Below are 55,302 nucleotides of genomic sequence, written 5' to 3' on the forward strand. Positions count from 1 at the left end.
CGCCCTGGCCTGATCGCAGCGGCTTGATCGAACCGGCTTCCCGGAGGCGTGATCCACTGCGTATGGATCATTCGGCCGATCGGTGATCCACCATCTGTGTGAGATCTCCTCGTACCGAAGTGTGTCCTACATCGATTTTGCGGCCGAGTCCTTTATCGACAAGGGCTCGGCCGTCGCACGTCCCTGACCTGGCACTTCGCGAAATAACCCGTTCGGCGGAACGAACGCCTCTGTGTGGAATCACAGATTCCTCTTGTGTGGACGTACTCCTGTCGTCAAAACCCTGTCTCACGGACCTTGCCGAATGGGTGGCCATGAAGCCCGGGAGGGGTGATCATGAGGAGACCAGAGCGCACTTCCCATGAGGAGGCACGGGTGGCCGAGACTCTGAAGAAGGGCAGCCGGGTAACCGGCGCCGCGCGCGACAAGCTCGCGGCAGACCTGAAGAAGAAGTACGACTCCGGTGCGAGCATTCGGGCGCTGGCCGAAGAGACCGGCCGCTCGTATGGCTTCGTGCACCGGATGCTCAGTGAGTCGGGCGTCACGCTTCGTGGGCGTGGCGGAGCGACACGAGGCAAAAAAGCCGCCGCGTCCTGACTCCGGGCGGTCCATCGCTCCGATGGTGACCACCCGGTCGGTCGGCTGACCGACCGGGTGGTTACTGTGCAGTCACTTAGCTAGTAGTTTGCTCTGTTGACCGCACTCATCGGAGGCTCGCATGGCTTCGCCCGCCCAGGACCTCGGTCCTGTACTCGACAAGGACGGCGTACGGCTCACCGTCGACGACGCGATCGCCACGGTGTCGCTGACCAACCCGGCCAAGCGCAACGCGCAGAGCCCCGCCATGTGGCGCGCGTTCGCCGAAGCCGGACGGCAGCTGCCGGGGTCGGTCCGGGTCGTGGTGCTGCGTGCCGAGGGCCGCTCCTTCTCCGCCGGCCTCGACCGGCAGATGTTCACGCCGGAAGGCATCGAGGGCGAGCCGACGTTCGTCGACCTTGCGCGCAGTGCCGACGGCGAACTCGACGCGAGCATCGCCGAGTTCCAGGAAGGCTTCACCTGGTGGCGGCGGAGCGACATCGTGTCCATCGCCGCTGTGCAGGGACATGCCATCGGCGCGGGCTTCCAGCTCGCCCTCGCCTGTGACCTGCGCGTCGTCGCCGACGACGTGCAGTTCGCCATGCGCGAGACCAGCCTCGGCCTGGTGCCGGACCTGACCGGCACGTACCCGTTGCTCAGCCTGGTCGGCTACGCCCGCGCGCTGGAGATCTGCGCGACCGGACGGGCCGTACTGGCCGAGGAGTCCGTCAATATCGGGCTCGCCAACCTCGCCGTGCCCGGCGACCAGCTCGACGCCGCCGTCAAGGACCTGGCGTCCGCTCTCCTGGCCGCACCCCGGGACGCCGTCATCGAGACCAAGGCGCTGCTGCGCGGGGCGCACGGCCGGTCCTACGACGACCAGCGCGCCGCCGAGCGGGCCGCACAGGCACGCCGGCTGCGGGACCTCGCAGGACTCGGCGAGTAGCCGCGGACGGGGCTCAGGCCGCCGTCACCAGTACCGCCACCGTCGGGTGACCGGGCAGCGCCCCGGACACCGCCGCACGGACCTCAAGGGCCACCTCAAGCGCCCTGCGGTCCGTGCGCACGGCGATCTCCACGCGCACGTGGCGGTGTGCCAGCGCCCCTTCTCCCTGCCGCTCCTCGATGTGCACCGCCCGGCCCAGGCCCCGCGTCAGCCGGACCACGCCCGCGACGGCCAGGGCGGCCGCGGCCGCCCGTTCCTCGTCACCGCCCGAGGGCTCAGGTGCCGCCGGCACGGACGGTTCCGGCGCCGGCGCGGGCTCCGGATCCTCGTCCAGCAGGGCCGTGACCCGCAGATCCACCTCCACGACCGTCAGACCGAGCCGCTGCGTCGCCGCGGTCGTCAGCGTCTCCCGCAGCCGGTCCGCCGCCGTCGGCAGCGCCTCGGCCGCCGTGGCCGCGAACTCCGCCGTCACCCGCAGCGGACCGGTCGGCAGCGCGCTCGGCGGCGCCGGTACGGCACTGTCGTACGCCTTGTCCGGATCGGCGAGCGCGATCCGCAGCCCCTCAAGCCGTACCCCGCGCAGGCCTCCGGCCGCGTGCCGCAGCACCGACCCGGCCGCCTCCTCCGTGATCCACGCGCCGTCGCGCGGGCCGCCGAGGGGCAGCAGTCTGCCGAGTCCGAGCCGATGCCGTACCGCGTGCGCCCACTGATCCGCCGTCATTGCCCCAGCCTGCCGCATCCCCGGGGCGCGGTGGGGCAACCCCACATACGGTGGTTCAAGGACGATGACCGGAAGGGACGTACGGCCATGACCGACATGACGGAGCAGGCCCGGGTGCAGGCCGGGGAGAACTCGGGCCAGGTGCAGACCCGTAAGCCCACCAAGCGGGGTGGCGGGGATCCGGGCTCGCGCGGGCGGACGACGATCGCCGACGGCGTGGTGGAGAAGATCGCCGGGCTCGCCGCGCGGGACGTCCTGGGCGTCCACGCGATGGGCAGCGGGCTCAGCCGGACCTTCGGGGCGGTGCGCGACCGGGTGCCCGGTGGTTCCAAATCGGTGAGCCGCGGGGTGAAGGCCGAGGTCGGCGAGGTGCAGACCGCGCTCGATCTGGAGATCGTCGTCGAGTACGGCGTGTCGATCGCGGACGTCGCGCGGGCCGTGCGGGAGAACGTGGTCGCCGCGGTGGAGCGGATGACCGGTCTCGAGGTCGTCGAGGTCAACATCGCCGTGAGCGACGTGAAGCTGCCGGACGAAGAGGACGACGAGCCGGAGCCCCGGATCCAGTGACGGGGGCGAATGAGCGGAGGAGAACACCATGAGCATGGCCGTGGTGGGCATGATCGCCGGGATGGCACTGGGATTCGCCGGGTACTTCGGCGGCTTCGGGGCCTTCCTCCTGGTGGCCGCCCTGGGCGCGATCGGTTTCGTCGTCGGCCGGTTCCTGGAGGGGGACCTGGAGATCGGGGACTTCTTCCGCACGCGTGACGACCGGCGGCGGTGACGTCCATGGGCGCGGGGACCGAGTCCGTCGGCAGCGGACGGGCGGCCGTCCCGCCCGGTGAGCGCGGGGCGACCCGGATCGCCGACCGGGTGGTCTCGAAGATCGCCGCCCAGGCGGCCCGCGAGGCCATCGGCCCGCTGCCGCCCGACGCCGTGTCCCCGCACGCCACCGTCGTGGTCCGCCAGAACGTCGCCCACGTACGCGTGCACGTCGAACTCGACTATCCGAGCGACATCGGGACCCGATGCGCGGATGTGCGTCACAACGTGGTCGAGCGGGTAGTCGCGTTGGTGGACATGGAGGTGCCCGAGGTCGCCGTGCACGTGGAACGGCTGCATCCGACACCCCACGGCGTGGGACAGGGGAGGACGCGATGAGCGAGCCTCAGGGCTTCGAGGGCGAAGGAACCACACAGCGGCTGCCGGTGATCGAGAAGGCACCCGGCACCGAGGGCGACGGTTCGACGGCCGATCACTGGCCACCACCCCTGCCCGAGGGCGAGGACACGGGCAGGGAGGTCGACGTCAAGGGCGGCGGACAGGGCCGCTTCTGGTCGGCGCGGCGCGTCCCCGCGACCCTCGTCGCCCTGCTCCTCCTCGCCGTGACCGGCCTCTTCCTCTACGACGTCGCGGCCGTCCGCGCGGACCGGCCCGCCATGCACTGGCGTCGCGAACTCGCCCGCCAGCTCGCCGAACGGCCGCTGGACGACACCGCGGTGCTCGTCGGCGCCGGCGTCGCCGCGGTCCTCGGCCTCTGGCTGATCGTCCTCGCCGCCACACCCGGCCTGCGCGCGGTGCTGCCGATGCGGCGCGCGCACACCGACGTGAGCGCCGGACTGCACCGCAACGCCGCCGCCCTGGTGCTGCGCGACCGCGCCATGGAGGTCGCCGGCGTCCAGTCGGCACGCGTGCGTGTGCGCCGTACCCGCGCGGACGTCCACGCCGTCTCCCACTTCCGTGAACTGGACGAGGTGCAGGACGACCTGGACACCGCCCTCGACGAGGCGGTCAAGGGTCTGGGGCTGGCCCGCCCGCCGCTCCTGTCGGTCCATGTCCGGCGCCCCGGGAAGAAGGGATGACCGCGATGCTCAGGATCGTCAACCGCGTACTCGTCGGACTGGTCGGTCTCGTCCTGGTCGTCCTCGGCGGCTCCGTGCTCGCCGTCGGACTGGGCGTGCGTCCGCCGTCCTGGTGGATCCACGACGGCCGGCACGACGTGCTGCTCAGCGACGCCGACCGCACCCGCTGGCGGGACTCCGGCTGGTGGTGGCCGACCGTCATCGCCGTGCTCGCCGTCCTCGTACTGCTGGCCCTGTGGTGGATCACCGCCAACCTGCGCCGCCACCGGCTCGCCGAGGTCCTCGTCGACACCGGCGACGGCGAGGGCGCGCTGCTGCGCGGCCGGGCCCTGGAGAGCGTGCTCGCGGGCGACGCGGGCGCCCCGGACGGCGTGGCCCACGCCCATGTCCACCTCACGGGCACCCGGACGGCGCCCCAGGCCCGCGTACAGCTCCTCCTCGAGCCGCACGTGGACCCGGCGACCGCCCTGCACCACCTCACGGACGAGGCCCTGACCCACGCCCGCAACTCGGCGGGACTGACGAAACTGCCGACCGAGGTCCGCCTCAGCGCGGTCAAACACCGGGCGGAACGCGTCAGTTGAGGCAGCCGCGGGCCGGCCGGCCACGCCACCGACGACCGGCCGCCGCCTACGCCACCGAGCCGCGCCCCCGCACCGCCTTCACGCGGGCTCGCAGGGCGTGCGGCACTAGAAGCCGTGCCGTGGGGCGTGCCCCGGTCCACCAGCGGCGTGACGCGGCCGGCGCTGCCCAAGCACTTGGCCACCGTGCATCGGCCCGCGCCCCCGCGCCGGCCTCACGCGGGCTCGCAGGGCGTGCGGCACTAGAAGCCGTGCCGCGGTGCGTGCCCCGGTCCACCGGCGGCGTGACGCGGCCGGCGCTGCCCAAGCACTTGGCGACTGTGCACCGGCCCGGCCCCCGCACCACCTTCACGTGCCCACGCGGTCTCGCAGGGCCTGCGGCACTCGGAAGCCGTGCCGCAGGGCGTGACCCGGTCCACCGACAGCATGCCGCGGCGGGCGCTGCCCACGCCCTTGGCCACCGTGCACGGACCCACGCCCCCGTACCGGCCTCACGCGGACTCGCAGGGCGGGCGTGCGGTGCTCAGAAGCCGTGTCGCATGCCCCCGTCCACCGGCAGCATGACGCCGGTCAGATAGGAAGCGGCCGGCGACAGGAAGAACGCGGCGGCCCGGCCGAACTCCTCGGGGCGTCCGTACCGGCGCAGCGGAATCCGTGACTCGTTGGCGGCTCTGGTCGCCACCGGGTCCGCCGACAGGCCGTCCAGCTCGCGCACGCGGTCCGTGTCGATACGGGCCGGCAGCAGCCCCACGACCCGGATGCCCCGCGGTCCCAGCTCGTCCGCGAGCGACTTCGCGAAACCGGCGAGACCCGGCCGCAGCGCGTTGGAGATCGTCAGTCCCGGAATCGGCTCGTGCACCGACGTGGACAGCACGAACCCGATGACACCGCCCTCCGGCAGCTCCGCGGCGGCGGCCCGGGCCAGCCGGACCGCGCCCAGGAACACCGACTCGAACGCCGACTGCCACTGCTCGTCCGTGGTGTCGGCGACGAAGCCGGCCGGCGGTCCGCCCACGCTGATGAGGATTCCGTCGAAGCGTCCGAACCGCTCCCGCGCGAACGCGATCAGGCGCTCGGCCGCGTCCGGCTCCGAGTTGTCGACGCCCACCCCGGCCGCGTCGGGCCCCAGTTCGGCCGCCGCGTCGGCGGCCCGCTTCTCGTCCCGCCCGGTGACGACCACCTTCGCGCCGTCCGCGACGAGCTCGCGCGCGGTCGCGTTGCCGAGGCCGCGGGTGGCCCCGGTGACGACGTACACCCGGTCCTTCAGTCCAAGATCCATGGCCCCTATCCTGCCCCCTCCGCCCCGAACAGAGCGAGGGCGGTGCTCACCAGACCGATGTGGCTGAAGGCCTGCGGGAAGTTGCCGAGCAGGCGGCCGGAGGCGGGGTCGTACTCCTCGGCCAGCAGCCCCACGTCGTTGGCGAGCCCCACCAGCCGTTCGAACAGCTCGCGCGCCTCCTTCGTACGGCCCGTCAGATGCAGCGCGTCCGCGAGCCAGAACGAGCACACCAGGAAGGTGCCCTCGCCGCCCGGCAGGCCGTCGACCGGGGACTCCTCGGCGCTGTAGCGGCGCATGAAGCCGTCGTGGCCCAGCTCCGCGCGGACCGCGTCCACGGTGCCGATCACGCGCGGGTCGTCGGGCGGCAGGAAGCCGACGCGGGGGATGAGCAGGAGCGAGGCGTCGAGTTCGACGGAACCGTAGGACTGCGTGAACGTGTTCCGCGCCGGGTCGTAGCCCTTCTCGCACACCTCGCGGTGGACCTCGTCCCGCATCGCGCGCCAGCCGTCCAGGTCGCCGGGCAGGTCCGGGTTCTCCTCCAGCGTGCGCACGGCGCGGTCGGCGGCCACCCACACCATCACCTTGGAGTGCACGAAGTGGCGCCGCCCGCCGCGCACCTCCCACAGCCCCTCGTCGGGCTGGCGCCACGCGGTCTCCAGAAACTCCATCAGGGTCCGCTGGAGCGCCCACATGTGCGGCTTCGTGGTCAGACCCGCGTGCCGGGCCAGCCACAGTGAGTCCATCACCTCGCCGTACACGTCCAACTGGAGCTGGTCGACCGCCCCGTTGCCGATGCGTACGGGTGCCGAGGCGCCGAACCCGGACAGCCACGGCAGCTCGAACTCGGGCAGCCGGCGCTCGCCCGCCAGGCCGTACATGATCTGTAGATCCGCCGGGTCGCCCGCGACCGCGCGCAGCAGCCACTTCCGCCAGGCCTCGGCCTCCTCCTGGTAGCCGGCCGACAGCAGCGCGCCCAGCGTGAGCGTGGAGTCGCGCAGCCAGCAGAACCGGTAGTCCCAGTTGCGGACCCCGCCCAGCTCCTCGGGCAGGGAGGTGGTCGGGGCGGCGACGATGCCGCCGGTCGGCCGGTACGTCAGGGCCTTGAGGGTGATCAGGGAGCGCAGTACGACGTCCCGGTGGGGGCCGTCGTAGCGGCAGCGGTCGGCCCAGGCCTGCCAGTCCTCGACACTGACGCGCAGCGCCTCGTACGGGTCGACCAGGTCCGGGCGGTGCTCGTGCGAGGGGTGCCAGGTGAGGACGAACGCGACCTGCTCGCCCTCCTCGACGGTGAACTCCGACACCGTGCTGAAGTCCTCGCCCCAGGTCCGCACCGACGGTTCGCTGCGCAGCCACGCCGAGTCCGGCCCCGCGACGGCCACCCGATGGCCGTGCACCTTGCGCACCCACGGCATGACCGAGCCGTAGTCGAAGCGCAGCCGCAGGGTGCTGCGCATGGTCACACGCCCGCTGACACCCTCGACGATGCGTACGAGGTCGGGGGCGCGGTCGCGCTGTGGCATCAGGTCGGTGACGCGGACCGTCCCCTCGTCGGTCTCCCATTCGGTGTCCAGGACGAGCGTGCCGGGACGGTAGGCGCGCCGGGTGCAGGCGCCGTCGGCGTCCTTGGGGGCGACGCGCCAGTGGCCGTTGTCCTCGTCGCCGAGCAGTCTGGCGAAACAGGCGGCCGAGTCGAAGCGGGGCAGACACAGCCAGTCGACCGAGCCGTCCCTGCCGATGAGGGCGGCGGTCTGCTCGTCGCCGATGAGCGCGTAATCCTCGATACGGGGGTGCACGGGGTGCGGGTTCCCGGCCGGAGGGTGCGGCAATCAAGGTGGAGGGCCGGGGGAGTGACACATCCCGCGGCTGCACCGCAGCGGGCGGCTACACCGCCGCGGGCTCCGCCTCCGGGACACTCTCCTTGGCCGCCGCCTCCGCGCGGTCACGGACCTCGCGGCGGACCAGGAACCACCAGCCCACCGGGACGGCCGCGGCGAACAGCCACCACTGGATCATGTACGCGTAGTTCAGCGGGGCGTCCTCGCTGCCCGGGTCGGAGATCTGCTCCGGGCTGCCGCCCTTCGGCGCGGGCCCGGTCTGCTGGATGTAGCCGCCGAGCACCACCTTGCCGAGCCGACGGGCCTGTTCCTCGCTGTTGATCAGCATGATCTGGCGGTCAGGCAGGCCCTTGAGGTCCTTGATGCCGCTGGCCGCGGTCGTCTCGTCGGCCATCAGCCGTCCCTTGACGGTGACCTGGCCCTTGGGCGGCGCGGGCACCTTGGGGTAGGCGGTCTGGCTCGCGGTCGCCGGGATCCAGCCGCGGTTGACCAGCAGCACCTTGCCGTCGGTGAGGACGAACGGGGTCAGGACGTGGAAGCCGACCTCGTCGTCGGAGTTGGTGCGCCGCCGCACGACGACCTCGTCGTCGGTGTCGAAGGTGCCGGTCGCGGTGACGGTGCGGTACTTCTCGTCGCGGGTCACCGCGTGGCCGGCGGTGGTCACCCGCTCCACCGGGACCGGTTCGGCGTGCAGGGCGTGCGAGACGAGGTCGTTGCGGGCGGTGCGCATCTCGTAGCGGTGCATCTGCCAGATGCCCAGCCTGATCATCGTGGGGATCAGGAGCAGGGCGATCAGGGTGAGGATCACCCACTGCCGGGACATCAGGAAGCGGTACACCCCACGACCGTACAACTCGGGCCGCGGGGTGCTTTCGCAGGGGTGTGGTCAGACCTTGTCGACGATGCCGGCCCTCCCCTCGGCGCGGGCGCAGTGGCCGCCGCAGTACCAGTGGCCCTCGACCTCGACGCCCTGCCCGATGATCTGCACCCGACAGTGCTCGCAGATCGGCGCCATGCGATGGATCGCACAGGAGAAGCAGTCGAAGACGTGGATCGCGCCCTGCGCGTGCACCTCGAAGGACATGCCGTAGTCATTGCCGCACACTTCACATCTCGCCATGCGCCACAGGGTGAGCCGTCACCGCCCCGCGGGCGAGCGGGCGCCGGGCGCGTCGCACGGCAATCACCCGTCCGTACGGCTCACCCGTCGGCGTCCTCGACGTCCCGCAGCAGCTGTCCGAACGCCGCCTCGTCGACGACCGGCGTGCCGAACTGCCGGGCCTTGACCACCTTCGAGGTGCCCGAGTCCGGGTCGTTCGTGACGAGCAGGCTGGTCAGCCGGGACAGGCTCGTGGCGACGTGCAGCCCCGCCTCGACCGCGCGGTCCTCCAGCAGGTCGCGCTCGACCGACGTGTCCCCGGAGAACGCCACCCGCATGCCCTGCTTGAGCGGCTTGCCGTCCTCGTAACGGCCGGGGTTGGGATACGGGCACGCGGGCCGCCTGCGCGCGGGGCGCCAACTGGTCGGCCGATAGCTGCCGTACCCGCCGCCCGACTGCTGCCCGATCACCGCCGCGGGCCGGTCCGTCCACTCGGTCAGCGGCCGGCACTCGTGCAACGGCAGCCGTACGCCCTCCGCCGCCGCGGCCAGCAGGCTCGGCCGGAACGCCTCCGCCAGCACGCGCGCGTCGTCCAGCGCGTGGTGCGCCCGCCGCTGCACGACGCCGAAGTGCTCGGCCAGCGTCGCCAGCTTGTGGTTGGGCAGCGGCAGCCGCAGCTCCTTGGAGAGCACGATCGTGCACAGCCGCTGCCGCACCGGCGCCTCGCGCCGGGCACGCGCGTACTCCCGGGCGATCATCTGCCAGTCGAAGACCGCGTTGTGCGCGACGAGCACCCGGCCCTCCAGGCGGGTCGAGAACTCCTCGGCGATGTCCTCGAAGAGGGGCGCGCCCTCCAGGACGTCACTCGTCAGACCGTGGATCCACACCGGGCCCGGGTCGCGCTCCGGATTGACCAGCGTGTACCAGTGGTCCTCGACCTCGCCGCGCGCGTCCAGCCGGTAGACGGCCGCGGAGATTATCCGGTCGTCCCGGGCGAGGCCCGTGGTCTCCACGTCGACCACCGCGTACCCCTGGGGATACGAGGACGGCCACGAAGTGGGAGAGGACACTGCGGTCGTCTGGTCATCGAGCATGGTCCCTGAGGATACGGGCCGCGACTGACACTCCCGTCCGGCCCCCTGTCCGTCAGCTCCCGTGCCGGGCCCACGTGTTCGAGCACGGCCGGCGCCCCGAACGTCTGCGCACACGGCTATGGACCTTTTCGCCGCCCGGTGCAAGCGTGCTGCCCGCCCGGCGTGTGACGGTCGACGGAAGGGCGGTACGGCGGATGGCACGCGTACGGTACGGCGCACGGACCGAGGCGGAGATCGCCGCCGCGCGCACGGCGAGCGCGAAGCTCCCCGACATCTGGTCCACCGGAGTGGTGGCTCTCTGGGAGAGCGACCCGGACGCGGTCGCCGCGGTGCTGCCACCGCCGCTGAAACCCACCGGGCGGCCCCTGGTCCGGGTGAACATCAGCAAGGTCCAACTGCCCGGATACCCGCTGGGCGCGGGCTCGTTCGCGGTCGCGGCGGCCCACGACGGCGTCGAGGGCTGGTACCCGCTCGTCATGCCGATGACCCACGAGCGGGCCCTCACCGGCGGCCGTGAGGTCTTCGGCGAACCCAAGAAGCTCGGCGAGGTCGTCGTCGACCGCGAGGGCCTCGTGGTGCGCGCCTCGCTGGCCCGGCACGGCATCGCCTTCGTGGAGGTGCGCGGCGCGGTCACCGAGCGGCTGCCCCTGCCGGAACCGAGCCGGAAGACCGACTTCTACTTCAAGTTCCTTCCGGCGGTGGACGGTTCGGGCTTCGACACCGAGCCGGTGCTCGTGCACTGCGTGCGCCACGAGAAGGTGCGCAAACTGGAGCGGATCACCGGGGACGTCGTCCTGCGCGAGTCGATGTACGACCCGGTGGCCGACCTGCCCGTGCGCCGGCTCGTCGAGATCACCCTCGGCGAGAAGACCAGCGACCAGCGCGGAAAGGTCGTCGAACGGGTCGACGCGCAGGCCCTGTTGCCGTACATCCACCAGCGCTACGACGACCCCCGGCAGATCCTGGACGGCCCGCCCGAGGGGAGCGTCTGATGGAGCTGCGGGCGGGACAGGTCGCCGTCGTCACCGGGGCGGCGAGCGGGATCGGACTGGCGATGGCGCGACGGTTCGCCGCCGAGGGGCTCAGGGTCGTCCTCGCCGACGTCGAACAAGGCGCTCTCGACAAGGCGGCGGCTCTCCTGCGGGACGAGGGCGCCGAGGTGCACGCACGCGTGGTGGACGTCGGCGAGCGCCAACAGGTGCTGGAGCTGGCCGAGTCGGCGTACGAGACGTACGGCGCCGTCCATGTGCTGTGCAACAACGCCGGGGTCGGCTCGGGGGCCGAGGGCCGGATGTGGGAGCACGAACCGAACGACTGGCAGTGGGCCTTCGCCGTCAATGTGTGGGGCGTCTTCCACGGCGTCCAGGCGTTCGTACCCAGGATGATCAAGTCGGGTCAACCCGGTCATGTCGTCAACACGTCCTCCGGCGACGGCGGCATCGCCCCCCTGCCCACCGCCTCCGTGTACGCCGTCACCAAGGCGGCCGTCGTGACGCTGACCGAGTCCCTGTACGCCCATCTCAGGGCGGAGCACACGCGGGTGGGCGCCTCCGTCCTCTTCCCGGGACCGCACATGCTGCGCACCGGCCTGTGGGAGTCGCACCGCAACCGGCCCGCCCGGTACGCCAAAGAGCGGCCTCGCCGGACGCCTTACCGCAGCCTCGACCAGTGGGAGACCGCGATGAAGGCGGCGGGCAAGGAGGTCGCCTTCACGCCGGTCGAGGAGGTCGCCGAGCTGGTCGTCGACGGCATCCGCGCGGACCGGTTCTGGCTGCTGCCCGAGAGCGAGCGCAGCGACGCCCAGATCCGGGCGCGGGCGCAGTCGATGCTCGACCGGGTCAACCCGTCGTACCTCGAAAGCTTCATCCTGGACTGAGGGGGCTGCTGTGACCGACCAGGACCCGTACCTGATCATCTCCTCCGACTGCCACGCCGGACTGCCCACCGAGGAGTACCGGCCCTATCTGGACGCCCGTTTCCACCGGGACTTCGACGACTTCCTCGCCGGGCGCGAGCGGCGCCGGGAGGAGATGACCCGGCTCGGCATCCGCAACGAGGCCTTCGCGACGAAGTGGTTCCAGGACAACGAGGAGGGCCTGCGCGGGGGTTGGGACAGCGCGCAGCGGCTCAAGGAACTGGACGGCGACGGGGTGGCCGCCGAGGTCGTCTTCCCGGACGCCGACGCCGTGGACAGCCGGACGGCCGCGCCCTTCGGGGTCGGTCTCGGCCTCTCCGGCGACCACGACCCCGAGTTGGGCATGGCGGGCGCCCAGGCGCACAACCGCTGGCTCGCCGACTTCGTGTCACAGAACCCCGAACGGCACTGCGGGGTCGCCCTGTTGCCGGTGACGGCTCCCACGGAGAAGGTCGTCGCGGAGATCCACCGCGCCAAGGAATCCGGCCTCGGCGCCCTCATGATCCCGTCCATGTGGGTCGACAAGGAGCCCTACCACGACCGCCGTTACGACCCGGTGTGGGCGGCCGCAGCCGAGTGCGCGATGCCGGTCCTCACGCACTCCGGGGCGGCCCCGCGGCACGAGTACGGCGACCACCTCGGGATCTACGTCTCCGAGGTCACCTGGTGGCCCGCCAGGCCGCTGTGGTTCCTGCTCTGGTCGGGCGTCTTCGAACGCCATCCGGGTCTCAAGTTCGGTGTGGCGGAGTCGGGTTGCTGGTGGCTGCCCAACCTCCTCTGGTTCATGGACCGCCTCTACCTGGGCGCGCACGGCGGCAAGAAGCTGTCGCCCTTCGGGGAGCTGAAACGGCCGCCGCACGAGTACCTCGACCGGCAGGTCTTCATCTGCGCCACCAACACCAAGCGCCGTGAACTGGCCCAGCGCTACGAGATCGGCGTCGACAACATCCTCTGGGGCAGCGACTTCCCGCACCCCGAGGGCACCTGGCCCGACACGCGCGCGTGGCTGACGCGCACCTTCCACGACATCCCGGTCGACGAGACCCGCCGCATGCTGGGCCTGGCCGCGGCCGACGTCTTCGGCTTCGACGTGGCCAGGTTGACCCCGCTGGCCCACCGCATCGGGCCCACGCCCGCCGACCTCGGCCAGCCCGACGACCAGACGGCCGTGGCGGCCTCGTGGGCGCGCTCGCGCGAGGTGGGCCGGCACTGGCTGACCGACCACGACTTCCCGGTGCTGGGGGTGACGCCGTGAGTTCCATGGGCTCCTCGGGCTTCACGGACTCCATGGGCGAGGACCGGTACACGGTCATCTCGGCGGACTGCCACGCGGGCGCCGATCTCCTGGACTACCGGCCCTACTTGGAGCAGCGCTTCCACGACGAGTTCGACGCCTGGGCGGCCACCTACGTCAACCCGTACGAGGACCTGCTCGCCGACACGGCCGACAAGAACTGGAACTCCGCGCGCCGGACAGCGGAGTTGGAGGAGGACGGCATCGTCGCCGAGGTCGTCTTCCCGAACACCATCCCGCCGTTCTTCCCGTCCGGCTCCCTGATGGCGCCCGCCCCGACCGCCGAGGACCTCGACCGGCGCTGGGCCGGACTGCGCGCCCACAACCGCTGGTTGGCCGACTTCTGCGCCGCGGCACCGGGCCGCAGGGCGGGCGTCTTCCAGGTCCTCCTCAACGACCCCGAGGAGGCGGTGCGCGAGATCCGGTGGGCGGTCGAAGCGGGCCTCAAGGGCGGCCTGTTGCTCCCCGGCACCCCACCGGGCTCCGGCCTGCCCGAGCTGTACTCCTCGGCGTACGACCCGATCTGGGCCGTCTGCGCCGAACTCGGCGTCCCCGTCAACCACCACGCGGGCTCGGCCTCCCCGCCGCTGGGCGAGGAACCGGCGGCCCGGGCGGTCTTCATGGTGGAGACGACCTGGTTCTCGCACCGGGCGCTGTGGCACCTGGTCTTCGGCGGTGCCTTCCGCCGTCACCCGGACCTCAGGCTGGTCCTCACCGAGCAGGGCTCCGGCTGGATCCCCGGAGTCCTCGACATGCTGGACTACTACCACGGGCGGCTGGTCAGGGCCGCGACGAAGGCGGCCACCGCGGAGTCCAAGTTCGGCGCGGGACTCGCCGCCCGCATGGGCAAGGCACCTTCCGAGGTGTGGCGCGACAACTGCTTCGTCGGCGCCAGCTTCATGCGCCCCCACGAAGTGCCGCTACGGGACCGTATCGGCGTCGAGAAGATCATGTGGGGCAGCGACTACCCGCACGACGAGGGCACCTACCCGTACTCCCGCGAAGGGCTGCGCTGTGCCTACGCGCGCGTGCCCCGCGAGGAGGTCGCCGCGATGGTGGGCGGCAACGCGGCCCGCGTGTACGGCTTCGACCTCGACCGACTGGACCCGATCGCGGCGAAGGTGGGACCGACGGTCGAAGAACTCGCGGAGCCGCTCGCCCGGCCGCCCGCGGACGCGACGAGCCCGGTGTTCGCCAAGGGAGCGTCGGTGCGGGTGTGGTGACGGGTCCGGCGTGACCCCGGGTGGCATCCTCCCGGTGTGACGGAACCAGCGAACGGCGCGGACGACCAAGGGCAGGACGAGGCACACCCGGAAACGCGGGACGAGGCGCACCACGAGGCACACGGGGAAACGCACGACGAGGCTCACGGCGGTGCGCTCGGCTCGCGGCTCAACTGGCTGCGGGCCGCGGTCCTCGGGGCCAACGACGGCATCGTGTCCACCGCGGGTCTCGTCGTCGGCGTGGCCGGCGCCACCGACGACCGTTCCGCGCTGCTCACGGCGGGCCTCGCGGGCCTGCTCGCCGGCTCGATGTCGATGGCCGCGGGCGAGTACGTGTCCGTCTCCACCCAGCGCGACTCGGAGATGGCCGCCCTGGCCTACGAGAAGCGCGAGCTGCGCGAGCAGCCGGAGGCCGAGCTGGAGGAGCTGACGGAACTGCTGGAGGGCCGCGGCCTGACCCGTGAGGTGGCCCGTGAGGCGGCCGTCCAGCTCACGGAACGCGACGCGCTCAACGCGCACGCACGCGTGGAGCTAGGCATCGACCCCGACGAGCTGACCAACCCCTGGCACGCGGCGTGGGCGAGCTTCCTGGCGTTCACCGTGGGGGCGCTGCTGCCGCTCCTCGCGATCGTCCTGCCGCCGGCCGGCTGGCGGCTCCCGGTCACCGTGGTGTCCGTCCTGGCGGCCCTCGTCCTCACCGGCTGGAGCAGCGCGCGCACGGGCGGCGCCGAGCCCGGCCGGGCCGTGCTGCGCAACGTCCTGGGCGGTGCGCTGGCGATGGGCGTCACCTATGCGGTCGGGACGCTGCTCGGGGCGGCGGGAGTCTGATCACGGGCATGACCACGCGGGGTAACCGCTGGTCGGGGGCCCTCGATGCGCGACGTGCCACCCGGTCGGCGTACCGTGAAGTGCGCCCGACCACCCCCCCGGGCGCACGCACCGCACACCCGCACGAGAGGGACCCTCGCCATGCGCGCCACCACCATCCACGCCCCGTTCGACATGCGCGTGGAGGACGTGCCCGAGCCGATCGTGCAGCTGCCCACGGACGCCGTGGTGCGGGTGCTGCGCGCCTGTATCTGCGGCAGCGACCTGTGGGCCTACCGCGGCGAGTCGGTCCGGCAGCCGGGGCAGCGGATCGGGCACGAGTTCCTCGGCGTGGTCGAGGCGACCGGCTCCGAGGTGGGCACCGTCCGGGTCGGTGACCTTGTCGTCGCGCCCTTCATGTGGTCCGACGGCGTCTGCGACTACTGCCGCGAGGGTCTGACCACCTCCTGCGAGCACGGCGGCTTCTGGGGCGCGGTCGGCCACGACGGCGGCCAGGGCGAGGCCGTGCGCGTTCCCTTCGCCGACGGCACCCTGGTCCAACTGCCCAAGGAGGCCGCCTCCGACGATCACCTGCTGTCCGCCCTGCTGACCCTCTCCGACGTCCTGGGCACCGGCCACCACGCGGCGCTCGGCGCGGGCGTCCGCCCGGGAGCCACCGTCGCCGTCGTCGGCGACGGAGCCGTCGGTCTGTGCGCGGTGCTCGCCGCCAAGCGGCTCGGCGCGGAGCGGATCATCGCGCTCGGCCGGCACGAGGTCCGCACCGACATCGCGCGCGGCTTCGGCGCCACCGACGTCGTCGCGGAGCGCGGTGAGGCGGCCGTCGAGGCCGTACGCCGGCTCACGCGCGGACAGGGCGCGCACGCGGTCATCGAGGCCGTCGGCACGGAGCAGTCCATGCGTACGGCCGTCGGCATCACGCGGGACGGCGGCGCGATCGGTTACGTCGGCGTGCCGCACGGCAGCGGCACCGGTCTCGACCTCGGCGTCATGTTCGACCGGAACATCGCGCTGCGCGGCGGTGTCGCGCCGGTCCGCGCGTACATCCCCGAGCTGCTGCCCGGCGTCCTGGACGGCACGGTCGACGCCTCGCCCGTCTTCGACCTGACGGTCGGGATCGAGGGCGTTCCCGACGGCTACAAGGCGATGGACGAGCGGACGGCCCTGAAGGTGCTGGTCGTCAACAACTGAAGGCCCTTGCCGTCAACAGTTGATCGGTCCTGTCACCTTGATCGGCCCTGTCAACCCATCAACATCGTCACGACCAGCGGATCGGCAACGGCAGCGCCGTGAGCAGCCCCGACAGCGCGACCACCACCCCCAGGGCGACGACCTCCGCCCGCGCGGGCGAACACGCGGTCAGCGGATCGGCGGCGCGGCGCAGCCGGTACCGCGCCCACAGGGCGAGCACGGCGACGGCGGCCACGAGGATCACCTTGGCGAGCAGGGTGCGCCCGTACGCCGTCGTCGTCAGCTGATCCAGGATCGTGTGCGAGGGCATGCGGCGCAGCGAACTCCACACCCCGGTCGCCGTGATGGCGGCGAGCAGCACGGCCGCCACGCGCGCGTAGAGCCCCAGCAGGGCCGTGCCCGGCGCACCGGGTCCCCATCGCCGCAGCGTCCGCAGCGCGTGCAGCAGGCCGCCCACCCAGAGCGTCGCGCACGTGAGATGCACCAGTGTCAGTCCCGACCCGAGCAGGGGGTTGTGCTCGGTCGTGGGGTGGGCGCGCAGGGCTTCCACCACGGCCACCGCGGCCAGCGGCCACAGCTGGGTCGCCGGACGGAGCGAACGGGCGCACAGGGCGGCCACCAGGAAGGCGTTGACCTCGACCAGGGCGAGCTTGCCGTCGCGTGAGTCGTAGAGGCCGCCGACGTCGATCTCGGCGAGGCTGTGCGGCACCAGGTTGCCCGTGGCCACGACCGAGGCCAGGCCCAGCGCGGCGACGAAACCGGCGCCGGCCGCGTACGGGGCCCAGCTGCGGGGCGCGTCGGCGGGAGCGCCGGGCAGCCGCCGGGCCAGTCGGTTCACGAACACCTCGCCCACCTGCACGCACAGCGCGGCGAACAGCACCGCCCGCAGCAGCCCGATGCCTCCGGTGCCGGGCGCGCGGGCCTCGCCGGTGCCGTGCAGCGCGGCGGACGGGCCGAGCAGCGGTATGAGCGCGGCGAGCGTCACGAGGACGAGCACGGCGACGGCCCGGCCGGCACCGGGACGCCGTACCGGCCCGCTCGCGTCGGCCACCTCGGACGTAGGTCGTATCAAGGTCACCTCAAGATCTTCACCAGCCGTCGCAGAACCGGGCAACTGCAGTAAAACAACTGGCGGTACGGCATTCGCCCGATGGGTACGTTTTCGGTCGCCCCGGGACCCATGACCACCGGTCGTCCAAGGGCCGCCCGTGCCTCACACCCAGCGCGCGGGATCCGTCCCCCAGGGCGCCGGCGGCCGGGCCCAGTCGGTCGGCCCGCCCGCGAAGGACACCGGCGACCGCGCGTACCGCAGCCGCCCGAGCACGCTGTCGGTCTCGGCGAGCCAGGGTCCCGGATCGTCGTACGGGAGGCCATCCCTCGTGCGGACGCCCCTGGCACCCTGTGCGTCACCCGCGTCATCCGCCCCGACGCCGTTCACGAGCCACTCGGCCGTTCGCGCGAGCGACAGCCGCACGCACCGGCTGCCGCCCTCGTACGACTGCTCGGTCAGCGCCCGCAGCACGGCCGCCGCCAGCAGATAGCCCGTCCCGTGGTCCAACGCCTGCGCGGGCAGCGCGCCCGGCCGCTCCGCCGAACCCTCCAGCGCGGCGATCCCCGTGGCCACCTGCACGAGGCTGTCGAAGCCCCGCCGCCCGCGCCAGGGCCCGTACGCGCCCCACGCCGACAACTGCGCCACGACCACCCCGGGCCGCCGCCCGGCGAGCGCCTCGGGAGACAGTCCGAACCGGTCGAGGGCGCCCGGCCGGTACCCGGTGACCACCACGTCCGCCGCCGCGAGCAGCTCCTCGAAGGTGCGCCGGTCGGTGGCCAGGTCCAGCCGGGCCGACCGCTTCCCGAAGCCCGTGTCGGTGTGCTGGTCGGGGAGTTCGGGCAGCTGCGGGGCGTCCACGCGCAGCACGTCGGCGCCGAGCAGGGCGAGCGTGCGGGTGGCCACGGGGCCGGCGATGACCCGGGTCAGGTCGAGGACACGCAGTCCTGCGGCGGGCAGTAGGGGAGCGCCCGGTACGGATGGTGGGGGAGTTCTCGCGATCGGGTCGAGCACGCGCGCGTGGGCGGTGTCGAGTCGCTCGCGCTCGACCAGGGGGCGTGCGGCCACCGCGACCGCCTGCTCGTGCGCGGCCCATTCCTTCGCCGTGCGCAGGGCGACGGCCAGGCCGCCCGCCGCGTAGACGGTCTCCTCGGCGTCGGCCGAGGACCGTTCGGCGAGCACCGCCGCCACGGCGTCGACGTCCTCCGGCACACCCAGCGCGGCCAGCAGCCGGGCCCGGTGGTGCGGATAGTTCGCGTGCGTGCGGACCCAGCCGTCCGAGGTCCGCCAGAAACGGGACAGCGGTGCGAAGGTCTGCGGTGCGCGGCCGTCGACGAGGAGATGCCGTTCACTGACGAACGCCGTCGCGACGGCCCCGTCGTCCACGCGCACCTCGGGCACGTCCGTCGTCCGGGTCCGCCGTGCCGTCAGCTCGGCCGCGGCCAGCGCGCACGCTCCGACGCAGGCCCGCGCCAACTCCCGTACGGGAAGGCGCCCTTGGAGAGCGCCCTCCCGCGTCACGGTCGTCACCCGCGGGAGCAGGGCGGGATCGCCGCCCAGCGCGGACCATGCGAACGTCAATCCAGTCATGACTGCACTATGCATTATTGACTGAATCAATATGGATGCGTGTTACCTCACTACCTGGTCACCGCGTCCAGTGCGTCCACAGTGCCCCAGCCGTAGAAACCGTTGCGGTTCTTCGACCCCTCGCACACCGCGTCGACCTTGCCGTCGCCGTTGATGTCGTACGGGTCCGTGCACGCCGTGGCGTCGGCCTCGGCGTACAGGAGTGCCTTGACCAGGGCGGCGGAGGCGTGCGGATGGGTTGACTTGATCAATGCGGCCACCGCGGCCACGTGCGGCGACGCCATCGACGTACCGGACATGTAGCCCCACCTGCCGCCGGGCAGCGTGCCCAGGATCGAGCCGCTGGTGGCCGGCGGGGCCGGGGGCTGGTAGGCGGTCGCGTCGCCACCGGGTGCGGCGACGTCGATGACACCGCGGCCGTAGTTGGAGAAGGACGACTTGAGGCCCTTCGCGCCCGTGGCCGCGACCGTCACGACACCCGGCAGCTGCGTCGGTATGTCGAAGCATTCGGACGGGTCGATCACCCGGTCCGAGGGCGTGCCGTCGTTCGGGGAGACCGGGTCGGTGATCTCGTCGGCGGCGAGGTCGTAGTTCTCGTTGCCGGCCGCGGCGACGTTGACCGTGCCCTTCTTCTCCGCGTACCGCGAGGCCCGGGTGATGGCGTCGACGAGCGCCTTCTGGTCCGGGTCGTCGGTGCAGTTGAAGTACCAAGGGTCGGTGTAATAGCTGTTGTTCGTGACGTCGACGCCGTGTTCGGCCGCCCACACGAAGCCGCAGACCACGGCCTCCGTGTAGAAGTAGCCGGCGGTCGTGGACACCTTGATGCCGGCGACCTTCACGCCGGGCGCGACGCCCGTCATGCCGACGCCGTTCTTCGCGGCGGCGATCTCGCCCGCCACGTGCGTGCCGTGCGGGCTCTCCGCGGCGGTCGGCCGCCAGGCGCCGTCGGCCGTGTCCGGCTTGCCCGTCACGCAGTTGACGGAGGCCTGGCGGTCGAAGTTCGGCGCGATGTCGGGATGGGTGTCGTCGACGCCGGTGTCGATCACGGCGACGGTGACCTTCCTGCTGCCCAGCGTCTTCTCGTGCGCCTTGTCCGCCTTGATGGCGGGCAGGTCCCACTGCAGGGGCTCCAGCGGGTCCTGCCCGTCGACGGCCTGGACACTCGCCAGCTCGTCGGCGGTGAGCGCCTTGGGCGTGCCCTCGTCGTTCGTCGACTGGGCGGGCAGCGGCGCGTTACGGGTGTTGCCGGCCGACTGGACCCCGCGCACCTCGCGGATGGTCTTCGCGAAGTCGGCGTTCGAGGAGTGGACGACGATCACGCCGATCCGGTCGTACGACGTCACGATCGTGCCGCCGGCCGCGGCGATCGCCTTCTTCAGGTGAGCCGAAGGGCCGTGCCCGGGACGGATGTTGACGACGTAGCTGAGTGCGGTCGCGTCGGCCGCGACGGTGGCCGACGGGGTGTCCGTGGCGGCCGTCGCGGCGCTGGCGGTGACGTTCGGCAGGAACGCGAGGCCCGTCGCCATGGCCATCCCGAGCGGGATCGCGAGGGCGCGACGGAAGCGCGGGTGAGGCGCTGTCATGTGTCAGGTTCTCCAGTTCGTTCGCGGTTCGCGCGGACTGTGCGGGGAGCCGGGAGGCACGGTGTCCTGTCCTCCGGGCGGGCGGGCCGCGATCACGAGCACCACTTCACCGTGATCGCGGCAACGCCACTACTCGACTGTCAGTGCTCGACCGTCACTACTTGACCGCGCGCAGCGCGTTGACGATGCCGGCGCCGAAGAACCCGTTGACGCGCTTGCCGCCGACGCAGGTGGCGTCCACGATGCCGTCGCCGTCGCCGTCGTAGGGCTCGGTCGGGCAGCCCGGGTTGTTCGCCTGCGCCTTGAGGAGCGCCTGCAGCTGGGCCGGGGAGGCGTGCGGGTGGGTCGACTTCAGGAGCGCGGCGACGGCGGCCACGTGCGGCGAGGCCATCGAGGTGCCCTGAAGGAAGCCGTACTGGTTGTTCGGCAGGGTGGAGAGGATGCGGCCGTTGGCCGACGGCGTGTCCGGGATCTGGTACTTGTCGCCGCCCGGCGCCGCGACGTCGACCACGCCCTTGCCGTAGCTGGAGTAGTACGACTTGGTGCCCTTGACGCCGGTCGCGCTGACCGTGACGACACCCGGCAGCTGGGTCGGCACGTCGAAGCACTCGTGCGGATCGACCGTACGGGTGACGGGGGTCGAGTCGTCGGGGCTGGAGTCGTCGACCAGGGCGTCCGAGTCGAGGTCGTCGTTGGAGTTGCCCGCCGAGGCGACATTGAGCGTGCCCTTGTGCTGTGCGTACAGCTGGGCCCTGTTGACCGAATCAACGATGGCGCGTTGATCGGGGTCGTCCATGCAGTTGTACAGCCAGGGATCAACGTAGTAGCTGTTGTTCGTGACCTCGACGCCGTGGTCGGCGGCGAACACGAAGGCGCACACGACGCTCTCCGGGAAGAACAGCGAGTTCACGTCCGGCTGGGCCACGGTGATGCTCGCGACCTTCACGCCGGGCGCGACGCCCGCGACACCGATGCCGTTGCGGGCCGCGGCGATCTCGCCGGCCACGTGCGTGCCGTGGTAGTGGTCGGCGTCCACCGGCCGCCAGGCGCCGTACGTGGTGTCCGGCTTGCCGCTCACGCAGTTCGCGGACTGCGAGGCGGAGAAGTTCGGCGCGATGTCGGGGTGGGTGTCGTCGACGCCGGTGTCGATGACGGCGACCGTCACCTTCTTGCTGCCCGGGTTGATCTTCGCGGCCTTGTCGGCGCCGATCGCCTCGAGGTCCCACTGGTCGGCCTCGAGCGGCTCCTCCCCGGCCGCCGAACCCTTGGCGGCCTTCGCCGCCTGGGCCTTCGAGAGGTACTGCACCGCACCCTCGTCGGTCGTGCCCGCCGCGGTCACCGGCGAGGTGCGCGAGGCGCCCGCCGACTGCACTCCGCGCACCTTGCGTATCAGGGTGGCGAAGTCGGGGTTGGCGGAGTGCGCGACGATCACACCGATCTTGTCGTACGTCACGACAACGCTGCCGCCGGCCTTGGCGATCGCCTTCTCGACGGACTTGATCGTGTGACGGTCCGTCCTGGTGTTGACGAGATACGCGAAGCTGTCCGCACTGGCCGCCTGGGCCGTGGGCTCCGTGTAGGGGGCGGCCTGCGCAGCCGCCGGCAGGAAGCCGAGCGAGGCGGTCAGCGACAGCGCTACCGGCACGGCGAGGGCGAGCCGACGTCTGGAACGCAGATGAGCCATGGGGTCTCCACATCATCCGGATAAGAATCCGCCCGAGGCACAGGTGCTGCTCGGGCAGGTACATGACGGGTGGTGCAGCCCGAAGCTATCTCCCGAAGTCGCTGGCCAGCAATGACCTACCGGAGCCGACTTCGGAAAGAGGGCAGGGGAGTTGAACCCGCCCTCGCGTGGCGCCGTGACCTTGGACAGGGAGCACGAGCACGATCGAGCCCCCCACATCGATGAGGAACCGAGCAGCCATGTCCGCCGTACCCAACCCGTCCCCACCACCCGAGCAGCGCCCGTCAACCGTCGCAACAGCACCCGCAACGCGAGGAGACTCCGTGGCCACCGAGACACCGCCCCCCTCGAAGACCCCAGCCCAACTCCCCTCCACCGAGGAGTTCGTCGCGGTGCAGGAGAGTGCGGAGTTCGGCGAACTGCGCCGCTCCTACCGCGGCTTCGCCTTTCCGCTGACCGTCGCCTTCATCGCCTGGTACCTGCTGTTCGTCCTGCTGTCCAACTACGCGGGCGACTTCATGGGCACCAAGCTGTTCGGCAACATCAATGTCGCGCTCGTGCTGGGCCTGGCCCAGTTCCTGACCACGTTCCTCATCGCCTGGTGGTACGCGCGTACCGCCGCCGCCAAGTTCGACCCCAAGGCCGAGGCGATCAAGTCCCGGATGGAGGGCGGCGAATGAGCCCCGCGATCAACTCCGCGATCAACCCCACGGTCACGCTCGCGGCAGGTGAGGCCAGCGAGCACCGGACGCTGATCATCATCCTGTTCTCGATCTTCGTCGCCGCGACCCTCGTCATCACCGTCTGGGCGGGCCGCCAGACCAAGGACGCCGCCGACTTCTACGCCGGCGGGCGGCAGTTCACCGGCTTCCAGAACGGCCTCGCCGTCTCCGGCGACTACATGTCCGCCGCGTCCTTCCTCGGCATCGCGGGCGCCATCGCCCTCTTCGGCTACGACGGCTTCCTGTACTCCATCGGCTTCCTGGTCGCCTGGCTGGTCGCCCTGCTCCTGGTCGCCGAACCGCTGCGCAACTCCGGCCGCTACACCATGGGTGACGTGCTCGCGTACCGCATGCGCCAGCGCCCGGTCCGTACGGCGGCCGGCACCTCCACCATCGTCGTGTCGATCTTCTACCTGCTGGCCCAGATGGCGGGCGCGGGCGTCCTGGTCTCTCTGCTGCTGGGCATCACCAGCGACGCGGGCAAGATCAGCATCGTCGCCCTGGTCGGCGTCCTGATGATCGTCTACGTCACCATCGGCGGCATGAAGGGCACCACCTGGGTCCAGATGGTCAAGGCCGTGCTGCTCATCGCGGGCGCCCTGCTGCTGACCTTCCTGGTGCTGCTGAAGTTCAACTTCAACGTCTCCGACCTGCTCGGCACGGCCGCCAGCAACAGCGGCAAGGGCTCGGCCTTCCTGGAGCCCGGCCTCAAGTACGGCGCCACCGGCACCACCAAGCTGGACTTCATCTCCCTGGGCATCGCCCTGGTCCTCGGTACCGCGGGCCTGCCGCACATCCTGATCCGCTTCTACACGGTGCCCACCGCCAAGGCCGCCCGTAAGTCGGTCCTCTGGGCCATCGGCCTGATCGGCGCCTTCTACCTGATGACCCTCGCCCTCGGCTTCGGCGCGGCGGCACTGATCAAGCCCGACGAGATCATCGCCTCCAACAAGGCGGGCAACACGGCCGCGCCACTGCTGGCCCTGCATCTGGGCGGTGTCGACTCCAACTGGGGCGCCATCCTCCTGGCCACCATCTCGGCCGTCGCCTTCGCCACGATCCTCGCGGTCGTCGCGGGCCTGACCCTGGCGTCGTCCTCGTCCTTCGCGCACGACATCTACGCCAACGTCATCAAGAGGGGCACCGCCACCGAGAAGCAGGAGATGTCCGCGGCCCGCTACGCCACGGTCGGCATCGGCGCCGTCTCCATCCTCCTGGGCGCCCTCGCCCGCGACCTGAACGTGGCCGGACTGGTCGCGCTGGCCTTCGCGGTCGCCGCCTCCGCCAACCTGCCCACGATCCTCTACAGCCTCTTCTGGAAGCGGTTCACCACCTCCGGAGCGCTCTGGTCGATCTACGGCGGCCTGGTCACCGCGGTCGGCCTGGTGCTGTTCTCGCCGGTCGTCTCGGGCAAGCCCACGTCGATGTTCCCCGACGTCGACTTCCACTGGTTCCCGCTGGAGAACCCCGGCATCATCTCGATCCCGGTCGGCTTCCTGCTGGGCATCGTGGGCACCTACCTGTCCAAGGAGGAGCCGGACACCGGCAAGTACGCGGAGCTGGAGGTCAGGTCCCTGACCGGCACCGGAGCCCACTGACGGCCCCTGTACCGACCCCTGCAAGACCCCGTACCGCCCCCTGGAACGCGGCCGCGTCGTAGGTCCCTACGACGCGGCCGCGTCGTACCTCGTCGGATCGGGACCTGTCGATGTCAGTGCGGTCGCGTAGGCTCGCAAGTGACGGAAAACGATTCATCGACACGCGAGGGAGGGGCCCCACGTGCTCATCGACACCTATGGCCGGGTGGCCACCGACCTGAGAGTCTCCCTGACCGACCGGTGCAATCTCCGGTGCACGTACTGCATGCCCGAGGAAGGCCTGCAGTGGCTGGGCAAGCCCGACCTGCTCACGGACGACGAGATCGTCCGCCTGATCGACATCGCCGTGACCTCCCTGGGCATCACCGAGGTCCGCTTCACCGGCGGGGAGCCGCTGCTGCGCCCGGGTGTGGTCGGCATCGTGGAGCGGGTCGCCGCCCTGGCCCCGCGGCCCCGGATGTCCATCACCACCAACGGCATCGGTCTCAAGCGCACGGCGGCGGCCCTGAAGGCGGCCGGCCTGGACCGGGTCAACGTCTCCCTGGACACCCTGCGCCCCGACGTCTTCAAGACCCTCACCCGCCGGGACCGCCACAAGGACGTCATCGAGGGCCTCGCGGCCGCCTCGGCCGCCGGTCTGGTCCCGGTCAAGGTCAACGCGGTCCTGATGCCGGGCCTGAACGAGGACGAGGCCCCGGACCTGCTCGCCTGGGCCGTGGAGCACGACTACGAGCTGCGCTTCATCGAGCAGATGCCCCTGGACGCCCAGCACGGCTGGAAGCGCGAGGGCATGGTCACCGCCGGCGACATCCTGGCCTCGCTGCGCACCCGCTTCGATCTCACCCCCGAGCAGGCCGACGAGCGCGGCTCGGCGCCTGCCGAGCGCTGGCTGGTCGACGGCGGCCCGCACCGCGTCGGCGTCATCGCCTCCGTCACCCGCCCGTTCTGCGCGGCCTGCGACCGCACCCGCCTCACCGCCGACGGTCAGATACGGACCTGTCTGTTCGCCCGCGAGGAGACCGATCTGCGCGCCGCCCTGCGCGCGGACGCCCCGGACGAGGAGATCGCCCGCATCTGGCGCCTGGCGATGTGGGGAAAGAAGGCCGGTTCCGGTCTGGACGACCCGAGCTTCCTTCAGCCGGAGCGGCCGATGTCCGCGATCGGCGGCTGAGCCCGGGTGACGACGGCGAGGAGCGAGGGCCGCTCAGGACTCCTGGGCTTCCCACCCCGTCAGCGGCACGACATCCTTCAGGAACCCTCGTACTCCGAGGAACTGCGACAGATGCTCCCGGTGCTCCTCGCACGCCACCCACGTCTTGCGGCGGTCCGGCGTGTGGACCTTCGGGTTGTTCCACACGAGCACCCACACGGCGTCGTCGCGGCAGCCCTTGGCGGAGCAGATGGGGGTCTCGTCACTCACAGGTTCATCTCGCAAAGGGGCTGAACTAGGCGGCTCATCAAGGCATTGCGGCCCGCAAACAAGGCGACGCCGAGCAGCCACGGGGGGAGCTGCCCGGCGTCGGTCTGTCGCTCCGACGGGGGATGCGGAGCGCCTACGAAGTATGTCACGGGTACGCCGCCGCCCGGCACTGGAACAACATGATTGATCTGAGCTTTTCTTGAGCTTGGCGCGCAGCGGAATTCCGCTTAGGGCCCGCTCACCGAGGTCATGACCGGTCGTGCGGCTCGCTTCGTGCGCCCGGTGCGGACTCGGTCGTGACATCTTCCGGGACGGGTTCCGCGAAACCGTCATTCGTCCGCGGAGAGGCAATCATCGGACGCGTCGGCACGGTCACGAACGTCGTCGGCAGCGAGGTCGCGTTCTCCCGTCCGGCGTTCGCGATCACCACCGCGACATAGGGCAGCGCCACGCCGAGCACCAACGCCACGATCGCGACGTGCCGTTCGACGTTCCACAGCGTGGCCGCGAGGATCACCGCGACCGTACGGATGGACATCGAGATGACATAACGCCGTTGCCGGCCGCGCACGTCCTCTTCGAGGCCGGTCCGAGCTCCGGTGATCCGGAACACCTGGCCGTTGCCACCGGCATGCTGCTTCCGCATCCCATTCCACCATCCGCCCGCATCGGACTCTCCCCGGCCCCGGTCCGGTGCACCCCGCTCGGGAGGCGGCACCCGGACTCGTCCCACGTTACGCCCCGCCTGCGTCGGCTACGAGAGCGGGGCACCTCCGGCCTGGGCGACCGGGCTCAGCCGTAGCACGTACGGGCGTACCCGACGTGCGCCGTACGGCGGACGGGCCGACACTCGACGTAATGCTCACGTAGAGCCGTACTAGGAGGCAGCCATGGGCTGGTTGTGGGCGATCATCGTCGGATTCGTGCTGGGGTTGATCGCCAAGGCGATCCTTCCGGGCAAGCAGCACAGTCCGCTCTGGCTGACCACCATCTTCGGCATGCTGGGTGCGATCGCGGGCAATGCCATCGCCCGTGCGGCGGGCGTCGACGAGACGTCGGGCATCGACTGGAGCCGGCACGCGTTCCAGCTGGTCGCCGCGATCATCATCGTGGCCGTGGGCGACATGCTGTACATGGCGACGCTGGGCAAGCGCAAGCAACGGGCGTAAACAGCAGCACCCCGTGAGGGGCGCGGGGAACTGCGCGATCAGCCACGACGAACTCGCGGCCCGCAACGATCCCCACGCCCCTACGGCGCTTACGCTCCCGTAACCTCAACCGCGGCCAGGTTCTTCTTGCCCCGCCGCAGCACCAGCCAGCGCCCGTGCAGCAGCTCCTCCGTCGCCGGGACGGTGTCCTCGGAAGCGACCTTCACGTTGTTCACGTAGGCCCCGCCCTCCTTCACCGTCCGCCGCGCAGCAGACTTGCTGGCCACCAGGCCGACCTCGGCGAACAGGTCCACGACCGGAGCCAGCTCGGCGACCCGGATGTGCGGCACCTCGGAGAGCGACGCGGCCAGCGTCTTCTCGTCCAGCTCCGCCAACTCGCCCTGGCCGAACAGCGCCTTGGACGCTGCGGTCACGGCGGCCGTCTGGTCCGCCCCGTGCACCAGCGTCGTCAGCTCCTCGGCCAACGCCCGCTGCGCGGCCCGCGCCTGCGGCCGTTCCTCGGTCTGCTTCTCCAACTCCTCGATCTCCGCACGGGACTTGAAGGAGAAGATGCGCAGGAACTTGGAGACGTCCCGGTCGTCCGCGTTCAGCCAGAACTGGTAGAAGGCGTACGGCGTCGTCATCTCCGGGTCGAGCCAGATCGTGCCGGACTCCGTCTTGCCGAACTTGGTGCCGTCGGCCTTGGTGATCAGCGGCGTGCCCAGCGCGTGCACCGCGGCCTCGGGCTCGACCCGGTGGATCAGGTCCGTGCCCGAGGTGAGGTTGCCCCACTGGTCGCTGCCACCGGTCTGCAGCGTGCAGCCGTACCGCCGGTACAGCTCCAGGAAGTCCATCCCCTGGAGGATCTGGTAGCTGAACTCGGTGTAGCTGATGCCCTCCTGGGACTCCAGTCGCCGGGAGACGGCCTCCTTCGCGATCATCTTGTTCACGCGGAAGTGCTTGCCGACGTCCCGCAGGAACTCGATGGCCGACAGACCCTGGGTCCAGTCCAGGTTGTTGACCATGACCGCCGCGTGCGGACCCTCGAAGTCCAGCAGCGGGGCGATCTGCTCGCGCAGCCGCTCGACCCACTGGGCGACGACCTCCGGCGCGTTCAGCGTGCGCTCCGCGTTCGGCTTCGGGTCGCCGATCAGGCCCGTGGCGCCCCCGACCAGGCCCAGCGGGCGGTTGCCCGCCTGCTGGATCCGGCGCATCGTCAGGATCTGCACCAGGTTGCCGAGGTGCAGGCTGGGCGCGGTCGGGTCGAAACCGCAATAGAACGTGACGGGACCGTCCGCGAACGCCTTGCGCAATGCGTCCTCGTCAGTGGAGAGGGCGATCAGCCCACGCCACTGCAGTTCGTCGACGATGTCCGTCACGGTTCTCGTATCTCCTTGGATGATCTTCGAGCGGTCGAGCGACCACGGCTACGAGGTTATACGCCCTGACTGACAGAGCTCATATTGAAGTCGGGCACCCGCAGCGCGGGCATCGCAGCCCTAGTGAACCAGTCGCTCCACTCCCTCGGCAGCGTCTTTTCCGTGCGCCCCGCCTCGGTCGCCCGGCCCAGCAGACCGACCGGCGACTCGTTGAACCGGAAGTTGTTGACCTCGCCGCTCACCTCGCCGTTCTCCACCAGGTAGACGCCGTCCCGGGTCAGACCGGTGAGCAGCAGCGTCGCCGGGTCGACCTCGCGGATGTACCAGAGGCAGGTCAGCAGCAGCCCGCGCTCGGTGTTCGCGACCATTTCCTCGAGCGAGGTGTCGTCACCGCCGTCCAGGATGAGGTTGTCGATCGTGGGAGCCACCGCGAGGCCGGTCCGGGCCGCGGTGTTCCGGCTGGTCGTCAGCCGGGCCAGCTCGCCCTGGCGCACCCAGTCGGTGGCCGTGAGCGGCAGACCGTTGTCGAAGACCGACTGGTCGCCGTCGGAGGAGTGCGCGATCACGAACGGCGCCGATTCCAGGCCCGGTTCGCTCGGGTCGCTGCGCAGGGTCAGCGGCAGCTCGGTGAGCCGCTCGCCCACGCGGGTGCCGCCGCCCGGCTGGGAGAACACCGTGCGCCCCTCGACCGCGTCCCGGCCCGACGCCGACCACATCTGGTAGATCAGCAGGTCCGCGACCGCGGTCGGCGGCAGCAGCGTCTCGTACCGCCCGGCGGGCAGCTCGATCCGCCGCTGGGCCCAGCCGAGGCGTACGGCGAGTTCGGCGTCCAGCGCGGCCGGGTCGACGTCCTTGAAGTCACGCGTGGAGCGGCCCGCCCACGCCGAGCGCGTGCGGTCGGGCGACTTGGCGTTCAGCTCCAGCGTCCCGTTGGGCTGGTCGTGCCGCAGGCGCAGCCCCGTCGACGTACCGAGGTAGCTGGACACCAGCTCGTGGTTGGCGAAGCCGTACAGCTCGCGTCCGCCGGCACGCGCGCGTGCGAAGGCCTCGCCGAGGGCCGGCGCGAAGTCGGCGAACACGGCGGAGGTGGTCTCGGCGGGCGCGTCCGTGAAGTCGGGCGCCTGCGTCACGCCGGTGACCAGCGGCTGTGCGTCCTCGGCGGGACCCGCGCCGCGTGCGGCGGCCTCCGCGGCCCGCACCAGGGGCTCCAGCTCGTCCAGGGTGACGGCCGAGCGGGAGACGACACCGGAGGCGGTGCCCTCCTTGCCGTCGACGGTCGCGACGACGGTGAGCGTGCGCCCGCGCGTGACGCCGTTCGTGGTGAGCGCGTTCCCGGCCCAGCGCAGGTTGGCGGTCGAGTGCTCGTCGGCGATCACCACGCACCCGTCGGCGGTCGACAGCTCCAGGGCCCGCTCGACGATCTCGTGCGGCTTGCTCGTACGCGCGCTCATCGCCCGGCCTCCTGCGTGGTGTTGAGGATGTTGACGCCCTTGAAGAGCGCGGAGGGGCAGCCGTGCGAGACGGCGGCGACCTGGCCCGGCTGGGCCTTGCCGCAGTTGAAGGCGCCCCCGAGGACATACGTCTGCGGACCGCCCACCGCGGCCATGGAGCCCCAGAAGTCGGTGGTCGTCGCCTGGTAGGCGACGTCCCGCAGCTGCCCGGTGATCCGTCCGTTCTCGATCCGGAAGAACCGCTGCCCGGTGAACTGGAAGTTGTAGCGCTGCATGTCGATCGACCAGGACCGGTCCCCGACGACGTAGATCCCGCGGTCGACCCCGCCGATCAGGTCCTCGGTACCCATCCCGGCGGGGTCCGGCTGCAGCGACACGTTGGCCATGCGCTGCACGGGCACGTGCCCGGGGGAGTCGGCGTACGCGCAGCCGTTGGAGCGCTCGAAGCCGGTCAGCTTCGCGATCCTGCGGTCCAGCTGGTAGCCGACGAGCGTGCCGTCCTTCACCAGGTCCCAGGACTGGCCCGCGACGCCCTCGTCGTCGTAGCCGATGGTCGCCAGGCCGTGCTCGGCGGTGCGGTCACCGGTGACGTTCATCAGCTCGGAGCCGTAGCGCAGCTTGCCCAGCTGGTCGAAGGTGGCGAACGAGGTGCCGGCGTACGCGGCCTCGTAGCCGAGCGCGCGGTCCAGCTCGGTGGCGTGGCCGATCGACTCGTGGATGGTCAGCCACAGGTTGGAGGGGTCGACGACGAGGTCGTACAGGCCCGGCTCGACGCTCGGCGCGCGCATCTTCTCGGCGAGCAGCTCCGGGATCCGCTCCAGCTCGGAGTCCCAGTCCCAGCCGGTGCCCGTCAGGTACTCCCATCCGCGTCCGACCGGCGGCGCGATCGTGCGCATCGAGTCGAACTCGCCGCTCGACTCGTCGACCGACACCGCGTTCAGCTGCGGGTGCAGCCGCACGCGCTGCTGCGTGGTCACGGTCCCCGCGGTGTCGGCGTAGAACTTGTTCTCGTGCACGGTGAGCAGCGAGGCGTCGACGTGGTTGACCCCGTTCGCCGCCAGCAGCCGCGCGCTCCAGTCGCCCAGCAGCGCCGACTTCTCCTCGTCGGGCACGGAGAAGGGATCGATCTCGTACGACGAGATCCAGGTCCGCTCCTCGTGCACGGGCTCGTCGGCCAGCTCCACGCGCTCGTCCGACCCCGCGGCCTTGATCACCTGGGCGGACAGCTTGGCCATCGCGATCGCCTGCGAGGCGACCTTGGCGGCCGCGTCCATGGTCAGGTCCACGCCCGACGCGAAGCCCCAGGTGCCGCCGTGCACGACCCGCACCGCGTACCCGAGGTCGGTGGTGTCCGACGAGCCGGCGGGCTTGGCGTCCCGGAACCGCCAGGACGCGCTGCGCACCCGCTCGAACCGGAAGTCCGCGTGCTCCGCCCCCAGCGCACGCGCGCGTGCCAGCGCGGCGTCGGCGAGGGCGCGTAGAGGCAGTGCTGTGAAGGCTTCGTCGATGGTATGAGGCACCGAGGTCTCTCCTTGATTCTCCGTTGACCGGTTGCCCGGCTGACGTGACGCGTGGTCGAAGCGGCGGCTGCTCCGATCATGTCGCGCGGCCGGGCCCGTGGACCACAGGTTTCGGTCCGGTGCGAGGAACTTTCTGTAGGGATCCGACAGTGAGTCCCCTGAGCCACTGTCGGTGCCCGATTGTCCGCGCACCGGACGAGACCGATAGGTTTCAGAGGAAGCCGCCTGTCATCCAGGTGTTCGGGCGGGGGTACCAAGACCGCTATCGAAAGGGTGATCCGTTGAGCCGCTCGGTTCTCGTCACCGGAGGCAACCGGGGCATCGGCCTCGCCATCGCCCGTGCGTTCGCCGACGCCGGCGACAAGGTCGCCATCACCTACCGCTCGGGAGAGCCGCCGGCCGGCTTCCTCGCGGTCAAGTGCGACATCACCGACACCGAGCAGGTGGAGCAGGCCTACAAGGAGATCGAGGCCGAGCACGGCCCGGTCGAGGTCCTGATCGCCAACGCCGGCGTCACCAAGGACCAGCTCCTGATGCGCATGTCCGAGGACGACTTCACCTCGGTCATCGACACCAACCTCACCGGCACCTTCCGTGTGGTCAAGCGCGCCAACCGCGCCATGCTGCGCGCCAAGAAGGGCCGCGTCATCCTGATCTCGTCGGTCGTCGGCCTCATGGGCGGACCCGGCCAGGCCAACTACGCCGCCTCCAAGGCCGCCCTGGTCGGCTTCGCGCGCTCCCTCGCGCGGGAGCTGGGCTCCCGCAACATCACCTTCAACGTCGTCTCGCCCGGCTTCGTCGACACCGACATGACCAAGGTGCTCACCGACGAGCAGCGCGCGGGCATCGTCAAGCAGGTGCCGCTGGGCCGGTACGCGCAGCCCGAGGAGGTCGCCGCGACGGTGCGGTTCCTCGCCTCGGACGACGCTTCGTACATCACTGGAGCCGTCATCCCTGTTGACGGCGGACTGGGAATGGGTCACTGAACACCATGAGCGGAATTCTCGAGGGCAAGCGCGTCCTGATCAGCGGGGTGCTGCTGGAGTCCTCCATCGCCTTCCACGCCGCCAAGCAGGCCCAGGAGCAGGGCGCGGAGATCATCCTGACCGCGTTCCCGCGGCCCACGCTGACCGAGCGCATCGCCAAGAAGCTGCCCAAGCCCACCAAGGTCATCGAGCTCGACGTGACCAACGACGAGCACCTCGCGCGTCTCGCCGACGTCGTGGGCGAGGAACTGGGCGGCCTGGACGGCGTCGTGCACTCCATCGGGTTCGCGCCGCCGGACGCGCTCGGCGGCAACTTCCTCAACACGCCGTTCGAGTCGGTCGCCACGGCCATGCACGTCTCGGCGTTCTCCCTGAAGTCGCTGACCATGGCCTGCCTGCCGCTGATGCAGAACGGCGGCTCGGTCGTCGGCCTCACCTTCGACGCGTCCTTCGCCTGGCCGCAGTACGACTGGATGGGCCCGGCCAAGGCCGCCCTGGAGGCCACCAGCCGCTACCTCGCCCGCGACCTGGGCAAGCAGAACATCCGCTGCAACCTGGTCTCCGCGGGTCCGCTCGGCTCGATGGCCGCCAAGTCCATCCCGGGCTTCGACGAGCTGGCCGCCGTGTGGGACGACCGCTCCCCGCTGGAGTGGGACCTCAAGGACCCGGAGCCGGCCGGCAAGGCCATCGTCGCGCTGCTGAGCGACTGGTTCCCGAAGACCACCGGCGAGATCGTCCACGTGGACGGCGGCCTGCACGCCATCGGCGCCTGACGCCGCTGCTGAGGCTCGACCTCTTTAAAAGAGGGCCCGCATCCCCTGGACGCGGGCCCTCTTCGCGTCACCCGTTCGGCCCCGTTGGCCGGGCAGGGACGGGCCGCAACTGCGCACCCTGGATCACGGGTTCACCACGCCATTCCCTCCCGAGCTCGGCCGAGGAGGTCTGCCTTGTGCGTCTGTCCCGAAGCCTGGCCTCAGTGACCGTCGCCGTCGCGCTCGTGCTCTCCCTGCCGTACGAGGCGGTGCCCCACGCGCGCGTGCACAAGCCCGCTCTCGCGCAGCCGTTCGGCGCCGAGTGCCGCACCAAGGTGACCGGCTCCCATGTGACCGCGTACTGCCACAACCCCTATCCGGGGACCGACCGGGTCCGCCTGCACGTCGAGTGCGACCGGTGGTGGGACCTCGACACCGACGGCGCGCCCGTCGACACCGGACCGGCGATGACCGTACGGCTCACCGGGCGGTGCTGGAAGGACGTCGGGTCGGCCTGGGTCAGCCACCAGAAGCGGTGAAGCGTCCAGGGCGGCACAGGAACGGATAGCTCGCCGCCTCCGTGCCGGCCGCCTCGGCGTCCCCCGCGCGGATCGCGTCGACCAGGCGCGCGTGGTCCATGTGCGTCTCCGGCGTCAGCTCCTGGCCGACGTCCTCGCGCAGCCAGTCCCGCAGCACCTCGCCGAGGTCCGCGTACATCGCCGTCATCACGTCGTTGTGGGACGCGGCCACCACGGCCAGGTGGAAGGTCGCGTCGGCGGTCACGAAGGCCTCGATGTCACCGGACTCCCAGATCTCCTCGCGCCGCACCAGCAGCGCGTCGAGCTGCTTGAGGTCCTTCTCGGTGCGCCGCTCGGCGGCCAGCTTCGCGGCGGACGACTCCAGGGCGGCGCGCAGTTCGGCGATGTGCTGCGGATCGGCGCCGGCGAAACGCCGCTGCATCACGCCGGCCAGCTCGCTGGTCGCCACCACGTAGGTGCCGGAGCCCTGGCGGATGTCCAGCAGGCCGTTGTGCGCGAGGGCGCGGACGGCCTCGCGGACCGTGTTGCGGGCCACACCGAGCTGCTCGACCAGCTCCGGTTCCGTCGGGATGCGCGAGCCGACCGCCCACTCGCCCGAAGTGATCTGGTTCCGCAGCGCGGCGATGACCTGCTCGGACAGCGCCGAACGGCGGGGATGGCTCAGGGGCATGGCACACCTTCGCACGGGACGGGCGGGGAGGACGAGCAGGACGGGCGGGCCGAGCGGGACCGACCGGCACGACAGGTACGACCCAGGGATGGACAACCAATCATCCCATGATTCTATGATGGTGGCATGGCAAGCGAGGAGACCGGGACACTGAAGTCCACGACGAACATCGGCGACCCGACCGCGAGCGACTCCCCGGAGCCGCCCGTGGGAGCCGCCACGCGCGCGTGGACGATGCGGCTGGTCGTCGTCGGCATCGTGCTGTCGGCCCTGAACCTCCGCCCCGCCATCACCAGCCTCGGCGCCCTCCTCGAAGACGTTCGCGACGGCCTCGGCATGAGCGGCAGCGTCGCCGGACTACTGACGTCCGTGCCTCCGCTGTGCTTCGCCGTCTTCGGCGTCATGGCCCCGCGCCTGGCCCGCCGCTTCGGCCCGAGCGCCGTCGTCTGCGCGGGCATGGTCGCGATCACCACCGGCCTGCTCATCCGGCCCTACATCGGCGGTACGCCAGGCTTCCTGGCCGGCAGCGCGCTCGCCCTCATGGGCATCGCGGTCAGCAACGTCCTCATGCCGGTGATCGTCAAGCGCTGGTTCCCGGACCGCGTCGGCTCCATGACCGGCCTCTACTCCATGGGCCTCGCCCTGGGCACCGCCGCCGCGGCCGCCGTCACCGTGCCCATGGCCGCGGCGCTGGGCGACAGTTGGCGCTCCGGCCTGGCCGCCTGGGCGGTCCTGGCCGCCGCGGCGATAGTGCCGTGGATCGCACTCGTACGACACCGGGAGGCGCCCGACGGCGAAGCGGCACCCGCGCGCGAGGCACCCGAGCGGGAGACAGGGCCGAAGCCCGAACTGCGGATCACCCGCAGCCGTACCGCCTGGGCGCTCGCCGTCTTCTTCGGGCTCCAGGCCACCGCCGCCTACATCACGATGGGCTGGATGGCACAGATCTTCCGGGACGCGGGCGTGAGCGCCGGCACCGCCGGACTGCTGCTCGCCGTGACGATGGTGATGGGCGTGCCGCTGGCCTTCGTCATCCCGCGCCTGGCCACCCGGCTCCCGCACCAGGGGCCGATCGTGATCGCGCTCGGTCTGTGCGGCCTCGCCGGTTACGCCGGCCTGTACCTCGCGCCGGCCGCCGGCGCCTGGGCCTGGGCGCTGCTGCTCGGCATCGCCAACTGCGCCTTCCCGCTGGCCCTGACGATGGTCGGCATGCGGTCCAGGACCGGCGCGGGCGTGGCCCAGCTGTCGGCCTTCGCGCAGAGCACCGGCTACCTGATCTCCATCCCGGGACCGCTCCTGGTGGGCGTCCTCTACGAGAGCAGCGGCGGCTGGGGTCTGCCGATCGCCCTCATGGCGGGGCTGATGATCCCGCAGATGGTGGTCGGCGTGCTGGCGGGACGCGACCGCACGGTGGAGGACGAGGCGGCGGCACGCTGACCCCGACGCCGGGCCGACCTCACCCCGACGGCTTCGGCGCGGGGGAGGAGTGCGAGACTTGCGGCATGCCAGTTCTCGATCCGAACCCCCAGAACGGCCAGAAGAAGATGCTGATCGTCTTCGGCTCCTTCTTCGCCATCTTCGTGATCATCGCCGTCATCGCGACGATCGCCTCGCCGTGAGGCCATGGTGGGGCTAGCACCACCATCCCCTAGGGGGCGGGTGTCAGGGTCAAGTGGGTGGATCTCCGGATGGGTTGAGGGCGCCGGGTTCCGTACCTTCGAAGTGTGACCGCGAGGGGCGGATCACGGAGGACTCGAAGACCACGGAGGAAGCCATGTCGGCCACCACGCACACCCGGCCCCGCCCGGCGACCTCCGGTGGCGTCGACAGCCGTCTGCCCTGGTGGGCCCTCGCCCTGCCGGCTCTGGCCTTCATCGTGCTGCTGGCCCTGATGCTCAACCCGACGGACGCGCACGCGGCGGCGAGCGACCCCGTGATCGCCCACCTCTTCGAGCGGGCGCAGGAGTTCATAGGGGGCTGAGCACCGGTCCGGTCACAGCGTGCCGGACACCGCTCCGGCCACCCGTCAACTCCCCCTCCTCATGGCCTGTTTTCATGCGAAGCTGGGTTCCATGAGCGTCGCAGAACCCCGCAGGATCGTCCTTTTCCGGCATGCGAAAGCCGACTGGCCGGAGGTGACCGACCACGAGCGCCCACTCGCTGAGCGGGGCCGCACGGACGCCGCCGTCGCCGGACGCAGGCTGGCCGACACCGGCATCCCCTTCGATCTGGCCCTGTGCTCCACGGCGACCCGGACCCGCGAGACCTGGAAGCTGGCCGTCCACGAACTCCCGCACCGGCCGAAAACCGTCTACGAGGAGCGGATCTACGACGCCTCTCCCGGCGAGCTGATCGCGCTCCTGAACGAGACCCCCGACGACGCGCGTGACGTCGTCCTGATCGGCCACAACCCCGGCATCCAGGGCCTGGCCGACGTGCTCGCCGGCACGGCCGAGGGCGACGCCCGTGAGCGGATGAACCGGCGTGGCTTTCCCGCCGCCGCCTTCGCGGTCCTGTCCTTCGACGGCTCGTGGAAGAGCGTGGAGCCGAGCGTCGCCAAGCTGACCGACTACTGGGCCCCGTCCGAATAACCCGCGCGGCCCGAGCCATTCGCGTAACCCGTGTAATCCGCTTGGCCCGCGTAGCCCGCGCCGTCCGTCCGTCGGCTGCGGACGCTCACTCCTCGTCGTGCGTGTCCGCAGCCTCGACCTCTTCGCGGGTCACGCCCAGCAGATACAGCACCGTGTCGAGGAACGGCACGTTCACCGCCGTGTGCGCCGCCTCCCGGACGACCGGCTTGGCGTTGAAGGCGACACCGAGACCGGCCGCGTTGAGCATGTCCAGGTCGTTGGCGCCGTCGCCGATCGCGACGGTCTGGGCGAGCGGTACGCCCGCCTCGGCGGCGAAGCGGCGCAGCAGCCGCGCCTTGCCGGCCCGGTCCACGATCTCGCCGGTGACCTTGCCGGTCAGCTTCCCGTCGACGATCTCCAGCGTGTTGGCCTGCGCGAAGTCCAGCCCGAGCCGGTCGCGCAGATCATCGGTGACCTGGGTGAACCCGCCGGAGACGACGCCGACTTGGTAGCCGAGCCGCTTCAGCGTGCGGATCAGGGTGCGCGCGCCCGGCGTCAGCCGTACCTCGCTGCGCACCTTGTCCACCACCGAGGCGTCGAGACCCGCCAGCAGCGCCACGCGCGCGTGCAGCGACTGCTCGAAGTCCAGCTCTCCGCGCATCGCGGACGCCGTCACCTCGGCGACCTTGTCCTCGCAGCCGGCGTGCGCGGCGAACAGCTCGATGACCTCGTCCTGGATGAGCGTCGAGTCGACGTCCATGACGACCAGCCGCTGGGCCCGTCGGTGCAGCCCGGCCGCCACGACGGCGACGTCGACACCGAGTGCCGCCGCCTCGGTCACCAGGGCGGTGCGCAGCGGCTCGGTCTCCACGCCGGACACCGCGAACTCGACTGCGGTCACGGGGTACTTGGCGAGCCGGAAGATACGGTCGATGTTGCCGCCGGCCTTGGTGATCCGGGCGGCGACGGCGGCCGTGGCCTCCGCGGTGAGCGGGTGTCCGAGCACGGTCACGAGGGAACGGCCGAGGCCACGGGGGCGGTTGTCGCCGAGGCCGGAGATGATCTCCGCCTGCATCTTCATCGACTCCGCCCAACTGTGGACGGTGGAGCGCAACTCCCCCTCCAGCCCACGCTCCGGCTCGGTCACCAGCGCGCACAGCACCATTCGGCCACGCGTGACGACCTGCTCGATGTCGACCACGTCGACGGAGAAGGCGGCGAGGGTGTCGAAGAGGCCCGCGGTGATGCCGGGCCGGTCCTTGCCGAAGATCTTGACGAGGAGAGTGGGGCGGTCGGCGGGGACGTCGAAGGACGAGGTCTGCTCAGCGCTCATGGTGCACCCACCGTATCCGGCACGCAGTGTCGTCCGCCGCCGCGGTCCGTCTAGCGGACATGGAATAGTGGATGGCGGGTGGGTTGCGTGTGCCTTACCTGTCGACCACGGGTTTCCTCCGGAGGTCTGCGGGAAGTGCTTGACGCCGGTTGCCGGGCGGGCCGTGTCCTGCGGTGGCCGGAGGCGCCGGCTGCGCCTTGCGCCGGGTAGAGAGCAGCCGCGCCCTACTTACGTAGGTCTACGGGCATCCTGCGTTAGCTGGGGAACTCGGCCGGGGCCGACCCGTGGGGCCCGCGGGCGCTCGCGCCGGTGAACCTCAGGGCACCCACGTTGCTTGCGCAGGCCGAAGGAACCGCCGCCCTGGCTGCGGAGTCTGCGGACGCCTCACTGCCCGCCCGAGGGCCTCCTCGGCGGTGCCGGTGGTGGAGGCGGCGGTGGCGGGGGAGGGCCGTCGTCCGGTGGCGGTGACTGGGGCCGGTTCCCGGACGGCGGCCGGGGAGGCCGGCGCGGCGACTGCGGCGGCGGGCCCCCGATGGGCCTGACCACGGTGGGTGCGCCGTACACGTCACGGTCACCGGGACCGGGTGGCGGCGAGCTGCCGGGCCCGCGCGCGTCGTCGGGCGGCGGGGTGCCCGCCGGGCCACCGGATCGCCGTGCCCGCTCGTCTGGCGGCGCGCCCTCGGCCCCGGGCCGCGCTCGGTCCTGAGGCCGTGCGCCTTCGCTCCCGCGCCGGCTCCGGTCTTGGGGCTGCGCGCTTCCACCTCCGGACCGGCCTCGGTCTTGAGGTGTTGCGCCCCCGCTGCCGGATCGGCCCCGGTCCTGAGGCCGGTTGCCTTCGGCGCCCGGGCGCTGCTGGTCCTGCGCCCCTGCGCTTCCGCTCCCGTAGCGCGCCCGGTCTTGGGGCTGTCCGCCTTGACCGCCGGAGGGGCCCCGCCCCTGAGACCGTGGGCCTTCGCCACCAGGGCGTGCCTGGTCCTGTGGCTGTGCGCTTCCGCCGGCAGGCCGCGCCTGGCCCTGAGACTGGCCGCTTCCGCCCCCGGGCCGCGCTCGGTTCTGCGGAGGTGTGCCTTCGGCGCTGGGACGGCCCCGGTCCTGTGGTGATGCGCCTTCGGCGCCAGGCTGCCCCCGGTCCGACGGCCGCGCGTCCTCCGGCTCCCGCACCTCGTCCGGCACCCGCAAATACGGGTTCGTGGCGGGGTTCGGCGGCCGGTACGGCGATCCCGGCACGTACGGCCCGGACTCGCCGGATTGCGCGGCCGGTTCACCGGCGTAGGGCCTCTGCCCGGGAGTCTGCGGCCCCGGTTCACTCGCGTAGGGCCCCGATCCCTGAGGGTGTGCCGCGGGTTCACTGGGGTACGGTCCTGCCCCTTGCGCCTGCCTCCCGGGTTCGCTCGCGTATGGCCCCCCGCCCTGAGGGTGTGCCCCGGGTTCACCGGGATACGGTCCCGCCCCCTGCGCCTGCCTCCCCGGTTCGCTCGGATACGGTCCCGCACCCTGCCCCTGAGCCCCCGGCTCACCCGCATACGGCCCAGCCCCTTGCGCATACGTCCCCGGCTCGCCCGCGTAAGGCCCAGCCCCATGCCCGTACGCCCCCGACTCCCCGGCGTACGGCCCAGCCCCGGCCCCCGCCTCCCGCGCGTACTGCGGATACCCGGTCCCCACCGCTCCCGCGCTCGGCGTACCGCCCACCCCCACGCTCCCCAGCGCCAGCGGTGCCGCCCGTCGTCCTGCCGCGCCCGTCGCCCACGCGAGCAGCGCGCCGACGGCACCCGCGCCCGCGCCCCACAGGGCACCGAGCACCAGGGCCATGCCCAGGTGCGCGTGCAGCACGATCCCGGCGCCGAACGCGTCGAAGCCCAGTACCGACAGCGAGGCGTCCACCGACACCTCCGTCAGCCACCCGAGTAACGGCAACGCCAACGCCGTCGCGATCCCGAGGCGCAGCGCACACCGCCCGGCGAAGCCGAGGGCACCTGGCTTCCTTACCGCACCCGGTCCCGAAGCCTCGCCGCCCGCACCCCCAGCAACGCCTCCCTGACCAGCCACCGGAATCCCCACCGGCGTCCGGGACGCCATGAGTACCCCCGCCAGCAGCATCATCAGAGCCGCCGCCACCCCGAGCAGCCATACCCGGCTGTCCAGGTCGGCGAGGCGGCTGAGGGTCACCGACTGGTCGGTGTTGGCGGTGAGGAGGTCGTCCAGGGGGTCGGGGAGGAGTTTGGCCAGTTCACCCGTGGCGCGGCCGTCGTAGGGGACGAAGAGGCCGATCGGGATGCCGAGCCACGTGCCGTTGGGGGCGCCGAGCAGCGCCGCGCCGAAGATCCGCTTGGGGTGGTCGTCGCCGATCGCCGCGTACACGGCCGCCGCCAGCCCCGCCGCCACCGTCACCAGCATCACCGTCACGACCGCGGACACGGCCGGGCGGACGATCCGGTGCACGGCCTCCCAGCCGCGCGGCAGGGGCGTGCGGCGCGAGGCCAGCAGGGCGATCAGGAGGATGCCTGCGGACCAGGCGAGGCCGCCGAGCAGGGTGGGCGCCGTGTCGACGGTGAAGCCGACCGCGGCCTTCGCGTCGATGAGGTTGCCGACGTTGTCCGGCAGCAGCCCGCCGATGTCCCCGAGGTCACCGAGCCCGGGCACGCTGACCCCGCCGCCGCCCGAACCGCCGGGCAGTTGGTCGAGGCCCAGCGAGCCGCCGTCGATCGTGATGATGTCGTGACCCGCCCAGGCGAGCCCGCCCAGCACGGCCACGAAGAGGACGATCACGGCACCCGCACGGGCGAGGAGTTCGGCCGGTGAGATCACAACTCCGGCCGCCCGCAAGGACCGTAGGAAGAACCACGACAGGAGCAGCGCGCCCACCAGGCTCACGCCCAACGGCGTGATCGTCACGGCCGTGGTCGCCTCGGCGCCGGTCAGGCCGAACGCGGACACATCGCCGGACGGAGTGATCGAACCGCCTGCTCCGAGGGCCACGACGGCCGCCGTCATCGGGCCCAGCGAGCTCGCCGAGTCCGCCTCCAGGAGGTGGAGACCCAGCGCCGCCGTGCCCGCCATTCCGATCAACGCCCAGCTCACGGCCGCGATCGCGGACAGCAGGACGTCTCCCCACGGCAGCCTCGGTCCGGCCTTCGTGGCCTCGACGGTCAACGACGCGCTCATGGCAGACCCCCCGATCCGCAGCGCACGGCACAGCAGCCGCGCCCTGTCCCCCTCGCGTGGATTACCACTCTCCGGGTCGGTTTCAACCCCGTCAACGGAACCGGACGATGCATGCGCGCGTGGTCTTCACGACGCCCGACTTTCGGTCAGGGGGGTGAGCCTGAAATAGTTCCCGACGATGTTCGACATCCCTAGACTCCCTGTGATGGGGGTAATTCGGGGGACTACTCAGTGGGGCTTGGAGTGCCGGAACTCGTACTGGAATTGAACGGACGTACCTGGACGCTAGAGGAGTCCAGGCCATACACCCTCGGACGTGATCCGCAGGGCGACATCGTGCTCGACGACGCCAGGGTGTCCTGGCGTCACGCCACGATCAGCTGGGGGGGCCGCAGTTGGGTCATCGAGGACCACGGCTCCACCAACGGCACCTTCGTGCAGGGCCAGCGGATCCATCAGATGGAGATCGGCCCGGGCTCGGCCGTGCACCTCGGCAACGCGACCGACGGGCCGCTGCTCAGCGCGTCCGGCGCCGCGACCGCGACGCCACAGGCCCAGCCGCAGCAGCAGCCGTACGCGGCCCAGGGCGCGAGCCCCGGCTGGGCGCAGCAGGCGCCGCCGCAGCAGGCACCGCAGGCCGGCTGGCAGCAGCCGCAGCAGGCCACACCGCAGCAGCCGGCCGCGCACATCCCGCCGCAGCAGAACTCCGGTGGTGTCGCGGGGGCACCTCCGGTCTACGGCGACCGCAGCCCGACCACGTTCCACCAGTTCTCGATCGGGCGCGTGATGCGCATCGGCCGTGCCCTGGAGAACGAACTGGTCGTCTCCGACCTTCAGGTCTCCCGCAACCACGCCGAGTTCCACTCGATGCCCGACGGGCGCATGGAGATCCGCGACCTCGGCTCGCACAACGGCACGTACGTCAACGGTCAGCCGATCGCCAAGGGCGGCTCGCAGCTGCTCGGCCCGACGGACATCGTCGGCGTCGGCCACTCGACGTTCCGCATCGTCGGCGACCGTCTCGAGGAGTTCGTCGACACCGGTGAGGTGTCCTTCTCCGCCCGCCACCTGACCGTCGAGGTCGACGGCGGCAAGCAGATCCTCAAGGACGTCTCCTTCGGCGTACCGGAGAAGTCGCTGATCGCGGTCATCGGCCCGTCGGGATCGGGCAAGTCGACCCTGCTCAAGGCGCTCACCGGCTACCGGCCCGCCAACCAGGGCGATGTCCTCTACGACAACCGGAACCTGTACAAGCAGTTCGCCGAGCTGCGCCAGCGTATCGGTCTGGTCCCGCAGGACGACATCCTGCACAAGGAACTGACCGTCAAGAAGGCCCTCAAGTACGCGGCCAAGCTCCGCTTCCCCGCCGACACCACCGGCGAGGAGCGCGAGAACCGCATCAACGAGGTGCTGCGCGAGCTGAAGCTGGACATCCACAAGGAGAAGAAGGTCACCTCCCTCTCCGGTGGCCAGCGCAAGCGCGTCTCGGTGGCTCTGGAGCTGCTCACCAAGCCGTCGCTGATCTTCCTGGACGAGCCGACCTCCGGCCTCGACCCGGGCATGGACCGCGATGTCATGCAGCTGCTGCGCGGGCTCGCCGACGACGGCCGCACGGTCCTCGTCGTCACCCACTCGGTGGCCGAACTCGCCATCTGCGACAAGCTCCTGGTGATGGCGCCGGGCGGCTCGGTCGCCTACTTCGGACCGCCCGAGGAGGCCCTGAACTTCTTCGGTTACGACACCTGGGCCGACGTCTTCTCCGCCTTCGAGAACTACCGCGACTACGACTGGGCGGGACGCTGGAAGGGCTCGCAGCACTACCAGATGTACGCCGCGGACATCGACGCGATTGCTCCGCAGTCCGTACAGATGCCGCCGGCGCAGGCGATGAAGCCGCCGAAGCCGCAGGGCTGGATGTCCCAGTTCCTCACGCTGGTACGCCGCTACGTCTCGGTGATCAGCTCCGACAAGGGCTTCCTGGCCCTGATGGTGATCCTGCCGGGCGTCCTGGGCGCGGTGAGCCTGCTCATCGACTCGGGCAACAGCCTGCTGCCCAACCCGCCTAAGGCGAACGGCCAGATCATCCCCAACGGCACGGCGACCACGGTCCTGCTGATTCTCGCGGTCGGCGCCTGCTTCGCGGGCGCGGCCAACTCGGTCCGCGAGCTGATCAAGGAACGGGTCATCTACGAACGGGAGCGGGCGACCGGCCTGTCCCGCTCCGCGTACCTGATGTCCAAGGTGTTCGTGCTCGGCGTGATCACAGCGCTGCAGGGGCTGATGGTCGGCGTCATCGGGTTCTCCAGCCGGGAGATCCCGGCGCAGGGCGTCGTCCTGGGCAGCCAGACCATGCTCGAACTCTGCATCCCGATCATGGGTCTGGGCTTCACCGCGATGATGTTCGGCCTGATCATCTCCTCGTTGGTGAAGACGGCCGAGAAGACCATGCCGCTGCTGGTCATGTTCGCGATCATCCAGGTCGTGTTCACCGGCTGCCTGTTCACGCTGAACGGCGCGATCGGCGTCAACCAGTTCTCGTACCTGATGCCGTCACGCTGGGCGGTCGGTGCCGCGGGTGCCACGCTGGACTTCAACAAGATCAGCCCGCCCAAGCCCGGCGACAGCACGGACCCGCTGTGGGAGCACACCGCGGGCGCCTGGGGCATGGACATGGTGGCCCTGATCGCCCTCGGCGTGATCTGCGGCTTCTTCGTGGCCCGCTTCCTGCGCCGCCACGAGCCCGAGGTCATGCGCAAGTAGTTCGATCTCGTACGACGCCGAAGGGCGGCACCCGTCAGGGGGTGCCGCCCTTCGGCGTTCGGTACCGAGGTCCGCGCCGACCTCAGTACGCGCTGTTGACGTTGTCGATCGAGCCGTACCGGTGGGCCGCGTAGTTGGCGGCGGCGGTGATGTTGGCGACCGGGTCGTAGATGTTCGTCGACGTACCGGAGACGTGGTACGCGCTGAAGGTCGGCTGGATGACCTGGAGCAGACCGATCGACGGGGTGCCGTTGACCGCGTTGACGTCCCAGCCGTTGATGGCGCTCGGGTTGCCCGAGGACTCCCGCATGATGTTCTTGTACAGGCCGTTGTACGAGCCCGGGATGCCCTTCTGCTTCATGATCGCCAGGGCGTGGTCGATCCAGCCGTCCAGGTTGTTGGCGTAGGTCTTCGCGGCCGGCTTGATCGCGGCGCGCTTCGCGGAGCGGCTCGCGGTCTTCGCCTTGCGCTCGGCGGCGGCCTTCTTCTTCGCCGCAGCCTGGGCGGCCGCCTTCTTCTTGGCGACCTCGGCGGCGGCCTTCTTGGCGGCCGTCTTCTTCGCGTCGGCCTTGGCCTGGATCTGCTCGGCCTTCAGGCTGGCGCCGGCGAGCTGGTCGGTGACGCTGGCCTTGACGCCCTTGATCGGCTCGGAGCTGTAGGCGATCTGCGCCTGCGCCGAGGAAGCGGCCTCGCTCGTGGTCGTCTCCGCGTTGCCGGGCACGGCGGAGAACGCGAGGGAGGCGGCACCCAGGGTGGCGACACCGGCGATCGCGATCTTGTGGCGACGGGTCAGGGCAAGACTTCGCCCACGAGCACTGAAGTTCTTCGGCATGAAAGACGGACCTCTTCGAATAGCGCGGAGGTCGCTCTGCGTCAGGCGGGGGACTCCGGTCCAGCCCGCACGAACGCCCCGGGGGAACCCGAGGCGCTGAGCGACGGCTGCCATTGTTAGCGGCCGCAAAATGCCGAGGCAAAGGTGTGACGTACGATCCCGGGTAGTGGACCCGGGAAGGGCAAAACGGGGCAGACTGGACTGTCTGCCCCGCTCATAAGGGGAGTGTTTATCTCCTATCGACCTTCGTACGTGATCTGCGTCCTATGCGCGGGCTCACATCGGGCGGGTAATAGTCTCACCGCTAGTTGCTGGAGCAATGCACTGAGTGAGGGTTCTCCTCCGGGAGGATGAGATGGACGTCCCCGAACTCGTGCCACAGGTAGAGCCCGCGCAGCGCCTCCTCATAACTGCGGCCGATCGCCGCCCGCCCGGCGATCGCCTCCAGCATCAGCAGATGCGAGGCCTCCGGTTCGTGCAGCCCGGTCAGCAGCCCGTCCACCACCCGCACCCCGCGCTCCGGGGTGACCACGAGATCCGTCCACCCCGCACGCGCGCGTACGACCCCGTCCGCCCCGGCGGCCGACTCCACCGCCCGTACCGCCGTCGTCCCCACCGCGACGACCCGCCCGCCCCCGGCCCGCGCCGCGTTGATCAGCCGCGCCGACGCCTCCGGCACCGAGAACCGCTCGGGATACGGCGACTCGTGCGCCTCCGCCGAGGCCACCCCGGTGTGCAGCGTGATCGGCGCGAACTGCACACCCCGGCTCACCAGCTCCGCCACCAGCGCCGCGGTGAAGGGCCGCGCGGCACTCGGCATCTCCGCACTCCCCGTCCCATCGGCCGTCGGCAACGCGAACACCGTCTGATACACGGACAACGGCTGATCCCGCTCCGTATAGGAGTAACGAATGGGCCGCCCGTGCTCGCGGAGCATCGCGAGGACGCCCGCTCCCGACGTCTGTGCTTCAGTCCCCGACACCCGCGCCCACCACAACCGGTCGCTGTCCGGTCCCAGCGGCTCGGTGAGCGTCAGCCGGAGACTCCCGGGCAGCCGTACCTCCGTCCCCGCCGGGCCGCCCGCACGCGCACGAGTGGTGCCGTCCCCGGCGGGATCCCGCAGCTCCACCGCCCATCGCCCGTCGTCCCCGTGCGTGGAGAAGTGCACCACCACGCACGCGTGCCCGATCCGCCCGTCCACGGCGGCCGCCAGCGTCGGCGAGGTGTTCACCACCAGCAGATCCCCGGCCCGTAGCAGCCGGGGCAGCTCCACGAACGCGTGGTGCGACACCTCGGTGCCGTGCGACACCAGCAGCCGTACGGAGTCCCGGCCCCGTCCCGGCCCGCGCTGCTCCGCCGGAACCCTGGCCGACAGCTCCTCCGGTACCCTCCCCCACTCTCGGCTGCGCTCATGCGGGGGGACCCCCATCGCCAGCGTCATCGCCCCTCCACCAGCAGCGACGGAGCCGCATAGCGACCGCTCACCGGCCGCTCGTCCAGCAGCCGCAGGAAGGCCGGCACCACGTCGGCCGGCGCGGGCCGCGGATCGTCGTCGTCCGGTACCGCCGCCGCGTACAGGTCCGTCGCCATGTCCCCGGGGTCCACCGCCCACACCCGCAACCCGGGCTCCTCCGCCCCGAGCACCGCCACGAGCTGGTCCAGGGCCGCCTTGGACGCCCCGTACCCGCCCCACGTCTCGTACGCCTCGGCCGCCGCGTCCGAGCTGACGGCGATCACCGCGCCGCCCGTCGTGGACGCCCGCAGCAGCGGCAGCGCCTCCTGGACCAGGCCCAGCGCGGCGACCACGTTCACCTCCAGCGCCCGCCGCAGCCCCGCCAGAGATAGCGTCTCCAGCCGTACCAGCGGCTCCGCGCCCAGCGCGCTGGCGTTGCTCACCAGCAGGTCGGCCCCGCCGAGCCGCCACGCGGCCGCCACCAGCTCGGACCGGTGCCCGGCGTCCGTGACGTCCCCCGCCACCGCCGTCACACGCGTGCCGTACGCCGACACGGCCGCCGCCGTCTCTGCCAGGACCCCCTCGCTCCTGGCGTCGAGCACCAGATCCCAGCCCCGCGCGGCCAGCGCCTCGGCGAGCGCCCGCCCCAGTCCTTTCGAAGCTCCCGTGATGATCGCCACCGGCATGACACACGTCCCCTCGTAAAGTCCGCCCGTTGATCGGCGTGCCTTCAACGTAGGAACCGGATCACCCGCCACGCGTCGGACGCGGGGCCCAAAGCGCCAAGGCCCTTCGACCTACGCCTGCCGTTCCGGGGACTTTGGGCCTAGGTCCACGGACCCGGTCAGGGCCACCACTGGTCCGATCCGCGGTGTCACACCCCGCCGGTACCGTGAGGACATGAGTCAAGGACCCCGGTCCGGCCTCGCCGCGGTGAGCTCCGCGCTGCTGGCCATGAGCAGGCACCTCGAGGTGCGCGACGTCCTCAAGACGATCGTCGCCTCCGCCCGTGAGCTGCTCGGCGCGCAGTACGCGGCACTCGGCGTCCCCGACGACCACGGGGGCTTCGCCCAGTTCGTGGTCGACGGCGTCAGCGACGCGCAGTGGAAGGCCATCGGCCCGCTCCCGCGCCAGCACGGCATCCTCGCCGCGATGCTGCACGAGGCGAAGGCGGAGCGCCTGGCCGACGTGCGCAAGGACCCCCGGTTCGAGGGCTGGCCGTCCGCCCACCCCAACATGTCCGACTTCCTGGGCCTGCCGATCAAGGACGGCGACGAGGTCATCGGCGCGCTGTTCCTCGCCAACAAGGTGCGCCCGGCGACGGAGAAGACTTCGGCGGCGGACAGGGGTTCGGCGACCGAGGAGTCCTCGGCTACGGAGAAGCATCCGCGTCCCAGGCGGGACGGAAGCTGTGCCTTCACGCAGGAGGACGAGGAGCTGCTGGACATCCTCGCCCAGCACGCCGCGATCGCCCTCACCAACGCCCGCCTGTACGAACGCAGTCGGGAGCTGACCATCGTCGAGGAGCGCTCCCGCCTCGCCCACGAACTGCACGACGCGGTCAGCCAGAAGCTCTTCTCCCTCCGCCTGACCGCCCAAGCCGCCGCGGCCCTCGTCGACCGCGATCCGGCGCGCGCCAAGGGCGAGTTGCAGCAGGTGGCCGCGCTCGCCGCCGAAGCCGCGGACGAACTGCGCGACGCCGTCGTCGAGTTGCGCCCCGCGGCCCTCGACGAGGACGGTCTCGTCGCCACCCTGCGCACCCAGGCGCACGTCCTCGACCGCGCCCACTCCGCGCGCGTGACCTTCGAGAGCCGCGGGGTGCGCGCCCTGCCGGCCGCCCAGGAGGAAGCCGTCCTGCGGGTCGCCCAGGAGGCTCTGCACAACGCACTGCGCCACTCCGGCGCCGAGCACGTCGAGGTGACCCTGGCCCGGCGCGCCGGAGGAGCCGTCCTGCGGGTGACCGACGACGGAGCCGGCTTCGACCCGCACACCACCCGCCGCGCCGGACGCCATCTCGGCTTGGTCTCCATGCGCGACCGGACGAGCGGTGTCGGCGGCACACTGACCGTGCAATCGGCGCCCGGCAAGGGCACCACGATCGAGATGGAGGTCCCCGGTGGCTGACGCAATCAAGGTGCTGCTCGTCGACGACCACCAGGTGGTCCGCCGCGGCCTGCGCACCTTCCTGGAGGTGCAGGACGACATCGAGGTCGTGGGCGAGGCCGCCGACGGCGCCGAAGGAGTCGCCCGCGCCGAGGAGTTGAAGCCCGACGTCGTCCTCATGGACGTCAAGATGCCGGGCATGGATGGCGTCGACGCCCTCCGCAAGCTCCGCGAACTGGCCAACCCCGCGCGCGTGTTGATCGTCACCAGCTTCACCGAACAGCGCACGGTGATCCCGGCCCTGCGCGCCGGAGCCGCCGGATACGTCTACAAGGACGTGGACCCGGACGCGCTCGCCGGCGCCATCCGCTCGGTGCACGCGGGGCACATCCTGCTCCAGCCCGAGGTGGCCGGCGCGCTGCTCTCCCAGGAGGAGGCCAACTCGGGCCAGGGCAGGGCGGGTTCGCTCACCGAGCGGGAGCGCGAGGTGCTGGGCCTGATAGCGGACGGCCGCTCCAACCGCGAGATCGCAAGGGCTCTCGTCCTCTCCGAGAAGACGGTCAAGACCCACGTCTCGAACATCCTGATGAAGCTCGACCTGGCGGACCGCACCCAGGCCGCGCTCTGGGCGGTTCGTCACGGAGTGGCCGGTTGATCCACGGCGTATAAGGGGGCGCACGGCAATGCGGAGCGTCCAGCTCCGGACTGAGATTCATACCGTCGTGGGAATGTCCCCCGGATGGCGCATCCTTCGTGGATCTACGCCGTTCTCCAGTGCGTGCCGCGGCGACTGCCGCGGCCATCGCTAGGAGGACTCAGAAGTGAAGAACCTGAAGAAGGCAGCGGCCGTGACGATGGTGGCCGGCGGGCTGGTCGCCGCCGGGGCGGGAATGGCCTCTGCCACCGGTGGTTCGCAGGCCGACGGCCAGGCCGTCGGCTCGCCGGGCGTCGCCTCGGGCAACCTCGTCCAGGTCCCGGTCCACGTCCCCGTGAACGCGGTCGGCAACAGCGTGAACGTCATCGGTGTGCTGAACCCCGCCTTCGGCAACCTCGGCCTCAACCGCTGACTCCGCCGCACGACGAGCGGTGACCTCCGGCCTCCCGGGCTGCCCCGGGAGGCCGGTCAGCTAGTCGTTCGAATGATCCGAAAGGGCGGTTCATGTCTGACTCGCGTACCGCCCTCGTTCCCTTCCTCGTTGATCAGCGCACGACCCGCGGCCGGGTCGGATACGCAAACGCAGGAGGAACGCTTCTCATGAACATCGCCAAGAAGGCCGCCGTAGCCCTCACCGTGGCCGGCATCGCCGCCGGCGCGGGTGCCGGCGCCGCTGTCGCCGACGCGGGTGCCGACGGCGCGGCCGTGAAGTCGCCGGGCGTCGGCTCGGGCAACCTGGTCCAGGTCCCCGTCCACGTCCCCGTCAACGTCGTCGGTGACAGCGTCAACGTCATCGGCCTGCTGAACCCGGCGTTCGGCAACCAGGGCGCGAACGACTGACGTCAGCACCATCAAGAAGGGCCCCACCGGTCAACGGAGACCGGCGGGGCCCTTCTTGGCTTTTGCTCTTCAGCGGGGGCCTGGGGGCGGCAGCCCCCAGACGCTCACTCACCCAACAGCAACCAACGAACCGAGCCTCACCACCGCTCCCGCTCCTCCACAACGGAGTTGTACGCCGCGACCTGCGCCCGCCGAGCCGTCCGCTCAACCGGCCGCAACGCCAACGCCCGAGCCGCCATCTCCCCGGAAGTCACCGCCCCGCCATGCCCGTTGGACTCGGCCAGCGCGACGAGCATCCCCACCCGCTCGGCCAGCTCCAGCACCCGCGCCGCCCGCGGCGGATACCCCGGCGCGAGCACCTCCCGCCCCCGGTCCGCCCGCGCCCGGTACGCCTCGATCGCCGCGTCCGCCACCGGCCCCGACCCGGCGACGTCCAACCGGGACAGCATCTCCGTGGCGTCCCGAAGAGCCTCCGCCAACTCCCGCTCCGCCTCACCGAGCGAGGGCACGTCCGCCGGCGGAGCCTCCCGCACCGGCAGGCAGTGCCAGACGACCTCGACATGGACATCGCCGTCGGGCCCGGCCTCGTACACCTCGGGCACCAACCCGAGCGCGGCCCCGTAGCAGACCACCGCCTCCTCGGCCTCTATCGCCCGCGCGTTGAACTCCGGCGGCCCGCTCAACCCCAGCGGATGCCCCGGCGCGGGCAGCGCGACGCGCAAGCCCGTCGCCCCGAGCGTCCGCAGCCGCCCCAGCGCGAGCGTGAGCCCGACCGGCCCCGACTCCCCGGGCAGCCCCTCCATCCGATGCACCGCGTCGTCCCCGACGATCGCGAGCACCGCGTCGTCCGGCGAGACAAGACCGGCCAAAAGGGCATTTCCCCATGCCGCGAGGCGCCCTGAACGTGGTTCCGAGAACATGACCCCCAGCCTAAGGACCGGACCGATGGAATGGAGCGGGCGGCCGGTGGCGTAGATTTCATCGAGGGCTGCGCACACCAGCGCGCACGCGACAGCCGAGACGCCGAGACCTGGCCACACTGCAAGGGGAGACAACGCGCTCATGAGCGATGTTCTGGAGCTTCAGGACGTATCTGTGGTCCGGGAGGGCCGGGCTCTGGTGGACCAGGTCTCCTGGTCGGTCAAGGAGGGCGAGCGCTGGGTCATCCTCGGTCCGAACGGCGCCGGCAAGACCACGCTCCTGAACGTCGCGTCCAGCTACCTCTACCCCAGCAAGGGCACCGCCACCATCCTCGGCGAGACGCTCGGCAAGCCCGGCACCGACGTCTTCGAACTGCGCCCCCGCATCGGCATCGCCGGTATCGCCATGGCCGACAAGCTCCCCAAGCGCCAGACCGTCCTGGAGACCGTACTGACCGCCGCGTACGGCATGACGGCCGGGTGGCAGGAGGAGTACGAGGAGATCGACGAGCAGCGCGCCCGCGCCTTCCTCGACCGGCTCGGCATGAGCGACTACCTGGAGCGGAAGTTCGGCACCCTCTCCGAGGGCGAACGCAAGCGCACCCTCATCGCCCGCGCGCTGATGACCGACCCCGAGCTGCTGCTCCTCGACGAGCCCGCCGCCGGTCTCGACCTCGGTGGCCGCGAGGACCTGGTCCGCCGCCTCGGCCGGCTCGCCCGCGACCCGATCGCCCCCTCGATGCTGATGGTCACCCACCACGTCGAGGAGATCGCCCCCGGCTTCACCCACGTCCTGATGATCCGTCAGGGCAAGGTGCTCGCCGCCGGCCCCCTCGAACTCGAACTCACCTCGCGCAACCTCTCCCTCTGCTTCGGCCTCCCCCTCGTCGTCGAGCAGCTCGGCGAACGCTGGACCGCGCAGGGTCTTCCCATGTCCTGACCCCCTTTGCGCCCTGTCCGCGGCGCGACTTGCAGTCATACCATTGACCTTGTGAACGACATCGACGCATGGGTGTGGTGGCTCGTCGGCGCGGCCGCGCTCGGAATCCCCCTGGTGATCACGGCCATGCCGGAGTTCGGCATGTTCGCCGTGGGTGCCCTCGCCGCCGCCGGCGCCGCCGGACTGGGCTTCGGCGTGGTGGTCCAGGTCCTCGCCTTCGTCGTCGTATCGGTCGCCCTCATCGCCGTCGTCCGGCCCATCGCGACCCGGCACAGCACGCAACGCCCCCAACTGCGCACCGGCATCGACGCGTTGAAGGGCAAGCAGGCCCTCGTACTGGAACGGGTGGACAGTTCGGGCGGTCGGATCAAGCTCGCCGGAGAGGTCTGGTCGGCCCGCTCGCTCGACACCGACCGCGCCTACGAAGTGGGACAGGAAGTGGATGTCGTGGAGATCGAGGGAGCGACCGCGATCGTCATCTGACCTCGCACGACTCAACTGAACCGAACAGGCCACGAGTTGGGCGACGGTCTGTCATGCTCGACCAGCAAGATCTTCAACAACCATAAGATCTTCCGAAAGAGCCGAGGCGGAGAAGGGTACGGGGAACGACGATGGAACCGGTCATCATCGTCCTGATCATCCTGGTGGTGTTGGTCTTCATCGCCCTGATCAGGACAATCCAAGTCATCCCGCAGGCCAGCGCCGCCATCGTCGAGCGGTTCGGTCGTTACACGCGGACACTCAACGCGGGCCTCAACATCGTCGTCCCGTTCATCGACACCATCCGCAACCGCATCGACCTGCGCGAACAGGTCGTACCGTTCCCGCCGCAGCCGGTGATCACCCAGGACAACCTGGTCGTCAACATCGACACGGTCATCTACTACCAGGTGACGGACGCGCGCGCCGCGACCTACGAAGTGGCCAGCTACATCCAGGCAATCGAGCAGCTCACGGTCACCACGCTCCGCAACATCATCGGTGGCATGGACCTGGAGCGGACCCTGACCTCCCGCGAGGAGATCAACGCGGCCCTGCGCGGCGTCCTCGACGAGGCGACGGGCAAGTGGGGCATCCGCGTAAACCGCGTGGAACTCAAGGCAATTGAGCCCCCCACCTCCATCCAGGACTCGATGGAGAAGCAGATGCGCGCCGACCGTGACAAGCGCGCGGCGATCCTCACCGCGGAAGGCACGCGCCAGGCCGCCATCCTCACCGCCGAGGGTGAGAAGCAGTCCCAGATCCTGCGCGCCGAAGGCGAGGCCAAGGCCGCGGCCCTGCGCGCCGAGGGCGAGGCCCAGGCGGTCCGTACGGTCTTCGAGGCCATCCACGCCGGCGACGCCGACCAGAAGCTGCTCAGCTACCAGTACCTCCAGATGCTCCCGAAGATCGCCGAGGGAGACGCCAACAAGCTCTGGATCGTCCCCAGCGAGATCGGCGACGCCCTCAAGGGCCTGTCCGGCGCGATGGGCAACATGGGCCCGTTCGGCGGCGGTTCGAGCGACTCGGGCTCCGACCGCGACCGGGCCCCGGAACGACGCGAGAAGCCGTCCATCGACTGACGACGATCGCGCGCATACGACACCGGGGCCCGCCTCCTTCAGGAGGCGGGCCCCGGCTCTCTCACGAACTTCCGTCCGCCTAGGCCGCAGGCGCGGGCTGCGAAAGCCAGTCCGGCAGGGCCGCGAAGTCGTCGTTACCCAGCGACAACAGCATCGCGTCCGCGGGCGTCGGCTCGAACGGCGGCCGCAGCAACGGCATCTGCGCCTGCTCCGGAGTCCGGTTCGCCTTGCGGTGGTTGTCCTCCGCGCACGAGGCCACCGTGTTCAGCCAGGTGTCCTGTCCGCCCTGCGACCGCGGCACCACGTGGTCCACGGTCGTCGCGCGCCTGCCGCAGTAGGCGCACCTGTGCCGGTCCCTGACCAGCACACCCCGCCTCGACCACGGAGCTTGTCTTCGGAACGGGACCCTCACATACCTGCACAGCCGGATCACCCGGGGGGCCGGTATGTCAACCGCCGCTCCGCGCATGCGCAGTTCGGGGTGGGCCTGCTCGACGACGGCCTTGTCCTGGAGCACCAGAACGACGGCTCGGTTCAACGTCACCGTGGACAGCGGCTCGAAGCTCGCGTTCAGCACCAGCGTGTCCCTCATCCAGCCCACCTCCTTCGTGCACCGGCCCGCCACCTGGCGGGCTTGGATCAACTTTGGACGGGCGCGCCGAGATGGACAACGCAATAAAAAATGCCCGCCTCTGATCACTTCCAAGACCAGAGGCGGGCAAACGTTCAGTGAATCTCAGACTTCGGCGGGCACCTCGTACTCACCGATCAGCTGGGCACGCGCGATCGCGTGGAACCGCAGATTGAAACCGACGTAAGCGGGGGAGGCATCGGCGTCCGGGCCGAGCTTCTCCTGATCCACGGCGTACACCGTGAACACATACCGGTGCGGCCCGTCCCCGGGCGGCGGAGCGGCACCGCCGAAGTCCTTGCTCCCGTAGTCGTTGCGCGCCTGTACGGCACCCTCGGGAAGTCCCTCGAACTTGCCGCTGCCCGCACCCACCGGAAGCTCGGTGACCGAGGCCGGGATGTCGAACACCACCCAGTGCCAGAACCCGCTGCCCGTCGGGGCGTCCGGGTCGTAGCAGGTCACGGCGAAGCTCTTGGTCCCGTCCGGGAAGCCCTCCCACCGCAACTGCGGCGAGATGTTGCCGGCCGCGTAGACCTGGGCGTCCTTGAGCGTCCCGCCCTCCGCGACGTCCTCGCTCGTCACGTCGAACGACGGAACGGGCGGGTGGAAGTCATGGGGGAGCGGCCGCCGCTTGAGCTCGGTCACCTCGGTACCTCCTGCATCGATTACTGGAATCAGCAGTTCCGAGCCTAGAACCAGTTGCGCTTGCTGCCGACCTCGGACAACCACTGATTGAGGTACGCGACCCAGTCCGTGCCGTGGAAGTCGTGCAGACCGACCTGGAAGGACCGGAACGTGTCACTGCCCTCACTGAACAGTCCCGGCTTCTTGTCCATTTCCAGGATGACGTCCATGGCCTGCGCGTCCGCCACGAAGGTCAGCTCGACCTGGTTCAGCCCGCGGTACTGCGACGGCGGGAAGAACTCGATCTCCTGGTAGAACGGCAGCGACTGCCGCGTGCCCCGGATGTGCCCGCGCTCCATGTCGGCGTTCTTGAAGCGGAAGCCCAG

Annotated in this window: 57 protein-coding genes and 1 pseudogene (2 of these 58 only partly in view); 33 read left to right on the forward strand and 25 right to left on the reverse strand. The window is 71.0% G+C overall.

Going from position 1 to position 55,302, the window contains the following annotated elements; all coding sequences use genetic code 11:
* The 3 genes from ACWD5F_RS27325 to ACWD5F_RS27335 form a co-directional block, all read left to right on the forward strand.
* Positions 1–13, forward strand: the 3' portion of a protein-coding gene (locus tag ACWD5F_RS27325; protein WP_401727911.1) for an ABC-F family ATP-binding cassette domain-containing protein. 1,586 nt of this gene lie to the left of the window's left edge; only the last 13 of its 1,599 coding nucleotides appear in the window; the start codon falls outside the window, past its left edge; the stop codon is at positions 11–13.
* A gap of 362 nt (positions 14–375) precedes the next feature.
* Positions 376–597 carry a helix-turn-helix domain-containing protein gene (locus ACWD5F_RS27330; RefSeq protein ID WP_018533414.1) on the forward strand — a complete coding sequence of 74 codons (222 nt, stop codon included), beginning with the start codon at positions 376–378 and terminating at the stop codon, positions 595–597.
* A gap of 121 nt (positions 598–718) precedes the next feature.
* A complete protein-coding gene (locus tag ACWD5F_RS27335) occupies positions 719–1,522 on the forward strand; it encodes an enoyl-CoA hydratase/isomerase family protein (RefSeq protein WP_451258194.1) in 804 nt (267 codons plus the stop codon).
* Positions 1,523–1,535: 13 nt separating this feature from the next.
* Here ACWD5F_RS27335 and ACWD5F_RS27340 read toward each other — a convergent pair whose 3' ends face one another.
* Entirely contained in the window at positions 1,536–2,243 is a 708-nt protein-coding gene (locus ACWD5F_RS27340) for a nucleopolyhedrovirus P10 family protein (RefSeq protein WP_451258196.1), read from the reverse strand.
* Positions 2,244–2,330: 87 nt separating this feature from the next.
* Between ACWD5F_RS27340 and ACWD5F_RS27345 the strand changes: the two genes are divergently transcribed.
* The 5 genes from ACWD5F_RS27345 to amaP are packed head-to-tail and all read left to right on the forward strand — an operon-like array spanning position 2,331 to position 4,686.
* Complete coding sequence (locus ACWD5F_RS27345; RefSeq protein ID WP_124002411.1) at positions 2,331–2,810, forward strand: Asp23/Gls24 family envelope stress response protein; 480 nt, start codon at positions 2,331–2,333, stop codon at positions 2,808–2,810.
* Positions 2,811–2,838: 28 nt separating this feature from the next.
* Positions 2,839–3,024 carry a hypothetical protein gene (locus tag ACWD5F_RS27350; RefSeq protein WP_124002412.1) on the forward strand — a complete coding sequence of 62 codons (186 nt, stop codon included), beginning with the start codon at positions 2,839–2,841 and terminating at the stop codon, positions 3,022–3,024.
* A gap of 5 nt (positions 3,025–3,029) precedes the next feature.
* Positions 3,030–3,401: an Asp23/Gls24 family envelope stress response protein gene (locus ACWD5F_RS27355; protein WP_451258199.1), complete on the forward strand. Its 372-nt coding sequence runs from the start codon at positions 3,030–3,032 to the stop codon at positions 3,399–3,401.
* Positions 3,398–4,102 carry a DUF6286 domain-containing protein gene (locus ACWD5F_RS27360; RefSeq protein ID WP_451258201.1) on the forward strand — a complete coding sequence of 235 codons (705 nt, stop codon included), beginning with the start codon at positions 3,398–3,400 and terminating at the stop codon, positions 4,100–4,102. The genes ACWD5F_RS27355 and ACWD5F_RS27360 overlap by 4 nt, the downstream gene beginning before the upstream one ends.
* Positions 4,099–4,686 carry an alkaline shock response membrane anchor protein AmaP gene (gene amaP, locus ACWD5F_RS27365; RefSeq protein WP_451258203.1) on the forward strand — a complete coding sequence of 196 codons (588 nt, stop codon included), beginning with the start codon at positions 4,099–4,101 and terminating at the stop codon, positions 4,684–4,686. Before ACWD5F_RS27360 ends, amaP begins: the two co-directional genes overlap by 4 nt.
* Positions 4,687–5,206: 520 nt before the next feature.
* Here the strand turns inward: amaP and ACWD5F_RS27370 are convergent.
* The 5 genes from ACWD5F_RS27370 to ACWD5F_RS27390 all read right to left on the reverse strand — a co-directional run bounded on the left by ACWD5F_RS27370 (position 5,207) and on the right by ACWD5F_RS27390 (position 9,990).
* Positions 5,207–5,962 carry an SDR family oxidoreductase gene (locus tag ACWD5F_RS27370; RefSeq protein ID WP_401727907.1) on the reverse strand — a complete coding sequence of 252 codons (756 nt, stop codon included), beginning with the start codon at positions 5,960–5,962 and terminating at the stop codon, positions 5,207–5,209.
* A 5-nt stretch (positions 5,963–5,967) separates the two neighbouring features.
* Entirely contained in the window at positions 5,968–7,755 is a 1,788-nt protein-coding gene (locus ACWD5F_RS27375) for a glycoside hydrolase family 15 protein (RefSeq protein ID WP_451258205.1), read from the reverse strand.
* Between the two features lie 88 nt (positions 7,756–7,843).
* Positions 7,844–8,635, reverse strand: a complete 792-nt coding sequence (locus tag ACWD5F_RS27380) for an SURF1 family cytochrome oxidase biogenesis protein (protein WP_451258207.1) — start codon at positions 8,633–8,635, stop codon at positions 7,844–7,846.
* 48 nt (positions 8,636–8,683) lie between these two features.
* Positions 8,684–8,917 (reverse strand): hypothetical protein, encoded by a 234-nt coding sequence (locus ACWD5F_RS27385; RefSeq protein WP_324973319.1) that lies wholly within the window; start codon positions 8,915–8,917, stop codon positions 8,684–8,686.
* An 80-nt stretch (positions 8,918–8,997) separates the two neighbouring features.
* Positions 8,998–9,990, reverse strand: coding sequence for a DEDDh family exonuclease (locus ACWD5F_RS27390; RefSeq protein WP_451258208.1), 993 nt, complete (start codon positions 9,988–9,990; stop codon positions 8,998–9,000).
* Between the two features lie 194 nt (positions 9,991–10,184).
* Between ACWD5F_RS27390 and ACWD5F_RS27395 the strand changes: the two genes are divergently transcribed.
* The 6 genes from ACWD5F_RS27395 (at position 10,185) to ACWD5F_RS27420 (ending at position 16,438) form a co-directional block, all read left to right on the forward strand.
* Positions 10,185–10,982, forward strand: a complete 798-nt coding sequence (locus tag ACWD5F_RS27395) for an acetoacetate decarboxylase family protein (protein WP_451258210.1) — start codon at positions 10,185–10,187, stop codon at positions 10,980–10,982.
* Complete coding sequence (locus tag ACWD5F_RS27400) at positions 10,982–11,866, forward strand: SDR family NAD(P)-dependent oxidoreductase (RefSeq protein WP_451258212.1); 885 nt, start codon at positions 10,982–10,984, stop codon at positions 11,864–11,866. Before ACWD5F_RS27395 ends, ACWD5F_RS27400 begins: the two co-directional genes overlap by 1 nt.
* 10 nt (positions 11,867–11,876) lie before the next feature.
* On the forward strand, positions 11,877–13,160 hold the full coding sequence (locus ACWD5F_RS27405) for an amidohydrolase family protein (RefSeq protein ID WP_451258214.1): 1,284 nt from the start codon (positions 11,877–11,879) through the stop codon (positions 13,158–13,160).
* Between the two features lie 32 nt (positions 13,161–13,192).
* Entirely contained in the window at positions 13,193–14,422 is a 1,230-nt protein-coding gene (locus ACWD5F_RS27410; protein WP_451258294.1) for an amidohydrolase family protein, read from the forward strand.
* 177 nt (positions 14,423–14,599) lie between these two features.
* Positions 14,600–15,250: a VIT1/CCC1 transporter family protein gene (locus tag ACWD5F_RS27415; RefSeq protein ID WP_451258296.1), complete on the forward strand. Its 651-nt coding sequence runs from the start codon at positions 14,600–14,602 to the stop codon at positions 15,248–15,250.
* 141 nt (positions 15,251–15,391) lie between these two features.
* Positions 15,392–16,438 carry a zinc-dependent alcohol dehydrogenase family protein gene (locus ACWD5F_RS27420; RefSeq protein ID WP_451258216.1) on the forward strand — a complete coding sequence of 349 codons (1,047 nt, stop codon included), beginning with the start codon at positions 15,392–15,394 and terminating at the stop codon, positions 16,436–16,438.
* Positions 16,439–16,505: 67 nt separating this feature from the next.
* Here the strand turns inward: ACWD5F_RS27420 and ACWD5F_RS27425 are convergent, their stop codons facing one another.
* The 4 genes from ACWD5F_RS27425 to ACWD5F_RS27440 all read right to left on the reverse strand — a co-directional run bounded on the left by ACWD5F_RS27425 (position 16,506) and on the right by ACWD5F_RS27440 (position 22,343).
* Complete coding sequence (locus ACWD5F_RS27425; protein ID WP_451258218.1) at positions 16,506–17,516, reverse strand: CopD family protein; 1,011 nt, start codon at positions 17,514–17,516, stop codon at positions 16,506–16,508.
* A gap of 135 nt (positions 17,517–17,651) precedes the next feature.
* Positions 17,652–19,076, reverse strand: a complete 1,425-nt coding sequence (locus tag ACWD5F_RS27430) for a CoA transferase (protein WP_451258220.1) — start codon at positions 19,074–19,076, stop codon at positions 17,652–17,654.
* A 50-nt stretch (positions 19,077–19,126) separates the two neighbouring features.
* Positions 19,127–20,659, reverse strand: a complete 1,533-nt coding sequence (locus ACWD5F_RS27435) for a S8 family peptidase (protein WP_451258222.1) — start codon at positions 20,657–20,659, stop codon at positions 19,127–19,129.
* A 157-nt stretch (positions 20,660–20,816) separates the two neighbouring features.
* Positions 20,817–22,343, reverse strand: coding sequence for a S8 family serine peptidase (locus ACWD5F_RS27440; protein WP_451258224.1), 1,527 nt, complete (start codon positions 22,341–22,343; stop codon positions 20,817–20,819).
* A 323-nt stretch (positions 22,344–22,666) separates the two neighbouring features.
* On the opposite strand from ACWD5F_RS27440, the gene ACWD5F_RS27445 reads away from it, so the two are divergent.
* The 3 genes from ACWD5F_RS27445 to moaA all read left to right on the forward strand — a co-directional run bounded on the left by ACWD5F_RS27445 (position 22,667) and on the right by moaA (position 25,834).
* Complete coding sequence (locus tag ACWD5F_RS27445; RefSeq protein WP_124002427.1) at positions 22,667–23,023, forward strand: DUF485 domain-containing protein; 357 nt, start codon at positions 22,667–22,669, stop codon at positions 23,021–23,023.
* The gene (locus ACWD5F_RS27450) at positions 23,020–24,663 is read left to right on the forward strand and encodes a solute symporter family protein (RefSeq protein WP_451258226.1); all 1,644 of its coding nucleotides are present in this window, start codon (positions 23,020–23,022) and stop codon (positions 24,661–24,663) included. The genes ACWD5F_RS27445 and ACWD5F_RS27450 overlap by 4 nt, the downstream gene beginning before the upstream one ends.
* 181 nt (positions 24,664–24,844) lie before the next feature.
* Positions 24,845–25,834 carry a GTP 3',8-cyclase MoaA gene (gene moaA, locus ACWD5F_RS27455; protein WP_451258228.1) on the forward strand — a complete coding sequence of 330 codons (990 nt, stop codon included), beginning with the start codon at positions 24,845–24,847 and terminating at the stop codon, positions 25,832–25,834.
* 33 nt (positions 25,835–25,867) lie between these two features.
* On the opposite strand, the gene ACWD5F_RS27460 is transcribed toward moaA, so the two are convergent.
* Both ACWD5F_RS27460 and ACWD5F_RS27465 read right to left on the reverse strand, forming a co-directional pair.
* Positions 25,868–26,083, reverse strand: coding sequence for a hypothetical protein (locus tag ACWD5F_RS27460; RefSeq protein WP_451258230.1), 216 nt, complete (start codon positions 26,081–26,083; stop codon positions 25,868–25,870).
* Between the two features lie 247 nt (positions 26,084–26,330).
* On the reverse strand, positions 26,331–26,729 hold the full coding sequence (locus tag ACWD5F_RS27465; protein WP_401727891.1) for a DUF3099 domain-containing protein: 399 nt from the start codon (positions 26,727–26,729) through the stop codon (positions 26,331–26,333).
* Between the two features lie 244 nt (positions 26,730–26,973).
* Here ACWD5F_RS27465 and ACWD5F_RS27470 point away from each other — a divergent pair, with 244 nt between their 5' ends.
* Positions 26,974–27,252 (forward strand): GlsB/YeaQ/YmgE family stress response membrane protein, encoded by a 279-nt coding sequence (locus ACWD5F_RS27470; protein WP_124002431.1) that lies wholly within the window; start codon positions 26,974–26,976, stop codon positions 27,250–27,252.
* An 89-nt stretch (positions 27,253–27,341) separates the two neighbouring features.
* Here the strand turns inward: ACWD5F_RS27470 and tyrS are convergent, their stop codons facing one another.
* The 3 genes from tyrS to ACWD5F_RS27485 are packed head-to-tail and all read right to left on the reverse strand — an operon-like array spanning position 27,342 to position 31,581.
* Positions 27,342–28,610 (reverse strand): tyrosine--tRNA ligase, encoded by a 1,269-nt coding sequence (gene tyrS, locus ACWD5F_RS27475; protein ID WP_451258232.1) that lies wholly within the window; start codon positions 28,608–28,610, stop codon positions 27,342–27,344.
* Between the two features lie 56 nt (positions 28,611–28,666).
* Entirely contained in the window at positions 28,667–30,061 is a 1,395-nt protein-coding gene (locus ACWD5F_RS27480; protein WP_451258234.1) for a metallopeptidase TldD-related protein, read from the reverse strand.
* Entirely contained in the window at positions 30,058–31,581 is a 1,524-nt protein-coding gene (locus ACWD5F_RS27485; RefSeq protein ID WP_401727888.1) for a TldD/PmbA family protein, read from the reverse strand. The genes ACWD5F_RS27480 and ACWD5F_RS27485 overlap by 4 nt, the downstream gene beginning before the upstream one ends.
* 281 nt (positions 31,582–31,862) lie before the next feature.
* Here ACWD5F_RS27485 and fabG point away from each other — a divergent pair, with 281 nt between their 5' ends.
* From fabG to ACWD5F_RS27500, 3 genes are all read left to right on the forward strand, one after another.
* Positions 31,863–32,567 carry a 3-oxoacyl-[acyl-carrier-protein] reductase gene (gene fabG / locus ACWD5F_RS27490; protein ID WP_401727887.1) on the forward strand — a complete coding sequence of 235 codons (705 nt, stop codon included), beginning with the start codon at positions 31,863–31,865 and terminating at the stop codon, positions 32,565–32,567.
* A 5-nt stretch (positions 32,568–32,572) separates the two neighbouring features.
* Positions 32,573–33,340, forward strand: coding sequence for an enoyl-ACP reductase FabI (fabI, locus tag ACWD5F_RS27495; protein ID WP_401727886.1), 768 nt, complete (start codon positions 32,573–32,575; stop codon positions 33,338–33,340).
* Positions 33,341–33,516: 176 nt separating this feature from the next.
* Complete coding sequence (locus ACWD5F_RS27500; protein WP_451258238.1) at positions 33,517–33,858, forward strand: hypothetical protein; 342 nt, start codon at positions 33,517–33,519, stop codon at positions 33,856–33,858.
* On the opposite strand, the gene ACWD5F_RS27505 is transcribed toward ACWD5F_RS27500, so the two are convergent.
* The gene (locus tag ACWD5F_RS27505) at positions 33,839–34,528 is read right to left on the reverse strand and encodes a FadR/GntR family transcriptional regulator (RefSeq protein WP_401727884.1); all 690 of its coding nucleotides are present in this window, start codon (positions 34,526–34,528) and stop codon (positions 33,839–33,841) included. The genes ACWD5F_RS27500 and ACWD5F_RS27505 overlap by 20 nt on opposite strands.
* A gap of 126 nt (positions 34,529–34,654) precedes the next feature.
* On the opposite strand from ACWD5F_RS27505, the gene ACWD5F_RS27510 reads away from it, so the two are divergent.
* The 4 genes from ACWD5F_RS27510 to ACWD5F_RS27525 all read left to right on the forward strand — a co-directional run bounded on the left by ACWD5F_RS27510 (position 34,655) and on the right by ACWD5F_RS27525 (position 37,119).
* Positions 34,655–35,965, forward strand: coding sequence for a CynX/NimT family MFS transporter (locus ACWD5F_RS27510; RefSeq protein WP_451258240.1), 1,311 nt, complete (start codon positions 34,655–34,657; stop codon positions 35,963–35,965).
* Between the two features lie 65 nt (positions 35,966–36,030).
* Positions 36,031–36,147: an SGM_5486 family transporter-associated protein gene (locus ACWD5F_RS27515; protein ID WP_124002440.1), complete on the forward strand. Its 117-nt coding sequence runs from the start codon at positions 36,031–36,033 to the stop codon at positions 36,145–36,147.
* A 155-nt stretch (positions 36,148–36,302) separates the two neighbouring features.
* Positions 36,303–36,509: a hypothetical protein gene (locus ACWD5F_RS27520; RefSeq protein WP_451258242.1), complete on the forward strand. Its 207-nt coding sequence runs from the start codon at positions 36,303–36,305 to the stop codon at positions 36,507–36,509.
* Positions 36,510–36,600: 91 nt separating this feature from the next.
* Entirely contained in the window at positions 36,601–37,119 is a 519-nt protein-coding gene (locus ACWD5F_RS27525) for a SixA phosphatase family protein (protein ID WP_451258244.1), read from the forward strand.
* A gap of 85 nt (positions 37,120–37,204) precedes the next feature.
* Here ACWD5F_RS27525 and serB read toward each other — a convergent pair whose 3' ends face one another.
* Positions 37,205–38,431, reverse strand: a complete 1,227-nt coding sequence (serB, locus tag ACWD5F_RS27530) for a phosphoserine phosphatase SerB (RefSeq protein ID WP_451258246.1) — start codon at positions 38,429–38,431, stop codon at positions 37,205–37,207.
* Positions 38,432–39,694: 1,263 nt separating this feature from the next.
* Positions 39,695–41,593: pseudogene (locus ACWD5F_RS27535) on the reverse strand (streptophobe family protein); the annotation flags it as partial.
* Positions 41,594–41,836: 243 nt separating this feature from the next.
* On the opposite strand from ACWD5F_RS27535, the gene ACWD5F_RS27540 reads away from it, so the two are divergent.
* A complete protein-coding gene (locus ACWD5F_RS27540) occupies positions 41,837–44,353 on the forward strand; it encodes an FHA domain-containing protein (protein WP_451258248.1) in 2,517 nt (838 codons plus the stop codon).
* Between the two features lie 82 nt (positions 44,354–44,435).
* Here ACWD5F_RS27540 and ACWD5F_RS27545 read toward each other — a convergent pair whose 3' ends face one another.
* From ACWD5F_RS27545 to ACWD5F_RS27555, 3 genes are all read right to left on the reverse strand, one after another.
* Positions 44,436–45,185, reverse strand: a complete 750-nt coding sequence (locus tag ACWD5F_RS27545; RefSeq protein ID WP_451258250.1) for a transglycosylase SLT domain-containing protein — start codon at positions 45,183–45,185, stop codon at positions 44,436–44,438.
* A 304-nt stretch (positions 45,186–45,489) separates the two neighbouring features.
* The gene (locus tag ACWD5F_RS27550) at positions 45,490–46,626 is read right to left on the reverse strand and encodes an S-adenosylmethionine:tRNA ribosyltransferase-isomerase (RefSeq protein ID WP_451258252.1); all 1,137 of its coding nucleotides are present in this window, start codon (positions 46,624–46,626) and stop codon (positions 45,490–45,492) included.
* Positions 46,623–47,324, reverse strand: a complete 702-nt coding sequence (locus ACWD5F_RS27555) for an SDR family NAD(P)-dependent oxidoreductase (RefSeq protein ID WP_451258254.1) — start codon at positions 47,322–47,324, stop codon at positions 46,623–46,625. Before ACWD5F_RS27555 ends, ACWD5F_RS27550 begins: the two co-directional genes overlap by 4 nt.
* Before the next feature lie 214 nt (positions 47,325–47,538).
* Between ACWD5F_RS27555 and ACWD5F_RS27560 the strand changes: the two genes are divergently transcribed.
* The 4 genes from ACWD5F_RS27560 (at position 47,539) to ACWD5F_RS27575 (ending at position 50,236) form a co-directional block, all read left to right on the forward strand.
* Positions 47,539–48,762: a GAF domain-containing sensor histidine kinase gene (locus tag ACWD5F_RS27560; protein ID WP_451258256.1), complete on the forward strand. Its 1,224-nt coding sequence runs from the start codon at positions 47,539–47,541 to the stop codon at positions 48,760–48,762.
* Positions 48,755–49,396, forward strand: a complete 642-nt coding sequence (locus tag ACWD5F_RS27565; RefSeq protein WP_401727873.1) for a response regulator — start codon at positions 48,755–48,757, stop codon at positions 49,394–49,396. Before ACWD5F_RS27560 ends, ACWD5F_RS27565 begins: the two co-directional genes overlap by 8 nt.
* A gap of 166 nt (positions 49,397–49,562) precedes the next feature.
* Entirely contained in the window at positions 49,563–49,808 is a 246-nt protein-coding gene (chpE, locus tag ACWD5F_RS27570) for a chaplin ChpE (protein WP_401727872.1), read from the forward strand.
* A gap of 188 nt (positions 49,809–49,996) precedes the next feature.
* Positions 49,997–50,236, forward strand: a complete 240-nt coding sequence (locus tag ACWD5F_RS27575; RefSeq protein ID WP_450358703.1) for a chaplin family protein — start codon at positions 49,997–49,999, stop codon at positions 50,234–50,236.
* 137 nt (positions 50,237–50,373) lie between these two features.
* On the opposite strand, the gene ACWD5F_RS27580 is transcribed toward ACWD5F_RS27575, so the two are convergent.
* Entirely contained in the window at positions 50,374–51,156 is a 783-nt protein-coding gene (locus ACWD5F_RS27580; protein ID WP_451258259.1) for a hypothetical protein, read from the reverse strand.
* Positions 51,157–51,298: 142 nt separating this feature from the next.
* Here ACWD5F_RS27580 and ACWD5F_RS27585 point away from each other — a divergent pair, with 142 nt between their 5' ends.
* The 3 genes from ACWD5F_RS27585 (at position 51,299) to ACWD5F_RS27595 (ending at position 53,661) form a co-directional block, all read left to right on the forward strand.
* The gene (locus ACWD5F_RS27585; protein ID WP_280876995.1) at positions 51,299–52,096 is read left to right on the forward strand and encodes an ABC transporter ATP-binding protein; all 798 of its coding nucleotides are present in this window, start codon (positions 51,299–51,301) and stop codon (positions 52,094–52,096) included.
* A gap of 51 nt (positions 52,097–52,147) precedes the next feature.
* Positions 52,148–52,579, forward strand: a complete 432-nt coding sequence (locus ACWD5F_RS27590; RefSeq protein ID WP_451258261.1) for an NfeD family protein — start codon at positions 52,148–52,150, stop codon at positions 52,577–52,579.
* 131 nt (positions 52,580–52,710) lie between these two features.
* Positions 52,711–53,661 (forward strand): SPFH domain-containing protein, encoded by a 951-nt coding sequence (locus tag ACWD5F_RS27595; RefSeq protein ID WP_124002455.1) that lies wholly within the window; start codon positions 52,711–52,713, stop codon positions 53,659–53,661.
* Between the two features lie 79 nt (positions 53,662–53,740).
* Here ACWD5F_RS27595 and ACWD5F_RS27600 read toward each other — a convergent pair whose 3' ends face one another.
* The 3 genes from ACWD5F_RS27600 to ACWD5F_RS27610 all read right to left on the reverse strand — a co-directional run.
* Positions 53,741–54,253, reverse strand: a complete 513-nt coding sequence (locus tag ACWD5F_RS27600; protein ID WP_124002456.1) for an HNH endonuclease — start codon at positions 54,251–54,253, stop codon at positions 53,741–53,743.
* Between the two features lie 144 nt (positions 54,254–54,397).
* Positions 54,398–54,937 carry a YbhB/YbcL family Raf kinase inhibitor-like protein gene (locus ACWD5F_RS27605; RefSeq protein ID WP_451258264.1) on the reverse strand — a complete coding sequence of 180 codons (540 nt, stop codon included), beginning with the start codon at positions 54,935–54,937 and terminating at the stop codon, positions 54,398–54,400.
* Positions 54,938–54,981: 44 nt separating this feature from the next.
* On the reverse strand, positions 54,982–55,302 hold the final stretch of the coding sequence (locus ACWD5F_RS27610) for a sporulation protein (protein ID WP_401727866.1). Its footprint extends 462 nt past the window's final position; only the last 321 of its 783 coding nucleotides appear in the window; its start codon lies off the right edge, out of view — the gene reads right to left on this strand; the stop codon is at positions 54,982–54,984.

This window comes from Streptomyces sp. NPDC002499 (assembly GCF_053595415.1).

Coding starts and splice junctions, on each gene's coding strand:
- ACWD5F_RS27335 (WP_451258194.1), top strand. CDS start 719: ATGGCTTCGCCCGCCCAGGACCTCGGTCCTGTACTCGACAAGGACGGC.
- ACWD5F_RS27340 (WP_451258196.1), bottom strand. CDS start 2,243: ATGACGGCGGATCAGTGGGCGCACGCGGTACGGCATCGGCTCGGACTC.
- ACWD5F_RS27345 (WP_124002411.1), top strand. CDS start 2,331: ATGACCGACATGACGGAGCAGGCCCGGGTGCAGGCCGGGGAGAACTCG.
- ACWD5F_RS27350 (WP_124002412.1), top strand. CDS start 2,839: ATGAGCATGGCCGTGGTGGGCATGATCGCCGGGATGGCACTGGGATTC.
- ACWD5F_RS27355 (WP_451258199.1), top strand. CDS start 3,030: ATGGGCGCGGGGACCGAGTCCGTCGGCAGCGGACGGGCGGCCGTCCCG.
- ACWD5F_RS27360 (WP_451258201.1), top strand. CDS start 3,398: ATGAGCGAGCCTCAGGGCTTCGAGGGCGAAGGAACCACACAGCGGCTG.
- amaP (WP_451258203.1), top strand. CDS start 4,099: ATGACCGCGATGCTCAGGATCGTCAACCGCGTACTCGTCGGACTGGTC.
- ACWD5F_RS27370 (WP_401727907.1), bottom strand. CDS start 5,962: ATGGATCTTGGACTGAAGGACCGGGTGTACGTCGTCACCGGGGCCACC.
- ACWD5F_RS27385 (WP_324973319.1), bottom strand. CDS start 8,917: ATGGCGAGATGTGAAGTGTGCGGCAATGACTACGGCATGTCCTTCGAG.
- ACWD5F_RS27390 (WP_451258208.1), bottom strand. CDS start 9,990: ATGCTCGATGACCAGACGACCGCAGTGTCCTCTCCCACTTCGTGGCCG.
- ACWD5F_RS27395 (WP_451258210.1), top strand. CDS start 10,185: ATGGCACGCGTACGGTACGGCGCACGGACCGAGGCGGAGATCGCCGCC.
- ACWD5F_RS27400 (WP_451258212.1), top strand. CDS start 10,982: ATGGAGCTGCGGGCGGGACAGGTCGCCGTCGTCACCGGGGCGGCGAGC.
- ACWD5F_RS27410 (WP_451258294.1), top strand. CDS start 13,193: ATGGGCGAGGACCGGTACACGGTCATCTCGGCGGACTGCCACGCGGGC.
- ACWD5F_RS27420 (WP_451258216.1), top strand. CDS start 15,392: ATGCGCGCCACCACCATCCACGCCCCGTTCGACATGCGCGTGGAGGAC.
- ACWD5F_RS27430 (WP_451258220.1), bottom strand. CDS start 19,076: ATGACTGGATTGACGTTCGCATGGTCCGCGCTGGGCGGCGATCCCGCC.
- ACWD5F_RS27435 (WP_451258222.1), bottom strand. CDS start 20,659: ATGACAGCGCCTCACCCGCGCTTCCGTCGCGCCCTCGCGATCCCGCTC.
- ACWD5F_RS27440 (WP_451258224.1), bottom strand. CDS start 22,343: ATGGCTCATCTGCGTTCCAGACGTCGGCTCGCCCTCGCCGTGCCGGTA.
- ACWD5F_RS27450 (WP_451258226.1), top strand. CDS start 23,020: ATGAGCCCCGCGATCAACTCCGCGATCAACCCCACGGTCACGCTCGCG.
- ACWD5F_RS27465 (WP_401727891.1), bottom strand. CDS start 26,729: ATGCGGAAGCAGCATGCCGGTGGCAACGGCCAGGTGTTCCGGATCACC.
- ACWD5F_RS27470 (WP_124002431.1), top strand. CDS start 26,974: ATGGGCTGGTTGTGGGCGATCATCGTCGGATTCGTGCTGGGGTTGATC.
- ACWD5F_RS27480 (WP_451258234.1), bottom strand. CDS start 30,061: ATGAGCGCGCGTACGAGCAAGCCGCACGAGATCGTCGAGCGGGCCCTG.
- fabI (WP_401727886.1), top strand. CDS start 32,573: ATGAGCGGAATTCTCGAGGGCAAGCGCGTCCTGATCAGCGGGGTGCTG.
- ACWD5F_RS27505 (WP_401727884.1), bottom strand. CDS start 34,528: ATGCCCCTGAGCCATCCCCGCCGTTCGGCGCTGTCCGAGCAGGTCATC.
- ACWD5F_RS27510 (WP_451258240.1), top strand. CDS start 34,655: ATGGCAAGCGAGGAGACCGGGACACTGAAGTCCACGACGAACATCGGC.
- ACWD5F_RS27515 (WP_124002440.1), top strand. CDS start 36,031: ATGCCAGTTCTCGATCCGAACCCCCAGAACGGCCAGAAGAAGATGCTG.
- ACWD5F_RS27520 (WP_451258242.1), top strand. CDS start 36,303: ATGTCGGCCACCACGCACACCCGGCCCCGCCCGGCGACCTCCGGTGGC.
- ACWD5F_RS27525 (WP_451258244.1), top strand. CDS start 36,601: ATGAGCGTCGCAGAACCCCGCAGGATCGTCCTTTTCCGGCATGCGAAA.
- serB (WP_451258246.1), bottom strand. CDS start 38,431: ATGAGCGCTGAGCAGACCTCGTCCTTCGACGTCCCCGCCGACCGCCCC.
- ACWD5F_RS27545 (WP_451258250.1), bottom strand. CDS start 45,185: ATGCCGAAGAACTTCAGTGCTCGTGGGCGAAGTCTTGCCCTGACCCGT.
- ACWD5F_RS27550 (WP_451258252.1), bottom strand. CDS start 46,626: ATGACGCTGGCGATGGGGGTCCCCCCGCATGAGCGCAGCCGAGAGTGG.
- ACWD5F_RS27555 (WP_451258254.1), bottom strand. CDS start 47,324: ATGCCGGTGGCGATCATCACGGGAGCTTCGAAAGGACTGGGGCGGGCG.
- ACWD5F_RS27560 (WP_451258256.1), top strand. CDS start 47,539: ATGAGTCAAGGACCCCGGTCCGGCCTCGCCGCGGTGAGCTCCGCGCTG.
- ACWD5F_RS27575 (WP_450358703.1), top strand. CDS start 49,997: ATGAACATCGCCAAGAAGGCCGCCGTAGCCCTCACCGTGGCCGGCATC.
- ACWD5F_RS27580 (WP_451258259.1), bottom strand. CDS start 51,156: ATGTTCTCGGAACCACGTTCAGGGCGCCTCGCGGCATGGGGAAATGCC.
- ACWD5F_RS27585 (WP_280876995.1), top strand. CDS start 51,299: ATGAGCGATGTTCTGGAGCTTCAGGACGTATCTGTGGTCCGGGAGGGC.
- ACWD5F_RS27595 (WP_124002455.1), top strand. CDS start 52,711: ATGGAACCGGTCATCATCGTCCTGATCATCCTGGTGGTGTTGGTCTTC.
- ACWD5F_RS27600 (WP_124002456.1), bottom strand. CDS start 54,253: ATGAGGGACACGCTGGTGCTGAACGCGAGCTTCGAGCCGCTGTCCACG.